General features: G+C 62.7%; 54 protein-coding genes and 3 tRNA genes (2 of these 57 running past the window's edge). 37 read left to right on the plus strand and 20 right to left on the minus strand.

The annotated features are described in order from the left end of the window. From AC1DYJ_RS11820 to AC1DYJ_RS11830, 3 genes are all read right to left on the minus strand, one after another. On the minus strand, window positions 1-899 hold the 5' portion of the coding sequence (locus AC1DYJ_RS11820) for a winged helix-turn-helix domain-containing tetratricopeptide repeat protein (protein ID WP_477280960.1). The gene continues 604 nt to the left of window position 1, outside the view; 899 of the gene's 1,503 nt are visible here — the first part of the coding sequence; the start codon lies at window positions 897-899; the stop codon falls past the left edge of the window. A 189-nt stretch (window positions 900-1,088) separates the two neighbouring features. After that, on the minus strand, window positions 1,089-1,250 hold the full coding sequence (locus tag AC1DYJ_RS11825) for a hypothetical protein (protein WP_477280962.1): 162 nt from the start codon (window positions 1,248-1,250) through the stop codon (window positions 1,089-1,091). Between the two features lie 146 nt (window positions 1,251-1,396). Beyond that, window positions 1,397-1,471 (minus strand) — tRNA-Asn (locus tag AC1DYJ_RS11830). Window positions 1,472-1,704: 233 nt separating this feature from the next. Between AC1DYJ_RS11830 and AC1DYJ_RS11835 the strand changes: the two genes are divergently transcribed. Continuing rightward, complete coding sequence (locus AC1DYJ_RS11835) at window positions 1,705-1,965, plus strand: hypothetical protein (RefSeq protein WP_477281728.1); 261 nt, start codon at window positions 1,705-1,707, stop codon at window positions 1,963-1,965. 22 nt (window positions 1,966-1,987) lie between these two features. Here the strand turns inward: AC1DYJ_RS11835 and AC1DYJ_RS11840 are convergent, their stop codons facing one another. Further along, entirely contained in the window at window positions 1,988-2,194 is a 207-nt protein-coding gene (locus tag AC1DYJ_RS11840; RefSeq protein ID WP_477280963.1) for a hypothetical protein, read from the minus strand. 218 nt (window positions 2,195-2,412) lie between these two features. Here AC1DYJ_RS11840 and AC1DYJ_RS11845 point away from each other — a divergent pair. The 4 genes from AC1DYJ_RS11845 (at window position 2,413) to AC1DYJ_RS11860 (ending at window position 6,016) form a co-directional block, all read left to right on the plus strand. Continuing rightward, window positions 2,413-2,486: transfer RNA gene (locus tag AC1DYJ_RS11845), tRNA-Cys, on the plus strand. 109 nt (window positions 2,487-2,595) lie between these two features. After that, window positions 2,596-3,267, plus strand: coding sequence for a protein-L-isoaspartate O-methyltransferase family protein (locus AC1DYJ_RS11850; RefSeq protein WP_477280965.1), 672 nt, complete (start codon window positions 2,596-2,598; stop codon window positions 3,265-3,267). 187 nt (window positions 3,268-3,454) lie between these two features. Beyond that, window positions 3,455-4,843: a TolC family outer membrane protein gene (locus AC1DYJ_RS11855; protein ID WP_477280967.1), complete on the plus strand. Its 1,389-nt coding sequence runs from the start codon at window positions 3,455-3,457 to the stop codon at window positions 4,841-4,843. Window positions 4,844-5,113: 270 nt separating this feature from the next. Continuing rightward, complete coding sequence (locus tag AC1DYJ_RS11860; RefSeq protein WP_477280969.1) at window positions 5,114-6,016, plus strand: PopZ family protein; 903 nt, start codon at window positions 5,114-5,116, stop codon at window positions 6,014-6,016. 60 nt (window positions 6,017-6,076) lie between these two features. On the opposite strand, the gene AC1DYJ_RS11865 is transcribed toward AC1DYJ_RS11860, so the two are convergent. Continuing rightward, complete coding sequence (locus AC1DYJ_RS11865; protein WP_477280971.1) at window positions 6,077-6,709, minus strand: bleomycin resistance protein; 633 nt, start codon at window positions 6,707-6,709, stop codon at window positions 6,077-6,079. 310 nt (window positions 6,710-7,019) lie between these two features. On the opposite strand from AC1DYJ_RS11865, the gene AC1DYJ_RS11870 reads away from it, so the two are divergent. From AC1DYJ_RS11870 to AC1DYJ_RS11885, 4 genes are all read left to right on the plus strand, one after another. Continuing rightward, entirely contained in the window at window positions 7,020-9,803 is a 2,784-nt protein-coding gene (locus AC1DYJ_RS11870) for a valine--tRNA ligase (protein ID WP_477280973.1), read from the plus strand. A 361-nt stretch (window positions 9,804-10,164) separates the two neighbouring features. After that, complete coding sequence (locus AC1DYJ_RS11875) at window positions 10,165-11,427, plus strand: OmpP1/FadL family transporter (RefSeq protein WP_477280975.1); 1,263 nt, start codon at window positions 10,165-10,167, stop codon at window positions 11,425-11,427. A gap of 289 nt (window positions 11,428-11,716) precedes the next feature. Beyond that, entirely contained in the window at window positions 11,717-13,441 is a 1,725-nt protein-coding gene (gene ilvD / locus AC1DYJ_RS11880; RefSeq protein WP_352557449.1) for a dihydroxy-acid dehydratase, read from the plus strand. Further along, entirely contained in the window at window positions 13,428-14,255 is an 828-nt protein-coding gene (locus AC1DYJ_RS11885; RefSeq protein WP_477280977.1) for a tetratricopeptide repeat protein, read from the plus strand. The genes ilvD and AC1DYJ_RS11885 overlap by 14 nt, the downstream gene beginning before the upstream one ends. A gap of 200 nt (window positions 14,256-14,455) precedes the next feature. Here AC1DYJ_RS11885 and AC1DYJ_RS11890 read toward each other — a convergent pair whose 3' ends face one another. The 5 genes from AC1DYJ_RS11890 to erpA form a co-directional block, all read right to left on the minus strand. After that, complete coding sequence (locus tag AC1DYJ_RS11890; protein WP_477280979.1) at window positions 14,456-14,755, minus strand: hypothetical protein; 300 nt, start codon at window positions 14,753-14,755, stop codon at window positions 14,456-14,458. A gap of 68 nt (window positions 14,756-14,823) precedes the next feature. Next, the gene (xth, locus tag AC1DYJ_RS11895) at window positions 14,824-15,618 is read right to left on the minus strand and encodes an exodeoxyribonuclease III (RefSeq protein WP_477280981.1); all 795 of its coding nucleotides are present in this window, start codon (window positions 15,616-15,618) and stop codon (window positions 14,824-14,826) included. 8 nt (window positions 15,619-15,626) lie between these two features. After that, window positions 15,627-16,019: a VOC family protein gene (locus AC1DYJ_RS11900; RefSeq protein WP_477280982.1), complete on the minus strand. Its 393-nt coding sequence runs from the start codon at window positions 16,017-16,019 to the stop codon at window positions 15,627-15,629. Beyond that, complete coding sequence (locus tag AC1DYJ_RS11905) at window positions 16,016-16,531, minus strand: hypothetical protein (protein ID WP_477280983.1); 516 nt, start codon at window positions 16,529-16,531, stop codon at window positions 16,016-16,018. The genes AC1DYJ_RS11900 and AC1DYJ_RS11905 overlap by 4 nt, the downstream gene beginning before the upstream one ends. A gap of 4 nt (window positions 16,532-16,535) precedes the next feature. Next, window positions 16,536-16,883: an iron-sulfur cluster insertion protein ErpA gene (erpA, locus tag AC1DYJ_RS11910; RefSeq protein WP_477280985.1), complete on the minus strand. Its 348-nt coding sequence runs from the start codon at window positions 16,881-16,883 to the stop codon at window positions 16,536-16,538. Between the two features lie 76 nt (window positions 16,884-16,959). On the opposite strand from erpA, the gene AC1DYJ_RS11915 reads away from it, so the two are divergent. The 13 genes from AC1DYJ_RS11915 (at window position 16,960) to AC1DYJ_RS11975 (ending at window position 33,068) form a co-directional block, all read left to right on the plus strand. Next, on the plus strand, window positions 16,960-18,174 hold the full coding sequence (locus AC1DYJ_RS11915; RefSeq protein ID WP_477280987.1) for a deoxyguanosinetriphosphate triphosphohydrolase: 1,215 nt from the start codon (window positions 16,960-16,962) through the stop codon (window positions 18,172-18,174). A gap of 62 nt (window positions 18,175-18,236) precedes the next feature. Next, complete coding sequence (argS, locus tag AC1DYJ_RS11920) at window positions 18,237-19,994, plus strand: arginine--tRNA ligase (protein WP_477280989.1); 1,758 nt, start codon at window positions 18,237-18,239, stop codon at window positions 19,992-19,994. A 103-nt stretch (window positions 19,995-20,097) separates the two neighbouring features. Next, window positions 20,098-23,517, plus strand: a complete 3,420-nt coding sequence (locus AC1DYJ_RS11925) for an SPOR domain-containing protein (protein WP_477280991.1) — start codon at window positions 20,098-20,100, stop codon at window positions 23,515-23,517. A gap of 134 nt (window positions 23,518-23,651) precedes the next feature. After that, the gene (nagZ, locus tag AC1DYJ_RS11930) at window positions 23,652-24,671 is read left to right on the plus strand and encodes a beta-N-acetylhexosaminidase (RefSeq protein WP_455858973.1); all 1,020 of its coding nucleotides are present in this window, start codon (window positions 23,652-23,654) and stop codon (window positions 24,669-24,671) included. 61 nt (window positions 24,672-24,732) lie between these two features. Next, a complete protein-coding gene (locus tag AC1DYJ_RS11935; protein WP_477281730.1) occupies window positions 24,733-25,536 on the plus strand; it encodes a segregation and condensation protein A in 804 nt (267 codons plus the stop codon). After that, window positions 25,533-26,306, plus strand: coding sequence for an SMC-Scp complex subunit ScpB (scpB, locus tag AC1DYJ_RS11940; RefSeq protein ID WP_477280993.1), 774 nt, complete (start codon window positions 25,533-25,535; stop codon window positions 26,304-26,306). The genes AC1DYJ_RS11935 and scpB overlap by 4 nt, the downstream gene beginning before the upstream one ends. A gap of 180 nt (window positions 26,307-26,486) precedes the next feature. Further along, window positions 26,487-26,708 carry a twin-arginine translocase TatA/TatE family subunit gene (locus AC1DYJ_RS11945; RefSeq protein ID WP_477280995.1) on the plus strand — a complete coding sequence of 74 codons (222 nt, stop codon included), beginning with the start codon at window positions 26,487-26,489 and terminating at the stop codon, window positions 26,706-26,708. 29 nt (window positions 26,709-26,737) lie between these two features. Next, window positions 26,738-27,466 carry a Sec-independent protein translocase protein TatB gene (gene tatB, locus AC1DYJ_RS11950; protein ID WP_477280997.1) on the plus strand — a complete coding sequence of 243 codons (729 nt, stop codon included), beginning with the start codon at window positions 26,738-26,740 and terminating at the stop codon, window positions 27,464-27,466. After that, entirely contained in the window at window positions 27,463-28,338 is an 876-nt protein-coding gene (tatC, locus tag AC1DYJ_RS11955; protein ID WP_477280999.1) for a twin-arginine translocase subunit TatC, read from the plus strand. Before tatB ends, tatC begins: the two co-directional genes overlap by 4 nt. 117 nt (window positions 28,339-28,455) lie before the next feature. Next, window positions 28,456-29,760: a serine--tRNA ligase gene (serS, locus tag AC1DYJ_RS11960; RefSeq protein ID WP_477281000.1), complete on the plus strand. Its 1,305-nt coding sequence runs from the start codon at window positions 28,456-28,458 to the stop codon at window positions 29,758-29,760. Beyond that, the gene (gene surE, locus AC1DYJ_RS11965) at window positions 29,760-30,518 is read left to right on the plus strand and encodes a 5'/3'-nucleotidase SurE (protein WP_477281002.1); all 759 of its coding nucleotides are present in this window, start codon (window positions 29,760-29,762) and stop codon (window positions 30,516-30,518) included. The genes serS and surE overlap by 1 nt, the downstream gene beginning before the upstream one ends. Before the next feature lie 30 nt (window positions 30,519-30,548). Further along, window positions 30,549-31,205, plus strand: coding sequence for a protein-L-isoaspartate(D-aspartate) O-methyltransferase (locus tag AC1DYJ_RS11970; protein ID WP_477281004.1), 657 nt, complete (start codon window positions 30,549-30,551; stop codon window positions 31,203-31,205). A gap of 366 nt (window positions 31,206-31,571) precedes the next feature. Continuing rightward, a complete protein-coding gene (locus AC1DYJ_RS11975; protein ID WP_477281006.1) occupies window positions 31,572-33,068 on the plus strand; it encodes a peptidoglycan DD-metalloendopeptidase family protein in 1,497 nt (498 codons plus the stop codon). A 97-nt stretch (window positions 33,069-33,165) separates the two neighbouring features. On the opposite strand, the gene AC1DYJ_RS11980 is transcribed toward AC1DYJ_RS11975, so the two are convergent. After that, on the minus strand, window positions 33,166-34,041 hold the full coding sequence (locus AC1DYJ_RS11980) for an ATP-binding protein (protein WP_477281008.1): 876 nt from the start codon (window positions 34,039-34,041) through the stop codon (window positions 33,166-33,168). Between the two features lie 272 nt (window positions 34,042-34,313). Here AC1DYJ_RS11980 and yajC point away from each other — a divergent pair, with 272 nt between their 5' ends. From yajC to AC1DYJ_RS12010, 6 genes are all read left to right on the plus strand, one after another. Beyond that, the gene (gene yajC / locus AC1DYJ_RS11985) at window positions 34,314-34,661 is read left to right on the plus strand and encodes a preprotein translocase subunit YajC (protein WP_112564772.1); all 348 of its coding nucleotides are present in this window, start codon (window positions 34,314-34,316) and stop codon (window positions 34,659-34,661) included. Window positions 34,662-34,948: 287 nt separating this feature from the next. Further along, window positions 34,949-37,501: a protein translocase subunit SecDF gene (secDF, locus tag AC1DYJ_RS11990; protein WP_477281010.1), complete on the plus strand. Its 2,553-nt coding sequence runs from the start codon at window positions 34,949-34,951 to the stop codon at window positions 37,499-37,501. Window positions 37,502-37,512: 11 nt separating this feature from the next. Further along, on the plus strand, window positions 37,513-37,902 hold the full coding sequence (locus AC1DYJ_RS11995) for an Mth938-like domain-containing protein (RefSeq protein WP_477281012.1): 390 nt from the start codon (window positions 37,513-37,515) through the stop codon (window positions 37,900-37,902). A 25-nt stretch (window positions 37,903-37,927) separates the two neighbouring features. Then, window positions 37,928-38,749, plus strand: a complete 822-nt coding sequence (locus AC1DYJ_RS12000) for a phytoene/squalene synthase family protein (RefSeq protein ID WP_477281732.1) — start codon at window positions 37,928-37,930, stop codon at window positions 38,747-38,749. 82 nt (window positions 38,750-38,831) lie between these two features. Beyond that, on the plus strand, window positions 38,832-39,266 hold the full coding sequence (locus AC1DYJ_RS12005) for a hypothetical protein (RefSeq protein ID WP_477281014.1): 435 nt from the start codon (window positions 38,832-38,834) through the stop codon (window positions 39,264-39,266). Then, on the plus strand, window positions 39,266-40,216 hold the full coding sequence (locus AC1DYJ_RS12010) for a sterol desaturase family protein (RefSeq protein WP_477281016.1): 951 nt from the start codon (window positions 39,266-39,268) through the stop codon (window positions 40,214-40,216). Before AC1DYJ_RS12005 ends, AC1DYJ_RS12010 begins: the two co-directional genes overlap by 1 nt. Window position 40,217: 1 nt before the next feature. Here AC1DYJ_RS12010 and AC1DYJ_RS12015 read toward each other — a convergent pair whose 3' ends face one another. Together AC1DYJ_RS12015 and trmFO are read right to left on the minus strand one after the other, a co-directional pair. Continuing rightward, window positions 40,218-40,673: a hypothetical protein gene (locus AC1DYJ_RS12015; RefSeq protein ID WP_477281018.1), complete on the minus strand. Its 456-nt coding sequence runs from the start codon at window positions 40,671-40,673 to the stop codon at window positions 40,218-40,220. A gap of 87 nt (window positions 40,674-40,760) precedes the next feature. Next, complete coding sequence (trmFO, locus tag AC1DYJ_RS12020) at window positions 40,761-42,170, minus strand: methylenetetrahydrofolate--tRNA-(uracil(54)-C(5))-methyltransferase (FADH(2)-oxidizing) TrmFO (protein WP_477426075.1); 1,410 nt, start codon at window positions 42,168-42,170, stop codon at window positions 40,761-40,763. Window positions 42,171-42,337: 167 nt separating this feature from the next. On the opposite strand from trmFO, the gene AC1DYJ_RS12025 reads away from it, so the two are divergent. Further along, on the plus strand, window positions 42,338-42,826 hold the full coding sequence (locus AC1DYJ_RS12025; RefSeq protein WP_477281734.1) for an RrF2 family transcriptional regulator: 489 nt from the start codon (window positions 42,338-42,340) through the stop codon (window positions 42,824-42,826). Here AC1DYJ_RS12025 and AC1DYJ_RS12030 read toward each other — a convergent pair. From AC1DYJ_RS12030 to AC1DYJ_RS12045, 4 genes are all read right to left on the minus strand, one after another. Continuing rightward, the gene (locus AC1DYJ_RS12030) at window positions 42,809-43,825 is read right to left on the minus strand and encodes a mechanosensitive ion channel family protein (protein WP_477281021.1); all 1,017 of its coding nucleotides are present in this window, start codon (window positions 43,823-43,825) and stop codon (window positions 42,809-42,811) included. The genes AC1DYJ_RS12025 and AC1DYJ_RS12030 overlap by 18 nt on opposite strands. Window positions 43,826-43,891: 66 nt before the next feature. Continuing rightward, complete coding sequence (locus AC1DYJ_RS12035) at window positions 43,892-44,317, minus strand: cupin domain-containing protein (protein ID WP_477281023.1); 426 nt, start codon at window positions 44,315-44,317, stop codon at window positions 43,892-43,894. 63 nt (window positions 44,318-44,380) lie between these two features. After that, a complete protein-coding gene (locus tag AC1DYJ_RS12040) occupies window positions 44,381-45,133 on the minus strand; it encodes an SDR family oxidoreductase (RefSeq protein WP_477281025.1) in 753 nt (250 codons plus the stop codon). Between the two features lie 62 nt (window positions 45,134-45,195). Beyond that, window positions 45,196-45,675 carry a carboxymuconolactone decarboxylase family protein gene (locus AC1DYJ_RS12045; RefSeq protein WP_477281027.1) on the minus strand — a complete coding sequence of 160 codons (480 nt, stop codon included), beginning with the start codon at window positions 45,673-45,675 and terminating at the stop codon, window positions 45,196-45,198. 132 nt (window positions 45,676-45,807) lie between these two features. On the opposite strand from AC1DYJ_RS12045, the gene AC1DYJ_RS12050 reads away from it, so the two are divergent. Continuing rightward, window positions 45,808-46,707: a LysR family transcriptional regulator gene (locus AC1DYJ_RS12050; RefSeq protein ID WP_477426077.1), complete on the plus strand. Its 900-nt coding sequence runs from the start codon at window positions 45,808-45,810 to the stop codon at window positions 46,705-46,707. A 369-nt stretch (window positions 46,708-47,076) separates the two neighbouring features. Here the strand turns inward: AC1DYJ_RS12050 and AC1DYJ_RS12055 are convergent, their stop codons facing one another. Both AC1DYJ_RS12055 and AC1DYJ_RS12060 read right to left on the minus strand, forming a co-directional pair. Further along, complete coding sequence (locus tag AC1DYJ_RS12055) at window positions 47,077-47,220, minus strand: DUF1127 domain-containing protein (protein ID WP_112564748.1); 144 nt, start codon at window positions 47,218-47,220, stop codon at window positions 47,077-47,079. Window positions 47,221-47,271: 51 nt separating this feature from the next. Continuing rightward, window positions 47,272-47,412, minus strand: a complete 141-nt coding sequence (locus tag AC1DYJ_RS12060) for a DUF1127 domain-containing protein (protein ID WP_006335194.1) — start codon at window positions 47,410-47,412, stop codon at window positions 47,272-47,274. 235 nt (window positions 47,413-47,647) lie between these two features. On the opposite strand from AC1DYJ_RS12060, the gene AC1DYJ_RS12065 reads away from it, so the two are divergent. The 3 genes from AC1DYJ_RS12065 to AC1DYJ_RS12075 all read left to right on the plus strand — a co-directional run bounded on the left by AC1DYJ_RS12065 (window position 47,648) and on the right by AC1DYJ_RS12075 (window position 50,861). Beyond that, a complete protein-coding gene (locus AC1DYJ_RS12065; RefSeq protein ID WP_477281031.1) occupies window positions 47,648-48,760 on the plus strand; it encodes a DUF2157 domain-containing protein in 1,113 nt (370 codons plus the stop codon). Continuing rightward, a complete protein-coding gene (locus AC1DYJ_RS12070; RefSeq protein ID WP_477281033.1) occupies window positions 48,757-49,338 on the plus strand; it encodes a GDYXXLXY domain-containing protein in 582 nt (193 codons plus the stop codon). Before AC1DYJ_RS12065 ends, AC1DYJ_RS12070 begins: the two co-directional genes overlap by 4 nt. A gap of 74 nt (window positions 49,339-49,412) precedes the next feature. Continuing rightward, a complete protein-coding gene (locus tag AC1DYJ_RS12075) occupies window positions 49,413-50,861 on the plus strand; it encodes an aromatic amino acid lyase (protein WP_477281035.1) in 1,449 nt (482 codons plus the stop codon). Window positions 50,862-51,163: 302 nt separating this feature from the next. Here AC1DYJ_RS12075 and AC1DYJ_RS12080 read toward each other — a convergent pair. After that, window positions 51,164-51,246 (minus strand) — tRNA-Leu (locus AC1DYJ_RS12080). Between the two features lie 352 nt (window positions 51,247-51,598). Here AC1DYJ_RS12080 and tig point away from each other — a divergent pair. The 4 genes from tig to AC1DYJ_RS12100 all read left to right on the plus strand — a co-directional run. Then, on the plus strand, window positions 51,599-53,074 hold the full coding sequence (tig, locus tag AC1DYJ_RS12085) for a trigger factor (RefSeq protein WP_477281037.1): 1,476 nt from the start codon (window positions 51,599-51,601) through the stop codon (window positions 53,072-53,074). Between the two features lie 282 nt (window positions 53,075-53,356). Further along, window positions 53,357-53,710, plus strand: a complete 354-nt coding sequence (locus AC1DYJ_RS12090) for a c-type cytochrome (protein ID WP_477281736.1) — start codon at window positions 53,357-53,359, stop codon at window positions 53,708-53,710. A gap of 52 nt (window positions 53,711-53,762) precedes the next feature. Further along, window positions 53,763-54,695, plus strand: coding sequence for a heme o synthase (cyoE, locus tag AC1DYJ_RS12095; RefSeq protein ID WP_477281039.1), 933 nt, complete (start codon window positions 53,763-53,765; stop codon window positions 54,693-54,695). Between the two features lie 348 nt (window positions 54,696-55,043). Then, window positions 55,044-55,054 carry the 5' end (the start) of a DUF2189 domain-containing protein gene (locus AC1DYJ_RS12100; RefSeq protein WP_477281041.1) on the plus strand. It continues 808 nt past the right edge of the window, so 11 of the gene's 819 nt are visible here — the first part of the coding sequence; it begins with the start codon at window positions 55,044-55,046; its stop codon lies beyond the right edge, outside the window.

The raw sequence follows: 55,054 nt of genomic DNA on the forward strand, positions 1-55,054 counted from the left end.
TGGCCTTGAGCGAAGGTCGAATCGAGCTCGACACACCGGACGAACAGGGGCTCGGATTTGTCCATTTCATACCGGTGGAAGTACGCGCGCCCCTGCAGATAGTAGTCGTATGAATCCCAGTCGGCCGGAGGCTTGCGCCTGGTCCGGCTCGTCGAATCGGCCTCCGCCTGGCCTTCGACCATCGAGGCGATAAGAGCCGCAACCTCGTCTTGCAACGCGAAGATATCGTCGAGGGCCCGGTCATACCGCTGGGCCCAAAGATGGGTGCCGGTGGTGGCGTCAATCAGTTGGGTGGTGATCCGGATGCGATCACCGAGCTTTCGGACGCTGCCTTCGACGAGGTAGCGAACTCCGAGTTTGCGATGGACTTCGGCAATGTCCAATGCCGGATGGCGAAACTGAAAAGATGAATTGCGCGCGATGACAAGGAGGGAGCGGAACCTAGCCAACTCCGTAATTATGTCCTCGGTTATGCCGTCGCTGAGATACTGCTGGTCCTGATCGCCGCTCAAATTGGCAAAAGGCAGCACTGCAATCGACGGCTTGCCGGACGGTGGAACCGGTCCGCGGGATGCGCCAGCCAGCGGCTCGACAGCCCCGGTGAAGCGGTAGCCGATGCGAGGCACCGTGACGATCCACTCGCCGCCATTGTCAGCGGGACCGAGTGCCTTCCTTAGTGTCGCAATTTGGACGGTAAGGTTGCCTTCCTCGACGGCGGTGCCCGGCCAGGCAGCGTCCATCAGCTCGGCCTTGGTCAGGATCTCACCCGGCCGTGTGGCGAGCGCGGCAAGCAGCGTCAGCCCACGATACCCGACAGCGATCGGTATCTGGTCCTTAAGGAGCGTCCCGACGTCGGGATCGAGTACGAACGGGCCAAAAGCGATGCGAGTCCCCTGCATGGGGGCATAGTAGACGTTTCGGAGGTTTTCGGAAGTTCCCGGGGAGCGAGTCCAGTAGCACTCCGGCCGGCGCCGCAAGCGGAAGCGATTCCGGATAGACTGAAAATGCGCGCTGCCTTGAGGTCGCGGCAATGCGTCAGGAGAAGCGCGGGCCTCCGCCAAGGATGAACGCGCGCTGGCTCGCTTTGGTTACCTGTACGCCTTGAAGGCAATCAGACCAGAGAAGACGATCATCGCTGTCAGGATCAGCACCCACGCGGCGACGTTACGCGAAAGGCGCCTCCGGCGACCGCGCACGGCCTGGTCCCTCCAGCGTTTGGCCTGGTCTGCCCCCATGTTCAGTTTGCCCATAGTGCCTTCTCCCGCGAGCACAATGCGATTCATGCCATTTGGAGTCGGCAAGCGCAAATCGGAGACGCGACGGAGGCGGCGTGCATATGTCGTACACAACCGCAAACTCTTCAGTTTCCGAGATTTTCTAAGTGCTTGAAAAATTTTGGCTCCCCGGGCCGGATTCGAACCAGCGACCAACCGGTTAACAGCCGGTTGCTCTACCACTGAGCTACCGGGGAACGGAGGCTCTTTGAGCAAGTGGCGCAGCCTATAGCAAACCCGTTTCGGCTTTGCAAAGAAGCATTTCGCATTTTTTTAGCGCTTTTTCATGCGATGGTTTCTGGCAATAGCCTGATGACACCACATATGAGCCGTGTGGAATGCCGTTCGGCCTTGGTCGGCGGAACCGAAAAGGCGAGTGCAGCCTTTGGTGTATAAGGCTTTGTTGATGGCAACCGGATCGACGTTCGACATGACTGCAGCAGGCGAAAACCAGGCACCGGCGCGGAAAATTTCGGTGTTCGGCCGCGAGTTCACCATGCCGCGTTCACGCGGCCTCCGGATCGTCATCGGCGTCGTGCTGGTGTTTTTCGGCCTTCTCGGCTTCCTGCCGATTCTCGGCTTCTGGATGATTCCGCTCGGCCTTTTGGTGCTTTCCTACGAATTTGCCGTGGTGCGCCGCCACCGGCGGCGGTTCGTCGTCTGGTGGGAACGGCGGCGCCGGCCGAACTGAAAAAGGCGGGCGTGGTCCCGGCTCAGCGGCCGCCGCGCCTTTCCAGCCCCTCGCAGATTTCCTTGAGAACGGCGGCAGCGGAAGCCAGCCGCGCACGATCGCGCGGCGAAAGCCGGTTTGCACCCTCGATGGCGAGGCAGTCGATGGCGTAGCGCACAAGCTGTTCGCAGCGCAGCAGCGACAATCTGCGCGAAGGGCTGATTTTCCGGTCTGCCGCGGCCCTTTGCATGGGCTACCTCCATCTCCCGCAACGTAAAGGTGCGGGTTCGAGTTTCGCCTGCCAGACAGTCATGCTTAACGAGCGGCTAATATAGCGCTGCGCCAATCGGTTAAACCGCTCGGGAACCACGTTGCGGAGGCTGACGCGGAAAGCGCGCCGGAATGCTGCGCGGACGCTTGACGACCTTTCGTCGCCACCATATTGAGTTCGCTCGCCGGGAGCGACGAGGCCTCGTGGCGGAGTGGTTACGCAGAGGACTGCAAATCCTTGCACCCCGGTTCGATTCCGGGCGAGGCCTCCAGTTGCTTCAGCTCCCGCGCGGCGGGGGCTTGAGTTCCGGTCGAATGCGCCGCAGTGTTGGCGCGGCAAGCGCATTTCAGCGCATTGGTTTTTGACGGATTGGTTGGGACATGAGCGCTGATTTCTCCGAACTTCGCGTCAAGATGGTCGACGGCCAGGTCCGCACCACCGACGTGACCGACGCGGCATTGCTCGACGCCATGCTGGCGGTTCCGCGCGAGGCCTTTGTCGACGCGGCGCAGCAGGCTCTTGCCTACATTGACGAGGACATCCGCATCTCCGGCGGCGATGGCAGCGGTGCGCGCTACCTGATGGAGCCGTCGCCGCTGGCCAAGCTTTTGCAGCTGGCCGAGATCGAAGCGGGCGATTCGGTGCTCGATGTCGGCTGCGGCACAGGCTATTGCGCGGCACTCCTGTCGAGGCTGGCAAAATCCGTCATTGCGCTGGAAAGCGATGCGGGACTGGCGGAAACGGCTACGGCCGTGCTCTCGGCGCAGGGCTGCGACAATGTCACCGTGGTCACCGGGCCGCTGCCGCAGGGCCATGCCGCCAAGGCGCCCTACAATGTGATTCTGATCGGCGGCAGCGTCGAGGAAGTGCCGGCGGCGCTGCTCGGCCAGCTCGCCGAAGGCGGCCGTCTGGTGGCTGTCGAAGGGCAGGGCAATGCGGGCGTAGCCCGGCTGTTTTTTAAAGCAGGGGGGGTTGTAACCGGAAGACGGGCATTTAATGCGGCAATTAAGCCACTACCGGGATTTGAACGTATTCACGCGTTCGAATTCTAAGTGATTTTGCCTTGCAGCAAAGACGCTGTCATGTTGGCTTGCGATTGGACAATCGTTGCTGATTTGGTTAACCGGTGTTTTCGGGAGGCCGTCAGCGGGGGAACGATAAATCGACGCGGCGCTGGCCGATCCCTCGGGGTGGGCTGGCGTGGCGTGGTTCCCGTGAAAAACGAATGAGGGATATAAAGTGCCGTCCTTACGCAAGAAATTCTTTGCTGCCGTCCTCATTTCCGCGACAGCGCTCTCGCCGATAGCCGCCTCGGCGGAAACCATCCTCGGCGCGCTTTCCAAGGCCTACCAGAACAATTCCTCGCTGAATTCCGCCCGCGCCGGCGTGCGCGTCACCGATGAGGGCGTTGCCATCGCCAAGTCGGGGTACAGGCCGGTCATTACCGGAGATGCGAACGTCGGCTACGCCAGCCGGCATCTCAACGGCTCGATCGCCGGTACGCGTCTGACCACCGGCGGCTTTGGCGTCACCATCAACCAGACGCTGTTCGACGGCTTTCAGACCAAGAACAATGTCGCGGCCGCCGAGGCGCAGGTCAAGGCGTCGGTGGAAAGCCTGCGCAACACCGAAGAGAACACGCTGTTCAACGCGGCAAGCGCCTATATGGATGTCATCCACGACCGTCAGGTGGCGGTTCTGACCGAACAGAATTTGCAGTTCCTGACCGAGCAGGCGCGCGCGGCGCGTTCGCGCTTCGAGGTCGGCGAAGGCACGCGCACCGACGTGGCGCAAGCCGACGCCTCGCGCTCATCCGCGGTGGCGCAGTTGAGCGCGGCCCGCGCTCAGGCCCTGGCCAGTGCCGCGACCTACCGCCAGATCGTCGGCGACGAGCCGGGCAAACTCAAGGCGGCGTCGCCATTGGCGAAGCTTCTGCCGAGGAGTCTCGATGCCGCGATAGAGATCGCCGCGACCGAGCATCCGGCGATTCTTTCTACCGAGCATCTGGTCGATGCGGCGGCGTTTGCGGTGAAATCGCAGGAAGGGGCGCTGCTGCCGCAGCTGACCGCTTCCGCCAATGTTTCGGACGACTATTCCAAGAACTCACCGGAAACCCCGGCGTCGCAGAATGGCACCACCCGTTCCGCCAGCATCGGCGCGACGCTGACCATCCCGATCTATTCGGGCGGCCGCACCTCTGCTCTGGTTCGCCAGTCGAAGGAATCGCTGAGCCAGGCCCGCATCGAAGTCGATGTCAGCCGCGACAATGTGCGTCAGGCGGTGACGTCGGCATGGACGCAATATACCGCCGCGCAGGAAAGCGTTGACGCCAACCGGCAGGTGATCGCCGCCGCGCAACTGGCGCTCAACGGCGTCATCGAGGAGCGCAATGTCGGCCAGCGCACCACGCTCGACGTGTTGAACGCCCAGAACGCCGTCATCTCGGCCAAGATCGACCTCGCCAGCTCCGAGCGCGATGTGGTGGTGGCGAGCTATGCCATCCTTTCGGCCATGGGCCGCCTGTCGGTCGAGCGCCTGGCGCTGAATGTGGTGAAGTACAAGCCGGAAGAGCACTACAGAGCCGTCAAGGACAAGTGGATCGGCCTGCGCACGCCGGACGGTCGCTGATCGCATCCGGGCGGTTCAAAACCCGCCAGGATTGAAGCATTGTAGCGCCGCGCATCCCTGGGATGCGCGGCGCTATCCTTTTGTACCGACATGATCTTTTCCCAAAGAATGCTTTCGGTTCGACGCCATGTCTAAATTGTTGAAATCCCGCGTCTCCCGAGATTGGGGATTCTCCGATGGCGATCCGTCGGCTACGCTGTTGCCATGATTCGTGCTCGGCTTTGCCGGACAGGAATCCAGGAATGGGTCACAAAGGCGGCGGATGTGACGATGGCGACGGCAAGCAGCGCGCAGCGCGAACCTTCCATGGAAGAAATACTGGCTTCCATCAGAAGGATCATCGAAGACAGCGACACCGGCCGCAAGCAGCCGGGCGAGGCCGACGAGTTGCGCCAGGACCTTGCGCCAGCCGCCGTGCCGGCCTCGGATGTCGAGGCCTTCCGCAGCGAGCTGCACAGCGCGCCCGAAGTAAAGAAGCCGGTGACGCTGGCCGAAGTGCAGGCTCAACTGGCCGAGCCCGTCGTGGCGCGGCTGGAGCCGCGTTCCGAGCCGGCTCCGGCGAAGCCCGCGACGCCTGCAAATCCTGCTCCCACGGCCGTCGCGCCCCCTGCGCACGCTCCGATGACCCTGGCGGAAGTGAGTGCCAGGATAGCCAGCGAGTCTGCCCCGGCGGCCAGGCCAGAGGCGCCGGCCCGGGCAAAGGCGGAAACCACCGACCAGATCGTCACCGACTGGCGGCGCGAAATTGCAGCCGTCGGCAGCCAGGCAAAGCCCGCCGATGCGGCCAAGCCGCTGGAAGCCAGGCCGCAAGAGGTCAGGCAGCAGGAGACCGAGAAGCGACAGGCTGCGGTTGCGGAGATCGAGGCTTTCGATGACGATTTCGCGGCTGAGATGGCTTTCGAGCCTGCCGCATCGCGCAGCGAGCAGGCGCGCCAGGCCGATGCGACGCCGGTTCGCCCGGCGATCGTTTCGGAACACACGGGACGGCAGGTCGCAGCCGCCTTCGGCGAGCTCTCCGACGCCTTTGCCAGCCGCAGCAAGAAGACTTTCGACGAGATGGCCGAGGAGATGCTGCGGCCGATGCTGCAGGACTGGCTGGACAACAATCTGCCGACGCTGGTCGAGCGTTTGGTGCGCGAGGAAATCGAGCGCGTCGCGCGCGGCGCGCAGTAATTTCCTCCAACGATCACTTGTCGAAACGCCGCCCATGAGGCGGCGTTTTTGTCGATGGGGTCAGCCCGCGCTGGTCGCGAAGCAGATGAGGTTGCCGTCGGGATCCTTGACGATGAATGTGCGGGAGCCCCAGGGTTCGGTCCGCAACGCCTGGTGGAACGTGGCCGTGGCCGCCTGATACTCCAGAAACAGAGCCTTGATGTTGTCGACAATGATCGTCGCCGCCAGCAGGTCATCGGTCGAATTGGCGGCGAGTGGAGGCTTGTCGACATGGCGCAAGTTGAGCCGGGCGCCGTCGCGGATGATTTGGGCGTAGAAGGGCGGCTCGCCATAGGTGAAGCGGGTCTCGAAGCCGAGCTTTTGCCGGTAGAAATTACAAGCCGCTGCGATGTCGCAGACAAAGAGCTGTGGCTCGGCAAAGGCAAGATGCGGTTTTGCGGTGTCTGCTGCTGCATGATCGGTCACGGTTTGAAGGCCTTCCTTCAGCGCCTGCCAGCTCTCGAAACCTGACTTCCTGGCGACGAGTTCCTGGGCATCGGCAAGCTTGAAGCCGTGATCGAGGATCTGGCTGTCGCTGAGATGGTGAAAACGCGGCAAGAGCCATCCAATCACAGCGGCGACGGGATAATACCGTTCGCGGTGCCATTTGAGATAGAGCTTGGCCTGTTTCTTGTGGTGTTCGAGGGTCGGCATGGGCGCATTGCGGGGTTGAGGTGGCGTAGGCGGGCAATGCCCCTCCGGCTGGAAGCCGATGCGCCCTACAGCAGCGTTGGCAACCTAAGATGGCTGGGATCAGTGGTCAAGGCGCGAGTGACAAGGCTGTCTCCGGCGAATAGGGGGCTGCCATCCTTGATGAGTAGATCGCGAACAGCTCCCGCTTGATCCGATCCTCGCCACGCCTATTTGCTTCTCATGACCCGAGGCGGCCCTTGCGGTTGACTTGGCCAAGACCTTCCGATTTACACCGAACCAGCAAAATCCCGACAGCGCGGACCATTTTCCCATGCTTGAAAAGACCTACGACGCAAAGACCGTCGAGCCGAAGATCGCCAAAATCTGGGAAGAGGCGGACGCATTTCGCGCCGGTGCCGGCGCCGAGGAGGGGGCGGAGGCCTTCACCATCGTCATCCCGCCGCCCAACGTCACCGGCTCGCTGCATATGGGCCATGCGCTCAACAACACGCTGCAGGACATCCTCGTGCGCTTCGAGCGCATGCGCGGCAAGAACGTGCTGTGGCAGCCGGGCATGGACCATGCCGGCATCGCCACGCAGATGGTGGTCGAGCGCCAACTGATGGAGAAACAGATCCATCGCCGCGATCTCACCCGCGAGCAGTTCATCGAGAAGGTCTGGGAGTGGAAGGCCGAATCCGGCGGCGCCATCTTCAACCAGCTGAAGCGGCTCGGCGCCTCGGCCGACTGGAGCAGAGAACGCTTCACCATGGATGAGGGCCTGTCCAAGGCCGTGCTCGAAGTCTTCGTGACGCTCTACAAGCAAGGGCTGATCTACAAGGACAAGCGCCTTGTGAACTGGGACCCCAAGCTGTTGACGGCGATCTCCGACCTCGAGGTCGAGCCGCAGGAGGTCAACGGCAATCTCTGGCACTTCCGCTATCCGATCGAGGGCGAGGTTTTCGATCCGGAAAATCCTGGGACGTTCATCACCGTGGCGACGACGCGCCCGGAGACGATGCTGGGCGATACGGCGGTCGCCGTGCACCCGGACGACGAGCGCTACCGGCATCTGGTCGGAAAGAATATCGTGCTGCCGATCGTCGGCCGAAAGATCCCTGTCGTGGCTGACGAGTATTCCGATCCGGAAAAAGGCTCGGGTGCGGTCAAGATCACGCCGGCGCACGACTTCAACGATTTCGAGGTCGGCAAGCGCCACAAGCTGCCGGCGATCAACATCCTGACCATCGAGGCCGCCATAAAACTTAGGGATAACGAGGACTTCCTCGCCGGCCTTGAGGTCACGCCGGAACGTCAGGCCGTCTGGGACGAGCTCGACGGTCTCGACCGTTTCGTCGCGCGCAAGAAGATCGTCGAGCTGATGGAGGCTGGCGGCTTCCTCGACAAGATCGAACCGCACCGCCACGCCGTCCCGCATGGCGACCGCGGCGGCGTGCCGATCGAGCCGTTCCTGACCGAGCAGTGGTATGCCAATGCCGCCGAACTCGCCAAACCGGCGATCGCCTCGGTGCGCGAAGGCCGTACCAACTTCGTGCCGAAGAACTGGGAAAAGACCTATTTCGACTGGATGGAGAACATCCAGCCCTGGTGCATTTCGCGCCAGCTGTGGTGGGGCCATCAGATCCCGGCCTGGTACGGGCCGGACGGCCGCGTCTTTGTCGAGAAGACCGAGGAAGAGGCGCTGGGCGCGGCAATCGAATATTACCTGGCGCTGGAAGGGCCATGGAAAGCCTGGGTCGAGGAAAAGCTCGAAACCTTCAAGCCGGGCGAGATCCTGACCCGCGACGAGGATGTGCTCGACACCTGGTTCTCCTCGGCGCTGTGGCCGTTCTCGACGCTGGGCTGGCCGGATCACACGCCGGAGCTGAAGACTTATTACCAGACCGACGTGCTGGTGACCGGCTTCGACATCATCTTCTTCTGGGTCGCCCGGATGATGATGATGGGCCTGCACTTCATGCACGAGGAGCCGTTCCACACCGTCTATGTGCATGCGCTGGTGCGCGACAAGAACGGGCAGAAGATGTCGAAGTCGAAAGGCAACGTCATCGATCCGCTCGACCTCATCGACGAGTTTGGCGCCGATGCGCTGCGCTTTACGCTGACGGTGATGGCCGCGCAGGGGCGCGATGTGAAGCTCGATCCGGCGCGCATCGCCGGCTATCGTAATTTCGGCACCAAGCTGTGGAACGCGACGCGCTTTGCCGAGATGAACGAGGTCGCGCGCAACGACGATTTCTGGCTGAACGACGCCAAGCTGCCGGTCAACCGCTGGATCCTGACCGAGCTGACCAGGGCGTCGCACGCGATCACCGAGGGCATCACCTCATATCGCTTCAACGAAGCGGCGGGCGCTGCCTACCGCTTCGTCTGGAACCTGTTCTGCGACTGGTATCTGGAACTGCTGAAGCCGGTGTTCATGGGCACCGACGAGGCGGCCAAGGCCGAAAGCCGCGCCTGCGTCGCCTTCGTGCTCGACGAGATCTACAAGCTGCTGCACCCGATGATGCCGTTCATGACCGAGGAATTGTGGGCGCAGACGGCAGGCGAGGGCAGGACGCGCGACTCGCTGCTGTGCCACGCCGCCTGGCCTTCGCCGGACTTCGAGGACGCCGATGCGGCCGCCGACATCAACTGGCTGGTCGATCTGGTCTCCGGCATCCGCTCGGTGCGCTCGGAGATGAACGTGCCGCCGGCGGCGATCGCGCCGCTGGTGGTGGTCGGCGCCAGCGCCGAGACCCAGCAGAGGCTGGAACGCCATGCTTCCGCCATCCAGCGGCTGGCACGGGTCGGCGATATCTCGCTGCAGGACGCCGCACCGAAGGGCTCGGCCCAGATCGTGCTCAACGAGGCGACGATCTGCCTGCCGCTCGGCAGCCTGATCGATCTTTCCGCCGAGGCGGCGCGGCTGCAGAAGGAGCTGGCCAAGGTGACCGAGGAAATCGCGCGCTTGCACAAGAAGCTGTCCAACGAACGATTCGTCGCCAGTGCGCCGGAAGAGATCGTCGCAGCCGAGCGCGAAAAACTCGACGAATACCGCGATCAGCAGGAGAAGCTTTCGGTGGCTTTGACCAGGGTCCGCGATGCTGGCTGAGTTGCCGGATTCGCGACGCTGGGGAAGCTGTGTGGAGGCAGGTCTCCTGCCCGAAAAACAGGCATTCCGTAGCGTTAATGTTGACGTAAACGGAAAGTTTTGGCCCCATTGTTGCCATAATGTAACAATCGGGCCAAATAGCCCCGAAAGGGCTTGTTTTTGAGCTTTTTGTGACGGGTTTCACAGAATTTTTTCGCCGACTTGCCCCCGGAAAGCCGTTTTTCGGCCTCGCTTCGGCATCAGCAGCAATGCCGGAAAGGCAGCCGGCTCAGGTGTACATGTACGCTATCTGAATTCATTGTTGCGCCGTTAACCCGAATTGGTTCTAGCTTGACGCACTAGTATTTCGGGGAGGACATCCATGATCAATTTGCGTTTGAAAACACTGCTGGGGGCGGGGTGTTTTTCGCTGGGCTTGATCGGTTCCGTGCACGCCGGCGGCCTGGAGCGCGGCGGCTATGATATCGACCTGCTGTTCGATCCGGCGCAGGTCACGGCCGAATTTACCGGCACCTATGTGATGCCGCAGCGCGATCTGAAGAATGTGGTGGATACGAATCCGGCTGACGGCCCGCTCAACCTGCTTGGCCTCCCCAACAGTGCCCGCGACACCGAAAGCTATTGGGTTCCGAGCATGGGCATCAAGACCGGTATCGGGCCGGTCGATTGTCTTATCGATTATGGCCAGCCGATCGGTGCGTACAGCAATCCCGGCGCCAATTGGGCCGGTGCGAACGGCAATATCGTGACCAAGGTCAAGAGCGAGGCCGTGGGCGGGACCTGCTCGTACAAGATGGACCTCGGCAAAGGACAGGTTCGTTTCATCGGCGGTGTGTTTCACGAAGACGTTTCAGGCTATAAGGAGCAGCTGGTCGCTCCCCTTCCTCCAATATTGGGGGTGACGGGAATTGGTCGCCTCGATCTGAAGGGCGACGGTTATGGATGGCGCGTGGGCGCCGCCTACGAAATTCCTGAGATCGCGCTACGCGCCAGCCTGGTCTATAATTCGGCCGTCAAGCTGGACAATTTGGACGGGACGCTTGATCTAACCCAGGTTCCCGGGTTCCTCGACCCTACCAATCCAATTTTGGGTCGCATAACCAACGTAAGCGGCGCTTCCGAGGTGCCTGAGTCTTTGGAACTCAAGCTCCAGTCAGGCATTGCCCCGGGTTGGCTCGCCTTTGGATCCATAAAGTGGGTCAATTGGAGTGTGTTGCAGAGCATACCGTTCTGCCCGACCGGCGCGCCGGTAGCTTGCACCACCACCGGCCCCACTCGTGTTACATCGCTTGATCTGCTCTATAGGGACGGCTGGACGGTTTCCGGCGGTATTGGCCACAAATTCAATGATCAGATTAGCGGCGCGGTCGGCCTGACCTGGGACCGCGGAACCTCCACCGGTCTGAGCGCCCAGACCGACACCTGGACGGTCAGCGGTGGCGTGTCCTACACCCCGACCCAGAACGTCGAGGTTCGTCTTGGCGGTGCGCTGGGCGTACTTACCAGCGGGTCGATCCATCCTGTCGTGGGCGACGACGGCGTCACCTACGGTACGGATTATACCGCCGACTTTGGCAACGATCTGGTCTCGGCTGTTTCGACCTCGTTGAAGGTGAAGTGGTAAGCTTTTAAAATTGAAGAGAAAAAGGCCGGGCACTGCCCGGCCTTTTTCTTTGGGAGGAAGGCGCCTGGTCGTCCCGGCACGCGCCGGCGTTGCAAATCCGCCGCAGAAATTGGCCTCTCGCGATTGTGACGTTTTGGCAACAGTTTCTGAACAACCCCCGCGCTAGAGTTCTGCTCAAGGAAATTGCCCATTTCCCGCCATAAACCCGGCGCACCTCGAATTTGTCTCGGGACACGCGCCAGAAGGCTCGGCGATGGGGCAGGCCGCACCGCCCGCGGCAAGGAAGAGTATGGACGCCAAAGTCATTTCCAAGGCCAAGCTCCCGAGCCGCCATGTGACCGTCGGTCCGGCGCGTGCGCCGCACCGTTCGTATCTCTATGCCATGGGCCTGTCGGCAGCCGAGATCGCGCAGCCGCTGGTCGGCGTCGCCTCCTGCTGGAACGAAGCCGCCCCTTGCAACATCTCGCTGATGCGCCAGGCGCAAGTGGTCAAGAAGGGCGTCGCGGCCGCCAACGGCACGCCGCGCGAATTCTGCACCATCACCGTCACCGACGGCATCGCCATGGGCCACCAGGGCATGAAGTCGTCGCTGGTGTCGCGCGATGTCATCGCCGATTCGGTCGAACTCACCATGCGCGGCCATTGCTACGATGCGCTGGTCGGCCTCGCCGGCTGCGACAAGTCGCTGCCCGGCATGATGATGGCCATGGTGCGGCTCAACGTGCCGTCGATCTTCATCTATGGCGGCTCGATCCTGCCAGGCTCCTATCGCGGCCGCCAGATCACCGTGCAGGATGTGTTCGAGGCGGTCGGCCAGCATTCGGTCGGCACGGTCAGCGATGCCGAGCTGCTGGAGATCGAGCAGGCAGCCTGTCCGTCGGCCGGCTCCTGCGGCGCCCAGTTCACCGCCAACACGATGGCAACCGTCGCCGAGGCGATTGGTCTCGCGCTGCCCTATTCCTGCGGCGCGCCGGCGCCCTACGAAATGCGCGACCGCTTCAACTTCGCCTCCGGCGAAAAGATCATGGAGCTGATCGCCAAAAACATCCGGCCGCGCGACATCGTCACGCTGAAAGCGCTGGAGAACGCGGCGACCGTGGTGTCGGCCACCGGCGGCTCGACCAATGCGGCGCTGCACCTGCCGGCGATCGCACACGAGGCAGGCATCAAGTTCGACCTGTTCGACGTCGCGGCGATTTTCGAGAAGACGCCCTACATCGCCGACCTCAAGCCGGGCGGTAAATATGTCGCCAAGGACATGTTCGAGGCCGGCGGCATTCCGCTGTTGATGAAGACGCTGCTCGACCACGGCTATCTGCATGGCGACTGCCTGACCGTGACTGGCCGTACTTTGGCCGAAAACATGGAGCACGTTGCCTGGAATGATAGCCAGGATGTGGTCCGTCCCGCCAACCGACCAATCACCCAAACCGGCGGTGTCGTGGGCTTGAAGGGCAACCTTGCCCCCGAAGGTGCGATCGTGAAGGTCGCGGGCATGACGGAGCTGAAATTCTCAGGCCCGGCACGCTGTTTCGATTCGGAAGAGGAATGTTTCGAGGCGGTCACGCACCGCAACTACCGGGAAGGCGAGGTTCTCGTCATCCGCTACGAAGGTCCGCGCGGCGGCCCGGGGATGCGCGAGATGTTGTCGACGACGGCGGCGCTCTACGGCCAGGGCATGGGCGGCAAGGTAGCCCTCATCACCGATGGCCGTTTTTCGGGCGCGACGCGCGGGTTCTGCATCGGCCATGTCGGGCCAGAAGCAGCCGTTGGCGGCCCGATCGGGCTGCTGAAGGATGGTGACGTGATCTCGATCGACGCAACCAAAGGCACGATCGAGGTCGACCTGTCCGAGGCTGAACTGGCAACGAGGGCGAAGGCTTGGAAGGCGCGCACGACCGACTATCAGTCAGGCGCGATCTGGAAATATGCACAGACGGTAGGGCCTGCCCGCGACGGCGCGGTCACCCATCCCGGCGGTGCCAAAGAAACACACTGCTATGCGGATATCTGAGTTGTTGAGGTCGTCTGTCCTTCCGGCACTGGTCGCTGTCGCGATCTTTGGCGCCGTGGGCCAGGCCATGGCCTTCGACGACAAGGTGTTCGACGACAAGACCGGCGTGAAGCCGCAGTCCAGCCCGTGGGCCGTGTTCCAGTTCGGCTTCTCGGCCTACAAGAGCGGCCACAAGGAACAGGCGGTCGAAGCCTATAAATACGCCGCCGAAAACGGCCAGATCGGCGCGACCTGGAAGCTTGCACGCATGTATGCCGAAGGCGACGGGGTGACCCGCGACGACTACGCGGCCTTCAAATTCTTCTCCGAGATCGTCGATCAGGATGTCGAGCCGGGCTCGCCGGAGGAAAGCTATGTCTCCGACGCACTGGTGGCGCTGGGCGACTATCTGAGGACCGGCATTCCCGGCAGCCCTGTCGAGGAAAACGAGGTCGCGGCGCAGGAATATTACATGCGCGCGGCCGCCAACTACCGCAATCCGAACGCCCAGTTCGAGATGGGCCAGATGTTCCTGAAGGGCGAGGGCGGCGTGAAGGCCAGCGTCAAGCAGGCTGGCCGCTGGTTCCAGCTCGCCGCCGAAAAGGGCCATGCCGGCGCCCAGGCGACGCTCGGCAATCTTCTGTTCCAGAGCGGCAAGATCGTGCGCGGGCTGGCAATGATGACGGCGGCGCTCGAACGCGCTTCGCCGGCCGACCAGCCGTGGATCCGCGGCATGCAGGAAGAAGCCTTTGCCGCCGCCGGCGAAGCCGACCGCCGCACCGCCATATCGCTGGCCGATGATATTCTCACCAAGGGCGGCGGCGACGACCAGTAAGGGTCGTGCGCTGATCTCCCCCCTTGTGGGGGAGATGGCCGGCAGGCCAGAGGGGGGCGCGAAGGATCGCGACCTCTCGTCCAACCTACAAAATGTTGAGGCCTACCCAGCTGCGATCGCACGATAAGCTGGCAGGACAGCGCCCCCCTCTGCCCTGCCGGGCATCTCCCCCACGAGGGGGGAGATCAGCTCCCGACCTATCAGTTCGCGGTAGGTTCCGCTGGAACCGCTCTGTGTACCGGCATCGAGATCGGTGTCACCTTCAGGTGCGGCTTCATCGTGTTGTCGGGGCAGGTGTCGTCGATCTTCGTCCACGAGGTGTTGTTGAGCACCAGGTCGCAGCGGGCCATGTGGCTCTGGTCGGAAACCGTCAGGCAAGCGACCTGGCCCAGCTGGTAGGACTTGCCGTTAGCCAGGCATTCCTGATCGGCAAGAGCCGCTGCAGGGGCGACCATGGCAAATGCCAGGCCGATCGGACAAAGAAGTAATCGTATAGTCATGGAACCCCAGCCATGCTGATTTCCAAATCAACGGCGCGATTGTGGCGATATCAGGGTTTGGGCTGATATCAGGCGGGCAGCAAGGCCAGATCGATCGCCACCGGCACATGGTCGGACGGTTTTTCCCAGGCACGTACGTGCTTTTCGATCGAGGCTGCGGAAAAACGGTTGGCGGCTTCGGGCGACAACAGCAGATGGTCGATGCGGATGCCGTTGTTCTTCTGCCAGGCGCCGGCCTGGTAATCCCAGAAGGTGTAGACATCGGCCGCGTCGGTGACGGCGCGCACCGCCTCGGTGAAGCCGAGATTCTTCAGCCGGCGGAAGGCCTGCCGGGTCTGCGGCTGGAACAGCGCATCGCCCAGCCAGTTCTCAGGAAACCGCGCGTCGATCGGCTCGGGGATGACATTGTAGTCGCCGGCCAGCACCAGCGCCTCTTCCAGCAGCAGGCGCTGCTCGGCCCAGCGATGCAGCCGCTCCATCCAGGCCAGCTTGTAAGGGAATTTCTTGTCGTCATCGATCGGGTTGCCGTTGGGCAAATAGAGCGAGGCGACGCGCAGCGCGCCCTTGTCGGTCGAGAACACGCCCTCGATGAAGCGCGCCTGCTCATCCGTGTCGTCGCCGGGCAGGCCCCTGGTGACCTCGTCGAAGGGCAGCTTCGACAGCAAAGCGACACCGTTAAAACCTTTCTGGCCATGGGTTTCGACATTGTAGCCCAGCGCCTCGATCTCGGCGCGCGGGAACTGCTCGTCGACCGTCTTGATCTCCTGCAGGCAGACGATGTCGGGCTGGCTTTCGCTCAGCCAATGAGTAAGGTTGCCGATGCGCGCGCGCACGCCGTTGATGTTCAAGGTGACGATTTTCATGGGCGGCCTCAGGGATGTTCGGGCGGGAGACGTTCGACAAGCCCGATCGTATTGCCTGCCGGGTCCTTTAGAAAGGCCATCCACTCGCTTTCCCCCGCTGGACCGAACGTGCCTTCGGTATCGCGATGGACAAGCGCGGGCGGCGCGGTGAAGGGGACGCCGGATGCTTTCGCCTCGGCGTGGAAGGCTTCGAGCCCAGCTATGTCGAGATAGACGGTGCCGGCCGGCACGCCGTCGGTGAACAGCAGGCGCACAGGACCGGCCATGATGAACGCAATGCCCGGCGGATCGTAGCGGGCGTGAACACCCAGGCCGAGCACGTCGCGCCAGAAGGCCAGCGTGACATCGAGATCGCGCCCGGCCGACAGCGCGAGCTGACGAACCGCGCCGACGCCGCTCATTCTGCGGCTCCGAAGCGCGGGCTCTCGCCATCGTCCGAGAGTATCTGTTCGATCTCGTCCCTGAGATGTGTGGCCTGGCCGCGCGTTGTGCGCTCGTCCATCCAGTCACAAGCGTCGTAGAGGCCGCCGAGCCAGGGCGGATGGTCGTATGCATCTTCTATCGGCGTCACCATCCGACAAATCTGCATGGGTTCGAGGTCGCCGTCGAGGTAGCTGCGAATGCGCCTGAGGAACAGCGTCCGGGCTATGTCGTGGGCTGCCTGGGATTTATAGTCGAATTCGGGGAAGACGCGGCCAACCAGCGACATCAGACATTGTCGGGGCTTTCCACCGTTGTCGGGATTGCGTCGGTTGAAACGCACAAGCTGGGTATAATCGGGATCATGGACATAGGACTCGGGTGCCGCGTGTCGGTTTGCCCACTCAACGATGTCCGCATCGGAAATCGCTTCCATCTCGCGGGCGAGGAGAACCGTAACAGGATCCTCATGGCCCTCGAGAAACGGCTTCATATCTTCAAATGCTGAAGCTCGTGCCGCAGCCGCAGGAGGCGACTGCATTGGGGTTGCGGATCTGGAACGACTGACCCATCAGATCGTCGACGAAGTCGATGACCGAGCCGCCCATATAGACCAGCGACAGATCGTCGATCAGCACGGTGGCGCCGTCCTTCTCGATGGCGACGTCGTCGGCATTGCGCGTGTCGACCAGATCAAATTTGTAGGAAAAGCCCGAGCAGCCGCCGCCTTCGACGGAGACGCGCAGCGCCGTCTTGCCGGCTTCGCCAGAGACGATTTTCGCGATCCGCCTGGCGGCCGACTCGGTCATCTCGACTTTCATGGCAGTCTTGGCATCAGCGCCCATGGGCGTCACCTTGCTTTCAGTTTCACATGATAGGTATGAAGCGGGAAGGGGCAAGTCAACTGCGGCGGCATCAGCCATGACAAATGAGCTTGGCGACATTGGGTTCGGCTATCGGCCGCGAGCGGCCTATGCCAGTGACCCGGCAAAGTCGCGGGGTCGCCTCTATGAAGAGGTCGAGAGCCCGACCCGCACGCCGTTTCAGCGCGACCGCGACCGCATCATCCATTCCACCGCCTTCCGCCGGCTGAAGCACAAGACGCAGGTGTTCGTGGCGCATGAAGGCGACCACTACCGCACCCGGCTGACGCATTCGATCGAGGTGGCGCAGATTGCGCGGGCTTTGGCGCGGGCCTTGCGCGGCGACGAGGATCTGGCCGAGGCGGTCGCCCTGGTGCACGATTTCGGCCACACGCCGTTCGGCCATACCGGCGAGGACGCGCTGAACGAGCGGATGTCCCAATGGGGCGGCTTCGACCACAACGCGCAGTCGCTGCGGGTGGTGACGCGGCTGGAGCGGCGCTATGCCGAGTTCGACGGGCTGAACCTGACCTGGGAAACGCTGGAAGGCCTGGTCAAGCACAATGGTCCTTTGACCGATTCGAAGGGTAAAGGCCTGAAGGGCCCGGTGCCGCAGGCGATCCGAGACTATTCCGAGCTGCACGACCTGGAGCTCGGCCATTTCGCCGGCATAGAGGCGCAGTGCGCGGCGATCGCCGACGACATCGCCTACAACACCCATGACATAGACGACGGCCTGCGCTCAGGCTTCCTGACGCTGGATATGCTGGAAACGGTTGCGCTGCCGGGATCCATTCTGGAAAGCGTGCGCGCGCGCTATCCTGGCCTCGACGATGTGCGCACCGGCCATGAGCTGATGCGCCGTCAGATCACCATGATGGTCGAGGACGTCATCGTTTCGACCACCGCCAATCTGGAGCGCATCAAGCCCGGCAGTGCCGAGGCGGTGCGGGCGGCGGGCGAGACGATGGTGACGTTTTCCGCCGAAATGGCGGCGACCGAGAAGGAATTGAAGGCGTTTCTCTACAAGCATCTCTACCGGCACGATGAGGTGATGCGCGTGCGCGGCGATGCCGAGCAGATCGTGCGCGACCTGTTCGACGTCTATTTCGCCGATCCGCGCGCCATGCCGGACGGCTGGCGCGAAGGGCTCGACCGGGCGGAGGATCGCATCAAGGCGCGCAGTGTCGCCGATTTCCTGGCGGGGATGACGGACACCTACGCCTTGAAGGAACACCGCCGTCTGTTTGACCATACGCCCGATTTAAGCTAGGGCGGGCGCAATTTGCCGGCCAATGAGCCGGTTCTCCTGCACAGTCTGCCAGAGCAAGACCCATGAACATCTTCGCCGATTTCAGCGCGCGAATCACAAAAGCCGTCGAAGCGCTTGATTTGAAAGACAGTAATGGCGTTTCGCCCGACCTGTCGCGAATCGCGGTCGAGCCACCGCGCGACGCCAGCCATGGCGATCTCGCTACCAACGCGGCGATGGTGCTGGCCAAGCCCACGGGGCAGAACCCACGCGCACTGGCCGAAAGGCTGGTGGACGTGCTGCGCGCTGACGCCGATGTCGCCGCCGCCGATGTCGCCGGCCCGGGCTTCGTCAATCTCAGGCTCAAGGACGCCTTCTGGCAGACGCATCTGACCGCGCTGCTCGGCGAGGGCCGCAACTATGGCCGTTCCAACATCGGCGGCGGCAACAAGACCAATGTCGAATATGTCTCGGCCAACCCGACCGGGCCGATGCATGTCGGCCATTGCCGCGGCGCGGTGGTCGGCGACACGCTGGCCAATCTGATGGCGTTCGCCGGCTATGACGTGACCAAGGAATACATCATCAACGACGCAGGCGGTCAGATCGACGTGCTCGGCCGCTCGGTCATGCTGCGGTATCGGGAGGCGCTCGGCGACGAGATCGGCGAGATTCCGCCTGGCCTTTATCCGGGCGATTATCTGGTTCCTCTTGGCCAGGAACTGGCGAAAGAGTTCGGCCGCAGCCTGCTGCAAATGCCGGATGACGAGGCGCTGGCCATCGTCAAGGACCGCGCCATCGATGCGATGATGGTCATGATCCGCGCCGATCTGGCGCTGCTCAACGTCCATCACGACGTGTTCTTCTCGGAGCGCACGCTGCATGCCGACAATGCCAAGAAGATCCGCTCGGCGATCAACGATCTGACGCTGAAGGGGCATATCTACAAGGGCAAGCTGCCGCCGCCCAAGGGCGAGAAGCCGGACGACTGGGAAGACCGCGAGCAGACTTTGTTCCGCTCGACCGCGGTCGGCGACGATATGGACCGGGCGCTGGTCAAGTCGGACGGCTCATTCACCTATTTCGCCGCTGACGTCGCCTATCTCAAGGACAAGGTCGATCGCGGCTTTGTCGACCTGATCTATGTGCTGGGCGCCGACCATGGCGGCTACGTCAAGCGGCTGGAAGCGCTGGCGCGGGCGATTGCCGGCGACGAGGTGAAGCTCACGGTTCTGCTTAGCAATCTGGTCAAGCTGTTTCGCGACGGCGAACCGGTGCGGATGGGGAAAAGGGCCGGGAATTTCATCACGGCGCGGGAAGTCATTGAGGAGGTGGGCCGCGACGCGGTGCGCTTCATGATGCTGTTCCGCAAGAATGACGCGCCACTCGACTTCGACTTCGCCAAGGTGACCGAACAATCCAAGGATAACCCGGTGTTCTACGTGCAGTACGCCTCGGCGCGCTGCCATTCCGTGTTCCGGCAGGCGAGCGAGCAGCTGGGCGAAGTGAATTTCGACCGCAACAGCCTGGCAGCGGCCTCTGCGTTGCTCACCGACGACGGCGAGATCGGGCTGATCCGGAAGCTGGCTGAATATCCCCGGCTGATCGAATCGGCGGCTCTTGCGCTGGAGCCGCATCGGCTGGCATTCTACCTTTACGATCTGGCCTCCAGCTTTCACGGGCACTGGAATCGGGGCACCGATAATCCCGACTTACGTTTTGTTAAGGTTAACGACCGACAATTGACGCATGCCAGACTAGGGCTGGTGCAGGCTGTTTCGGATGTTTTGACCTCCGGCCTGACGCTGATTGGGGCTGATGCGCCCACCGAAATGCGTTAGGTTTGACTAAAACACCTGTCACCATTTGCCCACATTGCGCTGGTAAGGGCCAACCCTACGCGACGTCCATGGCGTCCGAATGAGTGCGAGTTCGGGAACAATAATGGCAGACAGAACCCAGCTGAGAGTAGCCGACAACAACGACATCGCCGAGGATGATCCGTTCGCTGAACTGACCAGGATCATGGGTTTCGATCCGCGCCAGCCGGTCAAGCCGCAGGCGCCAGTCGTCCCGAAGGCTGCGGACGAGGGCGATTTCGACATCGACCTCGAGAAGGAGTTGATGGGCGAACTCGGCGACGACGCTGCTTCCGTGGAAGTGAGCCAGCCTGTTGCCGAACTCTACCAGCCCGCTGCCGAGGTTTATGAACCTGCCGCCGAGATTCGCGAGCCGGCTTTCGAAACCACTGATGCCGCGATGGACGATGCGCTTGCCGCTTCGCTGGACCATGATTTCGTGTTCGACGATGCCGCCGATCATGATTTTGGCGCTCCTCCGCAGGCTTTGGCGCCGGCCGCCGAACCTTCGTTTGCCGAGCCCGCATTCGAAGAACTGGCATTCGATGACGATTTCGACAATGCTGTTGCCAGCTCGCTGGAAAACGTGTCGCCGCTCGAAGACGACCTGCCGATGGACGACGAGCTTGCCGCTTCGCTGGAGCAGGGATTGCAGCTCGACGACGACGCGACCGTCGCCGATGGCGCTGGTGTTGCCGAGGTTGCCGCGCCTGCCGACGACGTCGCATTCGACGATGATTTCGACAATGCTGTCTCGCTGTCGCTGGAAGACGAGCTGACGCTGGACCGCCATGTACCGGCGCAGGAGCAATATGCCGCTCCGGCAACCGAGGTTGTCGATGCCGGCGACCATGCTGTTGCCGACGAGGATTTTGCCGGCCATTTCGACGACGCAATGGCCGATGTCGACATGGATTTCGCTGCCCAGGATTTCGAACCCCAGGCGTTCGAAGCTCAGCCTGTTGAAGCTCCGGAAGAGCGCGGTCTGGATGTCAGCGATCTGGATGTCAGCGATCTGGAGGCCAGCGCGCCGGTTGAGATCGATGCGCCGGAAGCCGATGAGATGCCGGCGTGGATTGCGGAGGCTAGCCCCTCCCATGAGGCCGCGCACGAAGAGGCCGCACCCGAAGCCTTCGACGATTTCGATCTGAGCATCGACGACGCGGTTGCCGACCACGAGCCGGTTGCCGAGGTGGAGACCGCCCCGGTGCAGCCGGCCCCGGTACCGCCAGTTGCGGTACAGCCTGCTCCGGTCGCCCCTGCCTATGTCGCGCCCACCGTTGTGGCGACCCCGGCCGCGCCGGCTGCTGACGAACGGACATTGGAAGATGAACTCAACGCGCTGCTTGGCGCGATGACCACGCCAAGGCCCGCCCCGGTCATTGAACCCACCAGGACCATCGAGCCCACCCGGGCCATCGAGCCAACCCGGGCCTATGAGCCTGTCGTACCGGTGCAGCGGTCCGCCGCGGCGCCGACGGCTCCTGCCGACAATCTCGACTGGGACCTGGACGAACATGCGCCGGCGCAGGCTCCTCAAGCCGCTGCGGCCCAGAACGATCCCGATTTCGAGGATCTGCTTGCGGGCGAACTCGACGGTCATGAGCCCGAGATCGAGTTTGATGATCATGCCTTCGATGCGGCCCTGGCCAAGGGCATCGATCTCGGTGATGACGACACCCCGGTCGCCGGCGATTGGCGCTCGACGCCGCCGGAGCCGGCGCGTTCGTGGAGCCGCGTGACCCCGACTCCCGCCCAGCCTTCCTTTACAGCGCAGCCCCAAGCTTCTTTTGTAGCGCAGCCGATGGCTTCGATGCCGTCGGCGCCAGCGCCAGCTTATAGCGAACAGCCGGCCGCAGCCGCCGCCTATGTGGCGCCCACACCGACGCGCCAGGCGCCGGCTCCGACCTATGACGAGATGCCGGATGTCGAGACGGTCGATGTGCCGGAGCGTGTCGTGGCGATCGCCGACGACCTCGATATTCCCGAGCTCAACTTCCAGGAAGACGAGCCGGCGGCCTATGACGATATCGATGCCGAATTCGCCGGCATGCTCAACGACATGAACGCGCTGGAAGTGGCGCCGCCGCCTGCGGCCACGCGCAGCGCCGCCTATGACGACGAATCCTACAGTTCAGGCTTCAGTTCGGGCCATGAGCTCGACCAGCGCGCCTATGCAGCGCGGCCGGCCGAAGTCCTTGCGGCGACGCAGAATGCCTACGCCGGTGCTGCTGGCGGCTTCGACGTGGACGAGCTGCCCGGCAGCCAGCCGGTTTCGCAGGCCGACGATTTCGCTGTCGACGAACTCGACTACGATCCGGACCTGGACGAAGCGATGGCGGTGCCGGGCCTGGCCGAACAGGAAACCGCAAAGCCGCGCCGAAGCGGCCTGTTTATCGCCGCGGTCGTCGGTGCGGTGGCTGTTATCGGTGGCCTCGGCGCCTTTGCCCTGTCCTTTGGCGGCAAGGGCGGCAGCGACGCTCCCGTGATCGTCAAGGCCGACAACACGCCAATCAAGGTCAAGCCGGAAAACCCGGGCGGCGCCGTCGTGCCGAACCAGGACAACAAGGTCTATGACGCGGTCGCCAAGGGCACCAAGCCGACTGAGCCGGTGCAGGAGAAGCTTGTCACCAACACCGAAGAGCCGGTCGATGTGAAGGCAAAGGAGCCGGAAAGCCGCGTCGTCGATCTGTCGCCCGACGAGACCGACGCTGCCCCTGGCACCGATGCCGCCGGCAACCCCGAAGCCGCGGCTAACCCCGACGCCGCCGGCAATCCCGACGCGGCTGTGGCACCGGCACCCAAGTCCGAGGACCGCATCGCGCAGGTGCTGCAGGAAGCCGACAAGAACCCCGATACGGTTGCCGTTGCCCCGCGCAAGGTGCGGACCATGGTGGTCAAGCCTGACGGCTCGCTGGTGGCGCGCGAGGATCCGGCGCCGGCTGCGCCGCAGATTGCGGCTGCCGAGCCAACCGATCCGGCGCCGCAGCACGTCGCCCCCTCAGCCGATGCCGAGCCGACCGGCACCGTGGCGCCAGCCACCGATCAGGCAAACAGCGACCAGGCACCTGCCGAGACCGCCAAGCCGGCCAAGCCTGTGAAGCCGGCGGCCGCGCCGAAGGTTGAGACCCAGTCCGCCAACACGCCGGAGACGGTTGCCGTGGCGCCGCAGCGCCCGTCCGACCAGCCGGTCGACGTGGTCGGCGAGGTCAAGCCCGACCAGGTTGCCTCCATTCCGGCGACGGCTTCGACGTCAGGCGGCGGTTCGTGGTCGATGCAGATCGCTTCGCAGCCGACAGTCGAAAGCGCCCAGGCCAACTATGCCGACCTGCAGCGCCGCTACGGCAGCGTGCTGGCCGGCCGCACAGCCAACATCGTCAAGGCGGAGATCGCCGGCAAGGGCACCTTCTACCGTGTCCGCGTTCCGGCGCAGTCGCGCAATGATGCGATCAATCTGTGCACCAGCTATAAGGCTGCCGGCGGCAACTGCTTCGTGTCGCGCTAAGACCTGATCCAATCATCAAAGCCGGCGCGTTCCCAAGGGGTCGCGCCGGCTTTTTCATGTGGACAGGCAAGCGGTTCAGGCCCTTGAGGCCCGGGGTGATTCCCTTTGGCGGCGCGAAGCCCTAAACTGACGGGATGACCGAATCAAAATCCATGATCCTCGGCTGTGCCGGGAAATCGCTCACTCGCGACGAAATCCGCTTCTATCGCAATGAATGCCCGTGGGGCTTCATCCTGTTTGCGCGCAACATCGGCGAGACCGAGCAGATTCGCGATCTGGTCGCCGAAATGCGCGACTGCATAGGGCGTCCTGACGCGTTGGTGTTCATCGACCAGGAGGGCGGGCGGGTGCAACGCCTGCGGCCGCCGCTGGCGCCGAATTACCCTGCCGGCGGTGCGCTCGGCGCATTGTGGCGCAAGGACCATGATGCCGGCACACGCGCCGCCTGGCTGATGGCGCGGCTGCATGCTTTCGACCTGTTGCGCTACGGCATCTCGGCCGATTGCCTGCCGGTGCTGGACGTGCCGATCGAGGGCGCCAGCGACGTTATCGGCGCGCGCGCCTATGGCAAGGAGCCCCGCCCGGTCATCGAACTTGGCCGCGCCGCGGCGGAAGGGCTGATGTCGGGTGGCGTGCTGCCGGTGATGAAGCACATTCCGGGCCACGGACGCGCCTTTGCCGACACGCATTTCGAACTGCCTGTGGTCGATGCCTCGCTGAGCGACCTGCAGCGGCATGATTTCGCCCCGTTCCGGGAGCTTAGCCATCTGCCGATGGCGATGACGGCGCATGTCGTCTACAGCGCCATCGATCCGAACAACCCGGCAACGACGTCGGGCAAGGTCATCGACGAGATTATCCGCCGTGAGATCGGCTTCGACGGACTGTTGATGAGCGACGACACTTCGATGAAGGCACTTTCTGGGGATTTCCCGACAAAGGCGGCCTCGATCCTTGCGGCGGGCTGCGATCTGGTCCTTCACTGCAATGGCGTTTTCGAGGAGATGGCGGGCATCGCATCGCGAACCACAGGACTTGAAGGGACGTCGCTGGAACGCGCCAAGCGGGCGCTGACCTATATAAGGGATCGCGACCGGGCCGACGAAACCGAGATACGCGCCGAGTTTGCCACCTATTTCGACGCGGTGGCCTAGACAGGAGATACACGGGCAAGTGGCGGAAACATTGGACAGCAAGGCTGCGAAGGCCGCACCGATGGACCGTCTGTGGGCCGAGAACGACGATTCACGCGTCACCGGCGATCCGTCGCTGGTCGTCGACGTCGCCGGCTTCGAAGGTCCGCTTGACCTTCTGCTGCACCTTGCCCGCACCCAGAAGGTCGATCTGGCGCGCATTTCGATCCTGGCGCTGGTCGAGCAGTATCTGACCTTCGTCGAGACGGCGAGGGCGCTCAGGCTCGAGCTTGCCGCCGACTATCTGGTGATGGCGGCGTGGCTGGCCTTCCTCAAGTCGAAGCTCCTGATTCCCAAGCAGCCCGGCGAGGAAGGCGAAAGCGGCGAGGAACTGGCGGCGGTGCTGCAGTTCCGGCTCAAGCGCCTGGAAGCCATGCGCGACGCCTCGGCGCGGCTGGTCAACCGCAACCGGCTGGGACGCGACGTGTTCGCGCGCGGCATGCCCGAAATGGTCATTGTCGAGAAGCGTAATGCCTATTCGGCTTCGCTCTACGATCTGCTCACGGCGTATGCCCAGCAGCGGCAGAAGCACGCGATCACGAATGTGACGATCGCCCGGCGCGGCGTGTGGTCGCTCAAGGACGCGCGCGACATCCTGGCCCGGCTGATCGGTTCGATGCGCGACTGGACGACGCTCGACAGCTTCCTGATCGACTATATGACGAGCCCGGAAGAACGGCGCACGGCGATCGCCAGTTCGTTCGCCGCGACACTGGAAATGGTGCGCGAGCGCCAGATCGATATGCGGCAGGACCAGGCGTTTGCGCCGATCTATCTGCGCGACCACCGGGAGCAAGCAATCAAGGCAGTCGAGGTAGCATCATGAGCGAACGCGCCAACGCTTCGGTCATTCCGTTCAAGGTCGAAGACGAGACGGAGGAGGGTGACGTCGTCCAGGATCCGACCGAGACCCAGAATTCGCCCCTGAACCCTGGCGAGCGGCTGCATATGGCGGAAGCCGTGCGTATGGCGGAGGCGATCGTGTTCGCCAGCGCCGAGCCGGTCAGCGAAAAACAGCTCGCAGCCAGACTGCCCGACGGCATCAACATTGCCGCGGCGATGGCCGAGCTGCAGCAGATCTATGCGCGGCGCGGCGTCAATCTGGTCCGGGTCGGCGACGCCTGGGCGTTCCGCACCGCCGGCGATCTCGCCTTCCTGATGAGCAGGGACACCGTCCAGCAACGCAAGCTTTCACGCGCGGCGCTCGAAGTGCTGGCGATCATCGCCTACCACCAGCCGGTGACGCGTGCCGAGATCGAGGACATCAGGGGCGTCGAGACGTCGAAGGGCACGCTCGACACGCTGCTCGAGACGGAATGGGTGCGCATGCGCGGCCGCCGCCGCACGCCCGGCCGTCCGGTCACCTACGGCACAACGGACAGCTTTCTCGACCATTTCGCGCTGGAGGAGATCCGCGATCTTCCCGGCATGGACGAGTTGAAGGGGGCGGGGCTGCTCTCCGGCCGCATGCCTTCGAACTTCGCCATCCCGCTGCCGCCGGCCGATCCGGATGCGCTGACCGAGGACGAGGATGCGCTGACTGACATCGACCTCGAGGAACTCGGCCTGTTGACGCCGCGCGTCACGGAAGATTGACCCGGCAGCGCCTGTCAAAAGCCGCTTTCCGGATGTAGATGCGCCGATTGGTAGCGGGCAGCTTTGCTGAAAACGCGTGACATAAGCCGCGCCTTCATAAACTTTGTCGCTGTTGTGTTTGAATCCCAACGCGAAAACGCATAGATCATCGCCAGGGAAAACATTCGAGAGAGAGTTACAATGGGTTCATTTTCGATTTGGCATTGGATGATCGTGCTGGTGATCGTGCTGCTGGTGTTCGGCCGCGGCAAGATTCCCGAGCTGATGGGCGACATGGCCAAGGGCATCAAGAGCTTCAAGAAGGGCATGGCTGACGACGAGACCGCCGAGGACAAGCGCACCGTCGAGCACCGCCCCGACGAGACCGTTTCGGCCGTGAAGGAAAAGGCCAGCAAGAGCTGAGCCCAAGGTTCTAGTCGGAACAGATTGCCATGTTTGAAGTCGGCTGGACCGAAATGCTGGTGATCGCGATCGTCATGATCGTGGTCGTCGGGCCCAAGGATTTGCCAAATATGCTGCGCACCTTCGGCCGCACGACGGCGAAGCTGCGCGCGATGGCCGCCGACTTCCAGAAGCAGTTCAACGAGGCGCTGAAGGAAGCCGAACTCGACGACGTCAAGAAGTCGGTCGATACGCTCAGAAGCCTCAATCCGGCAGCCGAGATCCGCAAGCAGCTCAATCCGTTCGAACAGGCGGCAGCCGATGTGCGCTCTGGCGTCGATGCGGTGATGAAGCCGAAGCCGGCCGACGATCCCTCAACGCCGGCCGCAGAGACGCCGCAGGCAGCGGAGCCGCTGAAGAACGGCGCGACGGTAATGCCCGGTGTGAGCGCTCCGGACGCTACCCCGCCTGCGCCGATCTTCCCGGCCATGACCGATGAATCCGTGGTGACACCGGCTGCTGCAACGGCAGCGCCGCAAAAAGCGCCTGCGAAGAAGGCGGCTGCACCGAAGCAAGCGAACGCCCCGGCAGCCAGGGTGGCTGCCACCAAGGCAGCACCGGCCAAGGCTTCGGCCAAGCCGTCAGCAGCGCCTGCCAAGGTTGCACCGGCAAAAGCCGCCAAATCAGCTGCTGCACCAAAGGCAGCCACAAAGGCTGACCCGAAGCCTGCGCCGGCCAAAAAGCCTGCGCCCAAGAAGACGGCGGGAGCCGCCAAGTGAGCATTGCGGACAGCGAAAAGGACGAGATCGAGAAGTCGTCGGCTCCGCTGATGGAGCATCTGATCGAATTGCGCCGGCGGCTGATCTGGTCGATCGGCGGCTTCTTCGTTGCTTTCCTCGTCTGCTTCTTCTTCGCCAAGAAGCTGTTCAACCTTTTGGTCATCCCGTTCAAATGGGCGACGCAATGGGCAGGGCTCGATCCGCACAAGGTCGAGCTGATCTATACGGCGCCGCAGGAATTCTTCTTCACGCAGGTCAAGCTCGCCATGTTCGGCGGCATGGTCATCGCCTTCCCGCTGATCGCCACGCAGATCTATAAATTCATCGCGCCCGGCCTCTACAAGAACGAACGCAACGCCTTCCTGCCGTTCCTCATCGCTTCGCCGATCCTGTTCCTGATGGGCGCGTCGCTGGTCTATTTCTTCTTCACGCCGATGGTGATGTGGTTCTTCCTCGCCATGCAGCAGGCCGGCACCGACGATCAGGTGCAGATATCGCTGCTGCCGAAAGTGTCGGAATATCTCAGCCTGATCATGACGCTGATCTTCTCCTTCGGCCTGGTGTTCCAGCTGCCGGTGGTGACCAGCCTGATGACGCGCGTCGGCATGCTGTCGTCGAAGGCGCTGGCCGAAAAGCGCAAATGGGCGATCGTCATCGCCTTCGTCGTCGCGGCCGTGCTGACGCCGCCCGATCCGATGAGCCAGATCGGTTTGGCCATCCCGACCATCCTGCTCTACGAAGTGTCGATCTGGGCGGCTCGGCTGATCGAGCGAGACCAGGTCAAGCAGAAGCTGGCGCGCGAAAAGCAGGAAGCGGCCGAAGCCGTGGCCGAAAAGGCAGCGAAAGCGTCTTCAACGCAGGCTTCTTCCTAGACGGCGAGCCTTGGGCGGCTGCGCCGGCGGAAAAACGCGGCAGTCGCTGAACGCTCGTCTTGCATCGATCAAGGATGCGGTTTACCCCCTCAGGCCTTATCCTGAGGACGAACCAACATGCTCGATATCAAATGGATTCGCGACAACCCGAAGGCCCTTGCCGAGGCGCTGGTCAAGCGCTCGTGGTCGGCTGACGAGGCGCAGTCCACGGTCGACGATCTGATCGCCAAAGACGAGGCGCGGCGCGAGCACGTTACCGAATTGCAGACCAAGCAGGAGCGCCGCAACGCCGCCTCGAAAGAGATCGGCAACGCCATGCGCTCGGGCGATGCAGCGCTTGCCGAAAAGCTCAAGGCAGAAGTCGGCGACATCAAGACCTTCATCCAGAATGGCGAGGCCCGCGAGCGTGAACTCGACAAGGCGCTGAACGACGCGCTGGCGGTGCTGCCCAACGTGCCACTCGACGATGTCCCGGTCGGCAAGGATGAGCACGACAATGTCGTCAGGCATATTGTCGGCAAAATACCGACGCGGCCGAACTGGGTGAAAGAGCACTTCGAGATCGGCGAAGCGCTCGGCATGATGGATTTCGAGCGGGCGGCAAAACTGTCGGGCTCGCGCTTCACCGTGTTGAAGAGCGGACTGGCACGTATGGAGCGCGCCATCGGCCAGTTCATGCTCGATTTGCACACGACCGAGCACGGTTATGAGGAAATCATCCCGCCACTGATGGTCAGGGACGAAGTTCTGTTCGGCACCAACCAGCTGCCGAAATTTGAGGACGATCTGTTCTTCACGCCGCATGGCGATGGCCGGCTGGGGCTGATTCCGACCGCCGAGGTGCCACTCACCAATCTGGTGCGCGAGGAGATCACGTCGCATGAAAAGCTGCCACTTCGCTACACCGCGCTAACGCCGTGCTTCCGTTCGGAAGCCGGGTCGGCCGGTCGCGACACGCGCGGCATGCTGCGCCAGCACCAGTTCTACAAGGTCGAGCTGGTGTCGATCACCGACCAGGAGTCTTCGCTCGCCGAACATGAGCGGATGACGCAATGCGCCGAAGAAGTGCTGAAGCGGTTGGAACTGCCGTTCCGCACCATGGTGCTGTGCACCGGCGACATGGGTTTTGGCGCACGCAAGACTTACGACATCGAGGTCTGGCTGCCCGGGCAGAACGCCTATCGCGAGATCTCGTCCTGTTCGGTCTGCGGCGATTTCCAGGCCCGGCGCATGGATGCCCGCTACAAGGACAAAGACGGCAAGGGCAACCGCTTCGTTCATACGCTGAACGGTTCGGGCACCGCCGTCGGCCGTGCACTCATAGCTGTCATCGAAAACTACCAGAATGAGGATGGCAGTGTAACCATTCCTGAAGTGCTGCGGCCTTACATGGGCGGTCTGGCGAAGATCGAATCGAAATAATGCGCATTCTTCTGACCAATGATGACGGCATCCACGCCGAGGGCCTGGCGTCGCTCGAACGCATCGCCCGCACGCTTTCGGACGATGTCTGGGTGGTGGCGCCGGAGCAGGACCAGTCGGGCTATGCGCATTCGCTGTCGATCTCGGAGCCGCTGCGCCTGAGAAAGATCGGCGAGAAGCATTATGCCGTGCGCGGCACACCGACCGACTGCGTCATCATGGGGGTCAAGAAGATACTGCCCGAGCCGCCGGACCTGATCCTGTCGGGCGTCAATTCCGGCGCCAACATCGCCGACGACGTCACCTATTCCGGCACCGTCGCCGGCGCCATGGAAGGCGCGCTGCTCGGCATCCGCTCGATCGCGCTGAGCCAGGGCTATTCCTATGTCGGCGAGGACCGTGTCGTTCCCTACGAGACCACCGAGACGCTGGCCCCGGCGCTGCTGAAAAAGCTTGTTGCCATGCCGCTGCCGGACGGCGTGCTGCTCAACGTCAATTTTCCGAATTGCCTGCCTGACCAGGTCGCGGGCACGGTCGTCACCTCGCAAGGCAAGCTGGTGCACAGCCTGTGGGTTGACGAGCGCCGCGACGGCCGGGGCCTGCCTTACTACTGGCTGCGCTTCGGCCGCGAGCCGGTCGAGGGCAGAGAAGGCACCGACCTCCATGCCTTGCGCAACCGGCTGGTGTCGGTGACGCCGCTTCAGCTTGACCTCACCGCGCATGAAATCCGCGATCAACTGACCAAGGCACTCGCATAGATAAGGTTTTGGCATGAATAAGGTGTTGGCATGAACCTGCCGCTCGACGACCGCGAGGGTTTTGCTGCTTTCCTGCTGCGGCTGCGTGGGCAGGGCGGCGCCGTGCCGAAGGCGCTAATCGCCGCCTTCGAGGCGACGCCGCGGCGCGGCTTCCTCAACGGACAATACCATTCGATCGCCTGGTCGGACGGCATGCTGCCGATCGAATGCGGCGAGGCGATCGAGGGCGCCGACCTGCAGGCGGCGGTGATCGCGTCGTTGGCGATAGAGTCCGGCAACCGCGTGCTCGAGATCGGCACCGGCTCGGGCTACACGGCGGCGGTGATGTCGCGGCTGGCGGCGCGGGTCGTCTCGATCGACCGCTACAAAACGCTGACCGAACAGGCGAAGCAGCGCTTCGAGGCGCTCGGCATCGGCAACGTCGTCGTGCGCCAGGCCGACGGTTCCAATGGGCTTGCCAATGAAGGGCCGTTCGACCGCATCGTCGCCTGGGCGGCATTCGACAGCCTGCCGCGCTTTCTGCTCGACCAGCTGTCGAGCGGCGGCATCGTCATTGCGCCGATCGGACCGGAAGAGGGCGAGCAGGTGCTGGCCAAGCTGACCAAGGTCGGCAGCCGTTTCGAGCGCGAGGATATCGGCACGGTACGCTTGCAACCGATCATGCGCAGCGTCGCGGCGGTGATTTGATCCACGCTCTTGCGCCTACGAAGCCATCGCTTCGTCATCCACGGGCGGAGCAAGGAGCGAAGCGACGCGGCGCAGACCCGAGGATCCATGCCGCGAAGTTAAGGCGTTGCAACGGTTCAGAATTCTGCTCCGCTGCGTCCTTCGGCCAACGTCACGGAATGGATCCCAGGGTCTTCGCGACGTCGCTTCGCGGCTGCTCCGCCCAGGGATGACGAAGTTGATGGTGACCAGAATCTCAACGCACCTTCGGCGCATTCGAAAATGTTTTAAGAAAATTTGCGTCTGATTCTATGGGGTTAACCCGACAGTAACATTAACGCGCTTTAATCATGACCAGTGTGTACCGGGTCTGTGCGGGTTAGTGCGATGCAATTCAGTGTTTTGAAGGCAAACGGGCGTACTCTGTCGCGGGGTTGCGCTGTCCTCATGCTAGCCGGCGTGGCTGCGGGGTGTAGCTCCCAGGCCTCGCGGTTCAACGGTGTAGACGACGTCTTCACCTCCTCGACCAACAATCAGCGCGCCATCATCGACAAGCAGAGCACCGCGCAGCCCTATCCGGGCGACGTTTCGGCAGCACCCGTCGATGGCAGCCACACCCAGTCGGTCAGCCGCTCCAGCCTGGAGCCGGTCACCGTTCAGCAGCTGCCGCCGCCAAGCCAGCCTGCTGCGGCGCCGATGCGCACCGCTTCCGCGCCGGCACTGGCACCGGCGCCGCATGTCGACAGGACGATGACGACCGGCACGGTTCAGCCGGCAAGACCGTTCAAGAATGCTGGTGAGTCCGATGCGCCGAAGTCGGCCGTTGCCGGCACGCCGCATGCCACCGAGATCGTCGTCAGGGACGGCGAGACCATTTCCGGCATCGCCCAGCACTATCACGTGCCGGCCGATGTGATCATGAAGGTCAACGGCTTGAGCGCCACCAAGGGGCTGAAGACCGGCCAGAAGCTGGTCATCCCGGCCTATGCCTATTCGAGCAAAGGGACCGAGCCGAAGGTCGCCGACGGCAAGCCGGCGAACAGCCCCAAGGCGCCGGCGCCGGAGAAGGTCGCCGTGCTGCCGCAGCAGCCAAAACTCAAGGACGGCAAGTCCGCCGCGCAGGTCGACGCTTCGGCCGCCGCGAACAAGCCGAAGACCGACAAACCGGCGCAGCAGACGGCTGCGGCCACGCCCAAGGCGGGTGCCGGCACCTATACCGTGCAGTCGGGCGACACCATGTCCTCCATCGCACGCAAGACCGGCGTCGGCGTCGTCGCACTGAAGCAGGCGAATGGTATGAAGGACGGTCTGCTCAAGATCGGCCAGACGCTGAAGGTTCCGGCCGGCGGCACGGCGACCGTTGCCAGCGTCAAGCCGGCAAAGGTCGATCCGGTGACGACGGCCACCACCCAGCCGGCGGCAAAGCCGACGGAGACGCTCGCCACCTACACACCGCCGAAGAAGGACGCCAAAGTCATCCAGCAGGCTGAGGACGACGATGCTGTTGCGCCGGATGCCACCGGCATCGGCAAGATGCGCTGGCCGGTGCGTGGCCGCGTCATCTCCAGCTTTGGTGGTGGCAAGGACGGTGTCGACATCGCGGTGCCTGAGGGAACACCGGTCAAGGCGGCCGAGAACGGCGTCGTCATCTATGCCGGCGACGGCCTCAAGGAATTCGGCAACACGGTGCTGGTGCGCCACGAAAACGGGCTGGTCACCGTCTATGGTCACGCCAGTTCAATCGAGGTGCAGCGCGGCCAGAAGGTCAAGCGCGGCCAGGAAATCGCGCTGTCGGGAATGAGCGGCACCACCGACTCGCCGAAACTGCACTTCGAAGTGCGCAAGAACTCGGCGCCGGTCGATCCGTCCGGCTATCTCGAATAGAACAATAAACGATTGCTGGCCGTCTGACCTCCAGTCCGGCCCGCCGGCTCAGCCCGCCCTGCCAGGGGCGGGCTTTTTCAGTTCTGTCGGATCGACATCAGTCGTTGAGCGGCTTGCCGAGTCGGCCAGCCAGATCCTGGGTGAACTGCCAGGCGACACGACCCGAGCGGCTGCCGCGCGTTGTCGCCCATTCCAGCGCTTCGGCCCGCAGCTGCTCAGGTTCGATCTCCAGCCCGTGATGGCTCGCATAGCCATTGACCATGTCGAGATATTCGTCCTGCGAACATTTGTGGAAGCCGAGCCACAGGCCGAAACGGTCGGACAGCGAAACCTTTTCCTCGACCGCCTCCGACGGGTTGATGGCGGTCGAGCGCTCATTGTCGATCATGTCGCGCGGTAACAGGTGCCGGCGGTTCGACGTGGCGTAGAAGATGACATTGGCCGGGCGGCCCTCGACGCCGCCTTCAAGCGCTGCCTTCAGCGACTTGTAGGAGGTGTCGTCATGGTCGAACGAGAGGTCGTCGCAAAACAGGATGATGCGGAAGGGCGCTGCCTTCAACTGGCCCATCAGCCTGGGCAGCGTGTCGATGTCCTCGCGGTGGATCTCGATCAGCTTCAGCGGCAGGTCGGACTTGGCTTTGGCATTGATCTCGGCATGCACCGCCTTGACCAGCGATGACTTGCCCATGCCGCGCGCGCCCCACAACAACACATTGTTGGCGGCGTGGCCGGCGGCGAAGCGCTCGGTGTTTTCGACCAGGATGTCACGCACGCGATCGACGCCTCGGATCAGGCCGATGTCGACGCGGTTGACCTTGCGCACCGGCTCGAGATAGCCGGGATCGGCCTGCCAGACGAAGCAGTCGGCCACGGCAAGATCGGTCTTCGGCACCGGCGGCGGGGCGAGGCGGGTGACCGCCTCGATCAGGCGGTCGAGCTTCTGGTTCAGGGCCTCGATGGTGCTGTCGGTCATGTCTCGGTCATTTGTTTTGTTCCGCAAACGTGGGCAGGGGCGGAAATCGTCCTGGTCCGGGCGAGATAGGAACTGGTTCCAAGCTTTTGTTTGAGCGTGATCTTTTGCAAAAACCACGCCCGCTATCAGGGTGCATGCTCTAACACGGGTCAACCGGCCGGAAAAGCAGCCGAAAGCCGGGCGGTCCAGTTGCATTGGCAACTTTACCCACTATATTCCGGCCAAATTTGGCAAGGCCGCCTTATGGCCTTCTTCGTAACCAGGAGTTCTTGATGTTCGTCACACCGGCATATGCCCAAGCCACCGGAACTCCGCTTGGTCCGTTCGGGGATATCGGCATGATACTCCCGTTCGTGCTGATCTTCGTGATCATGTATTTCCTCATCATCCGGCCGCAGCGCGCGCAGCTGAAGAAGCGCCAGGAGATGCTCTCGGCGGTGCGCCGCGGCGACACGGTCATCACCGGCGGCGGCTTTGTCGGCAAGGTGACCAAGGTGATCGACGACCATGAGCTCGAGATCGACCTCGGCGGCGGCACCAAGGTGACGGCGCTGCGCTCGACCATCGCCGACGTGCGGGTCAAGGGCGAGCCGGTGGCCAACCAGAACGCCAAGAAGTAACCAGCCGGAGATGCTGGCCCTTCGGGCGGTGTGACCCGCCGATACGACAGGCAGAAGCCGGGTGTTGATTTCGCATCACGCCTGGCGGTTTTCCGAGTTATAATAAGGCCGAAAATCAACCGATTGACGCCGGAACCCACCCCGGCGGCAGCGGCAATCTGGCGTTGGCGCGCTCGACAATCGACGGTGTGCAGGGTAAGGGCGAGCCGGTGGCGAACCAGAACGCCAAGAAATAACCGAATTGTCGGCGGAACGATCCGCCAGTATGCCCTGACGGACGACGCCATATGCTGTATTTTTCGCGCCTGAAGATGATCCTGATCTGGCTGGCCGTGGCCGCCACGTTCATCCTTGCCGCGCCCAATCTCTTCCCGGCCAGCACATTGGCGCAATTGCCCAGCTGGGTGCCGAAGCGGCAGATGACGCTGGGTCTCGACCTGCAGGGCGGATCGCACATTCTCTTGCAGATGGACCAGAACGATCTGGTCAAGGCGCAGCTGGAAACGACACGCGACGAAATCCGCACGCTGCTGCGCGATGCCAAGGTGGGCTATACCGGCCTCGGCGGCACGGGCAGGACCGTGCAGGTGCGCATAACGGACCCAAATCAGATCGACGCCGCAAAGACGGCGCTCAAGCCGCTGACCGATCCGGTCGCCGCCGGCCTGTTCACCGGCGGCTCTATCCAGGAAATGTCGCTGGATGATTCCGAAGCCGGCCTGCTCAAATTCACTGTCACCGACGCCGGCATCAAATACCGCACCTCCGCCGCACTGGCGCAGTCGATCGAAGTCGTCGAGCGCCGCGTCAACGAACTCGGCACCACTGAGCCGATCGTGCAGCGGCAGGGCGACGACCGTGTGCTGGTCCAGGTGCCTGGCCTGCAGGATCCGCAAAGGCTGAAGGAAATCATCGGCCAGACCGCCAAGATGACCTTCCAGATGGTCGACACCTCGATGTCGGTGCAGGATGCGCTCAACGGGCGCCCGCCGGCAGGCTCCTCGGTGCTCTACTCGCAGGACGATCCGCCGGTTCCGTATCTTGTGGAAAACCGCGTCATCGTTTCCGGCGAGGATCTCGCCAAGGCGACGGCCACCTACAACTCGCAAAACAACGAGCCGGTGGTTGCGTTCACCTTCAATTCGCGCGGCGCGACCCGGTTCGGCCAGGCGACGCAGCAGAATGTCGGCAAGCCATTCGCCATCATCCTCGACAACCAGGTGATTTCGGCGCCGGTGATCCGCGAGCCGATCCTCGGCGGCAGCGGCCAGATCTCCGGCAATTTTACCGCTGAAAGCGCCAACGATCTCGCCGTGCTGCTGCGCGCCGGCGCGCTGCCGGCGAAGCTGACCGTGATCGAAGAACGCACGGTGGGCCCGGGCCTCGGCCAGGATTCGATCCATGCCGGCAAGGTCGCCGGCATTATCGGCTCCATCCTCGTCGTCGCCTTCATGTTCGTCGCCTACGGCTTCCTCGGCTTCCTCGCCAACATTGCGCTGGCCGTACACGTGGCGATGATCGTCGGTCTGTTGTCGCTGCTGGGCGCGACGCTGACCTTGCCCGGCATTGCCGGTATCGTGCTGACCATCGGCATGGCGGTCGATTCCAACGTGCTGATCTATGAACGCATCCGTGAGGAGCGACGCGCTGGGCGCTCGGTGATACAAGCGATCGACACCGGTTTCACCAAGGCGCTGGCGACCATCGTCGATTCGAACGTCACGTCGCTGATCGCCACCGTGGTGCTGTTTTATCTCGGCACCGGTCCGGTCAAGGGCTTTGCCATCACCTACGCCATCGGCATCCTGACCACGGTGTTCACCGCCTTCACCTTCACCCGCCTGCTGGTGTCGATCTGGCTGCGCCGCGCGCGTCCGAAGGAATTGCCGCGCGCGCCGGTGACCTTCATTCCGCCCGGCACGAAGATCCCGTTCATGGGCATCCGGCGCTGGACGTTCGCGCTGTCCAGCCTGCTGTCCGTCCTGTCGGTGGTGCTGTTCCTGACCGTCGATATCAACTACGGCATCGACTTCAAGGGCGGTTCGATCATCGAGGTGCAGTCCAAGCAAGGCGACGCCGACATCGGCGATATCAGAAGCCGGTTGTCGGAGCTCAACATCGGTGAAGTGCAGGTCCAGCAGTTCGGCGCACCGAATGACGTGCTGATCCGCGTCGGCACCCAGGAGGGCGGCGAGAACGCCGAGCAGACCGTCATTGACAAGGTGCGCGGCGAGCTGCAGGACACTTATGATTTCCGCCGCGTCGAAGTGGTGGGTCCGACGGTTTCGGGCGAATTGGCCAAGCAAGGCACCATCGCCATGCTGATCGCGCTGGTCGGCATCCTGGTCTATGTCTGGTTCCGTTTCGAATGGCAGTTCGCGGTCGGCGCCATCGTGGCGACGGTGCACGATGTGGTGATGACGCTGGGCTTCTTCGTCATCACTGGGCTCGAGTTCAACCAGTCCTCACTGGCGGCGATCCTGACCATCATCGGCTATTCGCTCAATGACACCATCGTGGTCTATGACCGCGTCCGCGAGGATCTCAGAAAATACAAAAAGATGCCGCTGCCGCAATTGTTGAATAACGCCATCAACGAGACGCTGTCGAGAACGACGCTGACCTCGGTGACGACAATCCTGGCGCTGTTGGCGCTGGTGCTGTTCGGCGGCGAAGTGATCCGTTCGTTCACCATGGCGATGCTGTTCGGTGTCGTCTTCGGCACCTACTCGTCGATCTTCATCGCAGCGCCCTTGCTGATCCTGTTCAGGTTGCGGCCGCAGGCTACGACCGCCGACGAGGAGAAGCCGGTGGGTGGCGGCAAGGCCGTGGCGACCTGACGGCCACCCCGGTGGCAAAAGGCATCGTCATCCGCGAGGCGCATTTCCCCGGCCGCGCGCCGATCGAGGCCTATGGCAATGGCGGCTTCCGCTTTGCCGACATGTCGCACCGCGGCTCGCTGCTGTGCCTGCCCTCGGGCATCCATGGCTGGGAGCCGGCCGATCCGCTGGCGCTGACGGCGGCGGATTTCGACCTGCTGCTGGCGGAAGCCGGCAAGGTAGAGATCCTGCTGGTCGGCACCGGCAAGGATTTGCGGCCGTTGCCGGCAGCACTTCGGGTGGCATTGAAGGCGGCTGGCATTGGCTCCGATCCGATGTCGACGGGGGCGGCGGTGCGGACCTACAATGTGCTGCTCGCCGAAGACCGCGCCGTGGCCGCAGCGCTGATCGCCGTCGACTGACGTGACCGATACCGCCAACATCGTCATGGAGGCGGTGCGCGCCGGCGACCATGATCGCTATGTCAGCGCACTTTATGCACCCGCCGACAAGCGCGAGGCGCTGCTTTCGCTTTACGCCTTCAATGCCGAGATCGCCTCTGTCCGCGACCGCATCCATGAGGCATTGCCGGGCGAGGTGAGGCTGCAATGGTGGCGCGATGTCATCGCCGCCGAGGGCGCGGCAACGGGCAACCCGCTCGCCGATGCGTTGAAGGCGACTATCTCCGCTCATGGGCTGCCGAAAGCTGCCTTCGACAACATGCTCGAAGCCCGCATCTTCGACCTCTATGACGATCCGATGCCGTCGCGCACCGATCTCGAAGGCTATTGCGGCGAGACGGCGGCGGCGCTGATCCAGCTGGCGGCGCTGGTGCTCGATCCCATCGAGGCGCCGCGCTTTGCCGAACTGGCGGGCAGGGCCGGCTGTGCGCAGGCAATGACCGGCCTGTTGCTGCTGTTGCCGCTGCATCGCCGGCGCGGCCAATGCTTCGTGCCCGCCGATATCCTGGCGGCAGCGGGCTCGTCGCCGGAGGAGTTCGTCAGCGGCGATGGCGGACCAGGTGCTGAGCGAGCGGTGGCTGCAATGATCGCGCTGGCGCAGGAGCATCTCGGCGCTTTCGAGCAAGGGGCTTCGGCCCTGCCGGAGACGCTGCGACCGGCATTTTTGCCACTGGCCCTGACCAGCGCCTATCTCGGCAAGATGGCGAGTGGCCGCCATGTGCCTCTCGCCGGAGCGGTGCGGCTTTCGGCGTTGCGCCGGCATTGGCTGTTGCTCAGACGCGCAATGCGGGGCTGGCCAGCCATTTGACGTAAACGTCAATCGTGCTAGAGATTCGTCGGCCCGAAATCGTCGCCACAAGACGCGACCGGTCCGGAGGAGATTTCTGGTCATGAGCCTGCCTGTGCTGGTCGCACTCGTCGTTGTCGGCATTGCGCTGTCGGTTCTGGCCGTGCACTTCACCGGCGGCAGCAGAATTGCGACGCTTGCCGGCGCCGATCAGGCGCTCAGCCGGCTCGCCGATGATTTTCCCGATGAGAAGGTAGCGACGGTGCGCCTGACAGCGGATGCCAGGACGGCGTTCCTCGACCTTGGGCAAGGGCGCTGCGGCATCGTCCACAGTGTCGGCGACTGCTTTTTGACGCGCATCGTCACGCCGCACGACATCCGCGCCCTCAATCTCGACGAAGCCGGTGCGCTTTCGCTGAAACTGGCCGACTTCACCTGGAGGGGCGGACGCTTCGCCTTTGCCGACAGTGCTGATGCGAGGGCCGTCGCGGCAGCGCTTGGCCCGCACAATCCGATATCAGCCAAAGAGGCCGCGTGATGGACGAGTACAATTTCCCGCAGGTCACCCAGCTGGCCATCCCGTTCTTCGTCGCCGCCATCCTGATCGAGCTCTGGCTGGTGCGCACTGGCCGCGCCAAGGGCTCGTTCGAGACGCGCGATACGCTGACCAGCCTGATGATGGGCACCGGCAATGTCGTTGCCGGCCTGCTGCTCGGCGTGGTTTCCTACTGGGCGCTGCTGTGGCTCTGGCAGTTTCGCTTCTTCAATCTCGGCCTGTCGGTATGGGTGTTCCTGGCCGCCTTCCTGCTCGATGACCTGCGCTACTACATCTATCACCGCATCGCGCACCGGGTGCGCTGGGTGTGGGCCGAGCACGTCAACCATCATTCCAGCCAGCACTACAATCTGTCGACGGCGCTCAGGCAAAGCTGGACCGGGCTGTTTACCTTCATGTTCGTGCTGCAGGCGCCTTTGGTGCTGCTCGGCTTCCATCCGGCTGTCATCGCCTTCACCTTCGGCTTCAACCTGGTCTGGCAGTTCTGGATCCACACCGAAGCCATCGGCAAGATGTGGGGCTGGTTCGAATTCATCTTCAATACGCCCTCGCATCACCGCGTCCACCACGCCACCAATCCGCGCTATCTCGACGCCAACTATGCCGGCACGCTGATCATCTGGGACCGCATGTTCGGCACCTTCGTCGCGGAACTGGAGGAAGACCAGCCGCGCTACGGCATCGTGAAGAATCTCGGCACCTTCAATCCGCTGAAAGTGGCGTTCCACGAATGGATCGGCATGTTCCGGGATGCCTTCGCGCCGGGGCTGACGATGCGCGACCGGCTCAACTATCTGATCAAGCCGCCGGGCTGGAGCCACGATGGCTCGCGCGAGACTTCGGAGACGCTGAAGGCGGCTTATGTCAGGAGAAATCCTGGCGAGGCGGGCAAGCCGGGGCTTCCGATGGCGGGGGCTGAACCGGCGGAGTAGATCACGATCCGCCGGCTGTTGGGTCACCGTCAATACGTTGACCCGTTCCAAGGTAGCGTCCAGATTCGCCACCCATGGCGTCGGTGAAATTGCCTTCCAATTCGACCATCGCATCGACAACTGCCGGCGCCTCCGGGGCTGTCTCTCGCGAAAATCGGGCGTTTACATAGACGCCGTGAGGATGTGACGGATCGAGGCGGGCTTGGATGGTCCAGTATGGCGACAACGAGTAGAGCGCCTTCATGAAATCAACGAGGAATCGGTCGTTGTACGGACCGTTTAAGCGCTGCAAGGCAACGATCCTCTGCAAGCTTCGGTCGCGGTCCTCGTTGTAGTCTTCGTTTTCGAGTACCCAGCCCTTGCCTCCATGGGGCTGGCCGATAAGCGCCTCAAGTGCAGGGATGTGGACCTTGTGCAACTTCTGCAGGTTGTTGCATCTGACGTAGATGCTCCACATGATCTCGTAGTTGCCTGCAAATGGTTCCCCGGTTGTCTGATGACCCGGCGGAAAAAGTTGCGGCATCCTGGAGAGTTTGGCCAGAGACTACTCCGCTGCCTCGGCGCGCGCCGGCAACCCTAGCCACTCCCGGCAATCGGCCTGGGCGCGCGATGTGATCGCGTGGCGCTTGGCCACTGTCTTGTCCTTGCCGCGCAGGCGTTTGCCTTCGGTTTTCGGTGCTTCCACCGGCGGGAACAGGCCGAAATTGACGTTCATCGGCTGGAAGGAGCGTTTGCCCGGCTCGTCGTCGGAGACGATATGGCCGCCGGTAATATGGTTGAGCAGCGCGCCGAAAGCGGTGGTGAGCGGGGGCAGTGAAGGGGCGTGGCCGAGCCGATCGGCGGCGGCGAAGCGGCCGGCGAGCAGGCCGATGGCCGCGCTCTCGACATAGCCCTCGCAGCCGGTGATCTGGCCGGCAAAGCGCAGGCCGGGCCGCGACTTCAGCTGCAGCGACGCGTCGAGCAAGGTCGGCGAATTGATGTAGGTGTTGCGGTGCAGGCCGCCGAGGCGCGCGAAGTCGGCGTTTTCCAGGCCTGGAATGGTGCGGAACACGCGCACCTGCTCGGCATGCTTCAGCTTGGTCTGGAAACCGACCATGTTGTAGAGCGTGCCCAGCGCATTGTCCTGGCGCAGCTGCACTACGGCATAGGCCTTGACCGTCGGATTGTGGGCATTGGTCAGACCCATCGGCTTCATCGGACCGTAGCGCAACGTCTCGACGCCGCGCTCGGCCATGATCTCGATCGGCAGGCAGCCGTCGAAATAGGGCGTGCCTTCCCATTGTTTGAATTCGGTTTTCTGGCCGTCGACCAACGCCTGCACGAAGGTGAGATACTGGTCCTTGTCCATCGGGCAGTTGATGTAGTCCTTGCCGGTGCCGCCGGGGCCGACCTTGTCGTAGCGCGACTGGAACCAGCAGGTATCCATGTCGATCGTGTCGAAATGGATGATCGGGGCAATGGCGTCGAAGAAGGCCAGCGCATCGGCGCCGGTCGCCTCGGCGATCGACTGGGCGAGCGAAGGTGCGGTCAGCGGTCCGGTGGCGATGATCGCCTGGTCCCATTCCGCAGGCGGCAGGCCCGGCACTTCCTCGCGCTCGATTGATATCAGCGGGTGCGCTTCGAGCTTTTTCGTCACCGCGTCGGAGAAGCCGTCGCGGTCGACCGCGAGCGCGCCGCCGGCCGGCACCTGGTTGGCGTCGCCGGCGCTCATGATCAGCGAGCCGGCCAGCCGCATTTCGGCATGCAGCAGGCCGACTGCGTTGTTTTCGGCGTCGTCGGAGCGGAAAGAGTTGGAACAGACGAGTTCCGCCAGCCCATCGGTCTTGTGCGCATCGGTGCCGCGCACCGGACGCATTTCATGCAGAATGACGGGAACACCGGCTTGTGCCGCCTGCCAGGCGGCTTCGGAGCCGGCGAGGCCGCCGCCGATGATGTGGATTGGATTTTTGCTCATGAGCGCCGGAATAATCGCTTGCCGCGCTGTTTGCAATTGGCCGGCTGCGAGGTGAGCCGTTGCCGTCCCGTAACCACTCCGCAAGGCCGTCTGTTTACACAGCAGTAAAATAGGGATATTTCATATCCTTAATATAACATCGAGCGGTATCGACCCGGAATTAATTGATGATCCTGAAAAGCCAAGTCGAATGGGCGCTGCACTGCTGCGCCATTCTCGCGGGCCTGCCTGCGGGGCGCTATCTCTCCACAAAAGCGCTCGCCGAATTCCACGGCCTTCCCAAGGAGTATCTGTCCAAGGCGCTGCAAAGCCTGTCGCAAGCGGGCCTGGTGGATACCACGCTCGGTCCGTCGGGCGGGTACCGGCTGGCACGACCGCCGGCCGAGCTGACTTTCCTCGAGATCGTGGAAGCGGTGGAGGGCAAGTCGCGGACGTTTGTGTGCACAAACATCCGCGAAAACAATCCGTGCCGTCCGCTGGGCTATTGCGAAAGCGGCCCTTGCGCAGTGTCTCGCATCATGTGGGAAGCCGATGAGGCCTGGCGGGCAAAATTGCGCAGCGTCCGGCTTTCCGACCTCACCGAAGCGCTGGCGCAGGAGATTCCGGCGGAGCTTTGGAAGAACAGTTTTGAATGGGTGCTAGAGCGCGCCGGATGAGCGCATGACCCTCGCTGGCGGCTGGTCAGCCGTCGCCGGCAATACGACGGCATAACTCTGCGGCGACATTGCCAGGGAAAGACCGTTCGCCTCGCAATGCCGATGGACAGTATCGATCACCTCATTCCTCGCCAGCAACCGGTCGGCCGGACCGGCCACGCAAAAGAACAGATCCATCCCGATTGCGACTGCATCGATGTCCTTCAGCGCGACGAGCGGTGCTGGCTCCCTAACGATCCGTTGGCATTTCTGGAGAGCCGCGTGCATGGCCTCCTCGATGATGTGCGGCGCGTGCGTCGCCGCAATCCGCACGGTCAGTGTCATCAACTGCCTCTCGTCGGGACGGCTTAGATTGGTCAGGCTGAGTTTCGCCAGCACGCTGTTGGGCAGGACGACGATGTTGTTGGCACCGGTAAGCAGGTGGGTGGAGCGCCAGGTTGTTTCGACGATGCGTCCTTCCGTGCCGTCGTTCAGCATGATCCAGTCACCGAGCGTGTAGGGACGCCCCAGCGTCAGCGCGACGCCGGAAAAGACGTCACCCAGCGTGTTCTGCAGCGCAAGTCCGACAATGATCGCAACCGCGCCCGACGTTGCCGCCAGTGTTGCGACCGGAACGCCGAAGACGAAACCCGTTATCGACAACGCCACGCCGAGATAGATGACCGCGACGACCAGCTCCTGGAGCAGGCGCGCTTCTCGCGGCCGGTGTTCCACGACAATATAGAGGCGCACAAAGCCGATAAGCGTCCAGGCAAGGTGTATCCACCAGAGGATGCGCGCCGACTTTGCCAGATACGCGCCTTGGAAATCTGTCTCAGCCACCCAATGCGGCAGGATACCGCTCAGCCAGAGCACCGCGGTCATGCCGGCGAAGAACAGGATCTGGACGATCAGGCGTGCCATCGGACGCCCACGGCCCTGGAAATACCAGACGACAATGCCGGCCAGCCCCAGAAGATTGATCACGACAAGGGCAAGGAAGTGATGATCGCCGAACATGGGTCCCCGATAGGATACGGCTCACAGGCAGGGCCGGGCGCCAGGACGGCGTCCGGCCCTTTCGGCCTACTTCGTGACCGGATAGGTCAATTCTTTCTGGGCGGTATCGACCACGAACACTGCCAGCAGCTTTGCGGGCTTGGTCTTGGAGCCGTTCTCGCTCACGCTGTGGCGGTCGCCCGGCATTTCCGAAAAGCTCTCGCCGGCTTTGTATACCTTGGCCGGATCGTCGTTGACCTGGCTGCGGATGGAGCCTTCCAGAACCGTCGCGTAGATGAAGGCCGAGCTCGGATGGGTGTGGGCCTCGGAGACGCCACCGGGATCATATTCGACCAGTATGCCCTTGATGCTCTTGCCCGGCACATTCGGCAGTTCATGTTCATAGACAAGGGTGACTTTGGCGGCTTTCTCGCCGGCGTGAGCATCCTTGGCTCCGACCGGGTTGGCCAGGGCTGCCGTCACGATGACGGCCGCGGCGATTGACTTGATCATTTCGAAACTCCTTTTCTTGTGTTGCGTAATGCGCTGCGCGTAGGCTCAGGCGCAGCCTGACGGTCATTTCCGCGCCGCGGTGGGAAACCACTGCTCGAAGGTGATGTGGCCAAGGCGGGGATTGTTGTCGGAGACGAGCGAGTTGTCGTTTAGCCGCGCACCGAAGTAGAGCGCCTCCGGATCGGCCACGACCTCGCGGGGATCGCCGAGAGCCTTGAGGTAGCGGGTGACGAGCTCGCTCATTCGCACGCGCTCCGGACCGGAGATCTCGATCATGCCGTTGATCGGCGCGGCGAGCGCGACACCGGCCATGGCGTCGGCGACGTCGTCGGATGCGATGGGCTGCACATAGGCCGGCGACAGATGCACGGCTTCGCCGATCGTGCCGGACTTGGCGATGCCGGCGAGGAATTCCATGAACTGCGTGGAATGAACGATGGTGTAGGGAATGCCGGACGCCTTGATCAGCTGTTCCTGGACGAGCTTGGCGCGGAAATAGCCGCAGTCCTGCAGGCGTTCGGTTCCGACAACCGAGAGCGCGATATGGTGTTTGACCCCGGCAGCCTTGCCCGCTGCGAGCAGGTTGCGGCCAGAAATCGTAAAGAAATCCATGGCGGCCTTGTCTTCGAACGAAGGCGAGTTGGCCAGATCGATCACGACCTCGGCGCCGGTGAGCGCCTCCTTCAGGCCTTCGCCGGTGATGGTGTTGACGCCGGTGTTCGGGGCGGCGGCGATCACCTCGTGGCCCTGCTTGCGCAGGCGCTCAGTGGTCTTGGAACCGATGAGACCGGTGCCGCCGATGATGACGATTTTCATGATGCTCTCCGTTTGCGGCCGCGCTGTCGCGCTTCGATTGATGGGTTGCTCTTGGGAACAGGTTAGTTCAGGCCGGCCTTGTCCAGGCCGTAGAACTTGTCGGCGGAACCGGGCACCGCCTTGAAGGCGACACTGACGCGGTTCCAGGCATTGATGGCCATGATCGAGAAGGTCAGGTCGGAGATTTCCTTTTCCGAAAGCTGACCGCGCACACGCTCATACAGATCGTCGGGGATGCCGCCTTCGGGCAGCTTGGTGACGGCCTCCGTCCAGGCGAGGGCGGCGCGTTCCCGCGGAATGAACAGGGTCGATTCCCGCCAGACGGCGACGTGGTAGAGCCGCAACTCGCTCTCGCCGTGGATATTGGCTTCCTTGACATGCATGTCGAGGCAGAAGGCGCAGCCATTGATCTGCGATGCCCGGATGTGGACCAGGTCCCGGATCGTCTCCTCGATCGCGCTATGCGCCTCGGCCATGCTGAGGTCGGAAAGTTTCTTGAACAGCTCGGGCGATTGCTGTGCGGCGTTCAGGCGCTGTGTCATAGCTGGTCCTTGGGGTTTTGAGGATATTTTATGTCCTTAAGGACAATTCATATCCATAATAGCTGGACAGTAAAGCGCCTGCCGCCTAGGATGCGGACATAAGGCTTATGTCAAAATGTAATGGGGATGAGGATGGACCTCGTATCGGCGTTGCGAACGTTCCTGCGGGTCGCGCAGACAAGGTCCTTCTCCGCGGCCGCGATCGACCTCAATCTGACGCAGCCGGCGGTATCCCGGCAGGTCTCCGCGCTGGAAGCGCACCTGAAGACGCGCCTTCTGCATCGCACGACCAGCGCGCTTGCCCTGACGGCCGAGGGTGAACAGATGCTGCCGATGGCGCTGCGCGTGGTGGAAGCGGTCGAAGCGTTGAGCGAGGCGAGCGGCGCCGAAGGTGCAACCGTGTCCGGAAAAGTGCGGCTCAGCCTGCCGGCGCCGCTCGGGCTCTCCATTAGCGACCGCCTCGCAAGGCTTCTGGACGATCATCCATCCCTTGCCGTCGAACTGATCTTGCGGGAGGAAGCCTCGGATCTGGTCGCCGATGCCATCGATCTCGAGGTGCGCCTCGGGCCGGTCGGTGACAGCAGCCYGATCTGCCGCCGGATCGGCTGGACGACGGCCTTTCTCGTGGCCTCACCCAGCTATCTAAAGACACGGGGTATACCGCAAGCGCCGCAAGACATCAGCGGCCACAGCTGCATTTGCTACAGCCGAGCCGGCGATGGCCGGTCATGGTCGTTCTCCAATGGATCGGATGAAATGGTCGTGCGCGTTGAGCCCCGCCTGGTCGCCAACAATTCAATGGCGGTTCATCGGGCAACGCTGGCCGGGGCTGGGCTTGGGGTACTGTCCCATATCCTGGCCGGGCCGGACATCGAAGCCGGCAGGCTGGTCAAGCTGATGCCCGATTTCCCGCCGACGCGGCTGCCGATCAATGTCGTCTACCCATCCCGCAAGAACATGCCGCTTCGGGTGACCACGGTGCTCGACTTTCTTATCCAGTCTGTCCGCGGCGACGCTCTGATGGCGGCATAAGCACCGTGGTCGACCGCATGCTCGGCTGAAAGCCCTGCCTCCAAAACGACAACACCCGCCGGGGGAGGATCCGGCGGGTGTCGTTTTGGGGGCCGATCCTCGGGAGGAGGAGGGGATCGGCCGTATTCGTCATAGCCGGGGAGGAGGTCGGCTTTGACGAAATTCTTTTCGCTTGAAGACGAACTGCGTTCGCTTCGTGAAGGGGGCGAAACCCTTGGAAGACGAACTGCGTTCGCTTCCGGAAACAACGCCCGCCGCGGGAGGAGGTGCGGCGGGCGCCGTTTTGGTGGTCAACCCTCGGGAGGAGGTAAGGGTTGGCCGTATCCGTCAGGGTCGGGGAGGAGGTCGACCCTGGCGAAATTCTTGCCGTTAGAAGGTCGCCTTGCGGGCGACGATCTTGATCTCGTCGCGGACGATGCCGAGATCATGGAGCTGACGGTTCGAAAGGCGACCCAGCTCGGTAACGGTGTCGCGATAAACGCGCCAGTTACGATAGTTGCGGATCAGGTTCATTGTCGTTCTCTTTTTCAAAACTGGTTCGGACCATTTGCGGCCCGAAGAGGATTAGACCGCCTTGCGGGCGACGTAGTGGATGTCGCTGCGGCTGATGCCGAGGTCGGTCAGTTCACGGTTCGACAGGCGGCTCAGCTCGGAGACGGTGTCCCGGTAGCGGCGCCAGTTGCGGTAGTTGCGGATCAGGTTCATGGTAGTACTCGTTTCGTCTTTCTTCGGATCATTCCGTTTGTGTACGAACAGAAAATAGGTGGACCTATATCGATTTAAAAGTGCCATTGACGCATGGCAGCAATGCAAATTGTGCAATGCAACATTAACGTCCGTTCACTGGTTCGACATAAAGAAACCCGAATCGGAAAATGCCGTAGCGTCAATAATTTGACCCGATCGGCTGTCAGAAAGACCAAACTGGGGGAGACGCGGCATGGCGAGCTATTCGTCACGGGTGAGGTTGGATATCGGGCGTTGGCTGCAGGCCGGCCTGATCGACGCGAAGACGGCCGATGCGCTGACGCGCGACATCGAGGCAAACGAACGCAAATCGCTGAGCTTCGGCACCATCCTGGCGATGATGGCGGCGCTGCTGTTCGGTGCCGCGATCCTGCTGTTCGTCGCTTCCAACTGGGACGCCATCCCGCGGCTGGTGCGGGTCGCGGCACTGTTTGCCGTCATTCTCGCCGGCTATGTCGGCGGCGCGGTGCTGAAGACGCGCGACCAGACGGCGATCGGCGAGGCGCTGTGGATCGTGGCGGCCGCGGCCTTCGGCGGATCGATCGCGCTGATCGGCCAGATGTACCATCTGTCGGGCGACGAGGCCTCGGCCGTCGTCACCTGGGGCGTCGGCACGGCGCTTGCCGCGGTGGCGTTGCGCTCTAACCCGTTAACGGTCGCCGCCGTTGGTATCGCCGTTGCCTGGCTGTTCGTGCGCGAGTTCGATTATTACAACCGCACCGAATTCCCGAATTTCTTCGTCATCATGGCGCTGGCGCTGTTCGTCGTCTCGTTCTGGACGCGCAGCCAGGCGGCCCGGCACCTGATCATTCTCTCGGTCATCTTCTATGTCGCGGTGCGCGGCATGGACCACAACACGCTGCTGCTGGCCATCCCGCTGGTCGTGGTGTCGGCGTTGCTGTTTGCTGCGGCAATCTTCGCTGCCGAACCGGTCGACCGGATATTGCAGCTTGGCGGCCGGCTGCCCTTGCACGCCTTGATCGGCTTTCTCACCGGCCTGGCGATGATCCAGTTCGAACTGGGCGATCACAGCGCCTTCAATAGCGGCTTTGCCATCGCCTCGGTCGTGGCGCTGGCCGGCATTGTCGCGGCGATCATGCTCGGCGGGCGCGAGAGCAGGGGTCTGCGCTGGGTCGCCTATGCCGGCTTTGCCTTCGAACTCGCCATCATCTACGTGGTGACGCTGCAGTCGATGCTCGACACGGCCGGCTTCTTCCTGGCCGCGGCGGTGCTGTTCGGCATCCTGGCCCTTGTCATCATCCGCGTGGAAAAACGCATGAAGGCCCCGGAAGGAGCAGCAGCATGATATCGGGAAAGAGACTTGTCATCTCGGCGCTGCTCCTGGCGCTGGTGCAGATCGGCTTCCTCAGCTGGATCATCGCCGGTCGTGCGGCAATCCTGCGCAACGGCAAGGAGGTCTTGCTGAAAATCGAGCCGGTCGATCCGCGCGATCTTTTGCGCGGCGACTATATTATCCTCGGCTACGAGATATCGCGCTTGCCGGTAAAGCTGATCGCCAACATTCCGCCCGGCCAGACCACCAGCGAGAATACGCCGATCGTGGTCCGGCTGAAGCTGGGCTCCGATGGCTATTGGCATGCGACCACTGCCTGGTTCGGCAAGGCGCCGACGCCGCCGGCGGCCGACGAAGCCGATATTGTCGGCCAGGTCGCGCCGGGCTGGACGCTTGATCCCGAGTCAACGATCACGCCGCAATACGGCATCGACCGCTTTTACCTGCCGGAAGGCGAGGGCATGGCGATCCAGAACGACATGCGGGTGCGGCCATTCGGGGTGCGCGTCGCGCTCGCCGCCAATGGCGAGGCGCAGATCAAGGCGCTGATGGACGGCGACAAGACAATGTTCGAGGAACCGCTCTATTAGAAGACATACCCAGGGCATGGATTTCGGTAAAAACGATCGCTTCGCCCGCATGCAAACCAGATGGGCGAAGAACCATGACCACCACGCTGACAACGCGCGAAGACATCGATCTCGATGCGGTTTTGCGCGTCGCCTGGAAAAACGACACGGTCGAAATCAGCGACAAGGCCTTGCAACGCATTGCCGAATGCCGCGCCTCGTTCCTGAAACTCATCGAATCCGATCCGCCACCGGTCATCTATGGCGTCACCACCGCCATGGGCGAGCTGGCGAGCCGCAAGCTCGAACGTGACGAGCGCGACCGCCATGCGCGCATCAAGGCCTTTGCCGCCGCCACCTCCTTTGGCGAGCCGCTTCCGGACCGCGTCGTCAGGGCAATCGTGCTGGCCCGGCTGACGAATTTCATCGAAGGCAATGCCGCCACCACGCCGCGCATTGCGCAGGCCGTCGCGGCGATGCTGGATGGCGGCCCGATGCCGGTGGTGCCGTCGCAGGGGCAAGGCGGCGCCGGCGAGATCCTGGCGCTCTATCCGCTGTTTGCCGCGCTTACCGCTGGCCTGGAGCTCGAAGTGAAAGAGCGGGGTTCGCTGATCAACGGTTCGCCTTGCGCGGCCGCCCTGGTGGCCGACGCAGCGCTGGCGGCGCGTCGCCGCGTTGCGATGGCGCACAAGGTGTTTGCGCTGTCGATCGAGGCGTTTCGCGCCCCGCTCGAGCATTATGATGCCGCGCTCGATGGGCTCTGGGGCGACGAACATGAGGCGGCAGCCTTGCGCGGGTTGCGGCAGTTTCTGGTTGGCGCCGGCGATGGGCGGCGCAACTATCAGGCGCCGGTCAGCTATCGCATCGTGCCGCGCGTGCTCGGCCACGCGCATCGGGCTTTGGCAGGCGCCGAGCATGCGGCGACTGTCTCGCTGGCCTCGATCTCGGACAATCCCGTCTATATCCCGCCCGACGACGCGCATCCGCTGGGACGCTGCATCTCCACCGGCGGCTATCATAATGCCATGGCGACGCCGGCGCTCGACGATCTCGCGGCGATCTGGGCCGATCTCTGCCTGCTCTGCGACCGCCACGCTTCCAAGCTGCTGAACGGCAAGGTGTCATTGCTGCCTGACCTGTTGATGACCGGGCGGCACTGGGCCGACAGCGACGGCCACGGCAATGTCGGCTATGTGCCGATGGCGATCACCGGCTATCTCGAACAGGCAAAGCTCGCGGCGCAGCGCACCTTCATTCCGGGAACCGAATCGGCAGGCGCCGGCCAGGACGATGTCGCCACCACAGCATTCTTCGCCTGGACCAAGGAAGCGACCGCCGGCCGCTGCCTCGACGCCGCAATGGCCATGCTGGCGATGATCGCCTCGCAGGCGCTGTACGTGACTGAACGTGAGGCGCCGCCGGCGCTGCAGGCGTTCGTGGCGGACATAAGAAAGATCGTGCCGCCGGTCGATGCCGACCGGGTGCTGGGGCCCGAACTGGCCAAGCTGGCGGAGTGGTTCACCAAGCAGGTGTTCGCAGCCTAGGCCAATCACCAAAACCAGTGTGTCTTCATGATCTGGAGGAAGCCAGCTGATATTGGGTAGCCGGAACTGGCTCCCAATACGGAATCGATTCCACATTTGGGGCATAGTGCCGTCGTGCCAACTCCGTTTTCGTCTTCATCGACCCATTCCTGAATTTGAGACGGAGAAAAGATCGATAGGCAAAAGAAGCATCCGCAGACGTCACTGCTCTCCAGCTCTGCTCTGTGGCTGGAGCTATGCTTGTGAGCTTGTGCGTAGTCGTAGGGGTTTTTCATTTGGCGAGCCGGCGCTTGCTCAGTCTATGGTGCGGGTAGAGGGACTCGAACCCCCACGATCTCTCGCCAGAACCTAAATCTGGTGCGTCTACCAATTCCGCCATACCCGCGTTGGCCGGCAATCCCATGTAGCCATCATTCTGTCAATGTCGGGGCGAAAATGTCGACCGTTGGGGCGGTCATTCGCTGCAACGCGAAGATGGTTGAAAATTAGCCTCGCCTGTGACAAAAGGCGTGTCAAATGTGACGGGACGCGCCGATCCGCTTCTGCAGAATGTGATAAGAAGTAGGAAAAACAAGAACTTATTCACATCTTGGAACGCAGTTTGGAAGAATTTGAGCCGTAATTTCGGTCAAATCGCCAGGTTCCGTACCAAAAGCCATTCCCGGCAAGATTGTACCGGCAGGCTGTGAACGGCAGAAGGCCGTGGCAGTCTCTTTGGTGAAGATAAAGGTTTTACGATGCAGGTCACCGAAACGCTCAACTCCGGTCTCAAGCGCGAGATCAAGATCACCGTGCCGGCCGGTGACATGGAAGCCAAGCTGATGGCGCGGCTGTCCGACGCCCGCAACAAGGTCCGCATCAACGGCTTCCGTCCCGGCAAAGTGCCGGTCCAGCACCTGCGCAAGGTCTACGGCAAGTCGTTCATGGCCGAAGTGGTCAACGAGATCCTCAACGATTCGACCCGCTCGATCATCACCGGCCGCGGCGAAAAGGCCGCCATGCAGCCCGAAGTGATCATGACCGAGGACGAGAAAGAGGCAGAGAAGATCCTGGCCGGCGGCGCCGACTTCGAATTCCGCCTCAACTACGAGATCATCCCGGCGATCGAGATCAAAGATTTCTCCGACATCAAGGTGACGCGCCAGGTGTTCGAAGTGCCGGACTCAGAGATCGACGAGCAGGTCCAGCGCGTTGCCGAATCGGCACGCAGCTTCGAACCGAAGACCGGCAAGGCCGCCGAAGGCGACCGCGTTTCGATCGACTATGTCGGCAAGATCGACGGCGAGGCCTTTGCCGGCGGCGCCGGCACCGACCAGCCGCTGGTTCTGGGTTCCAAGGAATTCATCCCCGGCTTCGAGGACCAGCTGATCGGGTCCAAGGCCGGCGACGAGAAGCAGGTCACGGTGACGTTCCCCGAAAACTACCAGGCAGCGCATCTCGCCGGCAAGGAAGCCACCTTCGACGTCACCGTCAAGGAAGTGTCCAAGCCCGGCGCGCTGGAAATCAATGACGAGATGGCCAAGAATCTCGGACTGGAATCGCTGGAGCGCCTGCGCGACGTGGTGCGCGGCCAGATCGAGAACCAGTTCGGTTCGATGACCCGCCAGAAGGTCAAGCGCCAGCTGCTCGACCAGCTGGACGCGGCCTATTCGTTCGAGGCGCCGTCGAAGCTCGTCGATGCCGAGTTCAACAACATCTGGACCCAGGTCAACCGCGATCTCGAAGCCGCCGGCCGTACCTTCACTGATGAAGAGACGACGGAAGAAGAGGCACGCGCCGAATATCTGCGCCTTGCCGAGCGCCGCGTGCGCCTTGGCCTGGTTCTCGCCGAGATCGGCGAGAAGGCCGGCGTCACTGTTTCGGACGAGGAACTGCAGCGCGGCCTGTTCGAGCAGGTGCGCCGCTACCCGGCCAACCAGCAGCAGGAAGCCTTCGAGTTCTACCGCAGCAATCCGGAAGCGCTGAACACGCTGCGCGCGCCGATGTTCGAGGAGAAGGTCGTCGACCACCTGCTCGGCCAGATCTCGGTCACCGACGTCAAGGTCAGCAAGGAAGAGCTGATGGCCGACGACGAGGAAGACGACACCGCCAAGGCCAAGCCGGCGAAGAAGGCCGCTGCCAAGAAGGCCGACAGGGCTGAAAAGGCCGACGACGCGGAAGAACCCAAGAAGAAGGCAGCGCCGAAGAAGAAGGCCGCCAAGGACGCCGAATAAGCATCTCGAGACAAGATTGGAAAAGGCCGCCCTTGAGGCGGCCTTTTTCGTTGTGTGCCTCGAGCCACCGCACACCACCTAAATCTTTGTACGGTCGACCTGTTCTACCTGCCGCCCGGATTCTGTGGTACACAGGTGCCGCAATTCCATTTGGGGGAGAAGCGGAGAATCCGTTCTGTCGTGCAACGCGCATGCTGACGGTATCGGCATGCGAAGATTGTCTCGGGCAAATTTGACGACCAGGGAGGAAATGCCATGCGCTTGGTTGCGTTTTTCGCTGTCATGTCTGTTGCAACGTTCATCGCCAATCCATCGCGGGCACAGGATGCTGCGGCGGGCGAGAAGGTCTTCACCAAATGCAAGGTCTGCCACGTCGCAGACCAGGACACGAACAAGATCGGTCCGTCGCTGCACGGCGTTATCGGCCGGACGGCCGGCACGCATCCGGATTTCAAATATTCAGAAGCCATGATCGCCGCCGGCGCATCCGGCGTCAAATGGGATGAACCGACGCTGACCACGTACCTTCACGATCCCAAGGCCATGATCAAAGGGACGAAGATGGCGTTTCCCGGCCTCAAGAAGGACGAAGACGTCGCCAACGTCATTGCCTATCTGAAGCAATTTTCCCAATAGCCTGGCTCTTCGGTCGGCCAGGCTGCCCGTTTTCCATTGATGGTCGTCTCAAATGTCGGTCAAGGAAAGCTTCAAGGAAACCGGCGTCCGCATTTCGGAAGCGACGGCCGGTGATTTCTTTGCACTGTTGAAGCCGCGGGTCATGGCGCTTGCGATCTTTACCGCTTTCGTCGGTCTGATGGTGGCGCCCGGGGCGATGAACCCGGTCGTCGCCGTGGTCGCAATAGCCGCCATTGCGGTTGGTGCGGGAGCGGCCGGGGCGCTCAACATGTGGTACGACGCGGATATCGACGCGCTGATGTCGCGCACATCAAGGCGGCCGGTTCCATCAGGCCGCGTCACGCCCGGCGAAGCTCTCGGCTTCGGCCTGGTGCTTTCCGCGTTTTCGGTCATGACGCTCGGCGTGCTGGTGGACTGGCTTGCCGCGTCGTTGCTGGCCTTCACCATCTTTTTCTACGTCGTCATCTATACGATGTGGCTGAAGCGCTCGACGCCGCAGAACATCGTCATCGGCGGCGCGGCGGGTGCCCTTCCTCCGATGATTGGCTGGGCGGCGGCCACTGGCGCCATCGGCATTGAAAGCCTCACTCTGTTCCTGATCATTTTCCTGTGGACGCCGCCGCATTTCTGGGCGCTCGCGCTGTTCAAGGCCGGGGACTACGCCGCCGCCGGCATCCCGATGATGCCGAACGTGGCCGGCCAGGCCTCGACCAGAAGGCAGATTTTCGCCTATTCACTGGTCCTGGCACCAACCGGCGTGCTGCCCTGGGCGTTCGGATTCACCAGCGGGTTCTATGGGATTGTTTCGGCCGCATTGGGCGTGGGTTTCATCTGGTACGCTTGGAAGGCTCTGGTCAGCCCCGACAATGAGATGAAGCCGGCAAAGGCGCTGTTTGCCTATTCGATTTTCTATCTTTTCGCGATCTTTGCCATGCTGCTTGCCGACACCATCGCTATGCGCGCGTTCATGTCAGCCGGAGGTTGACCGGGTCGACACGCCAGGTTCGTGATCGCTGCACCGAAAACGTTGCACATCCGGGTCGGCTCACGCTGGCAGAGCAAAGAATGCCAGGACCAGCAGAGCAACGGCGCCAAGGCCGAGCAGCGGAATGGTTTTTCCGTCCATGACCTGCACCTTCGATTGGAGAGGATATCGAGGAAGGGCCGCAAGAGCCAGCGCATGACCTTGCGTGCCTGTGTGACAAAAGGGCGACAAGCTCCAGGCAATGGAGTATGTTGATTTCGGTGCAGGTCGCGGTTTGCGTGGCCAGTCATGCAGAACGGCAGCACCGTGAAATCGCGACCTTACCGGACCTGGTCTGGAGGAACGTGCATGACAAGTTT

Source organism: Mesorhizobium sp. P2_B11, from assembly GCF_056404855.1.

What these genes read in the sequence shown, in the direction of transcription:
- AC1DYJ_RS11825 (WP_477280962.1), bottom strand. Translation starts at nt 1,250, where the DNA reads ATGGGCAAACTGAACATGGGGGCAGACCAGGCCAAACGCTGGAGGGAC.
- AC1DYJ_RS11835 (WP_477281728.1), top strand. Translation starts at nt 1,705, where the DNA reads ATGACTGCAGCAGGCGAAAACCAGGCACCGGCGCGGAAAATTTCGGTG.
- AC1DYJ_RS11840 (WP_477280963.1), bottom strand. Translation starts at nt 2,194, where the DNA reads ATGCAAAGGGCCGCGGCAGACCGGAAAATCAGCCCTTCGCGCAGATTG.
- AC1DYJ_RS11850 (WP_477280965.1), top strand. Translation starts at nt 2,596, where the DNA reads ATGAGCGCTGATTTCTCCGAACTTCGCGTCAAGATGGTCGACGGCCAG.
- AC1DYJ_RS11860 (WP_477280969.1), top strand. Translation starts at nt 5,114, where the DNA reads ATGGCGACGGCAAGCAGCGCGCAGCGCGAACCTTCCATGGAAGAAATA.
- AC1DYJ_RS11865 (WP_477280971.1), bottom strand. Translation starts at nt 6,709, where the DNA reads ATGCCGACCCTCGAACACCACAAGAAACAGGCCAAGCTCTATCTCAAA.
- AC1DYJ_RS11870 (WP_477280973.1), top strand. Translation starts at nt 7,020, where the DNA reads ATGCTTGAAAAGACCTACGACGCAAAGACCGTCGAGCCGAAGATCGCC.
- AC1DYJ_RS11875 (WP_477280975.1), top strand. Translation starts at nt 10,165, where the DNA reads ATGATCAATTTGCGTTTGAAAACACTGCTGGGGGCGGGGTGTTTTTCG.
- ilvD (WP_352557449.1), top strand. Translation starts at nt 11,717, where the DNA reads ATGGACGCCAAAGTCATTTCCAAGGCCAAGCTCCCGAGCCGCCATGTG.
- AC1DYJ_RS11885 (WP_477280977.1), top strand. Translation starts at nt 13,428, where the DNA reads ATGCGGATATCTGAGTTGTTGAGGTCGTCTGTCCTTCCGGCACTGGTC.
- AC1DYJ_RS11890 (WP_477280979.1), bottom strand. Translation starts at nt 14,755, where the DNA reads ATGACTATACGATTACTTCTTTGTCCGATCGGCCTGGCATTTGCCATG.
- xth (WP_477280981.1), bottom strand. Translation starts at nt 15,618, where the DNA reads ATGAAAATCGTCACCTTGAACATCAACGGCGTGCGCGCGCGCATCGGC.
- AC1DYJ_RS11900 (WP_477280982.1), bottom strand. Translation starts at nt 16,019, where the DNA reads ATGAGCGGCGTCGGCGCGGTTCGTCAGCTCGCGCTGTCGGCCGGGCGC.
- AC1DYJ_RS11905 (WP_477280983.1), bottom strand. Translation starts at nt 16,531, where the DNA reads ATGAAGCCGTTTCTCGAGGGCCATGAGGATCCTGTTACGGTTCTCCTC.
- erpA (WP_477280985.1), bottom strand. Translation starts at nt 16,883, where the DNA reads ATGGGCGCTGATGCCAAGACTGCCATGAAAGTCGAGATGACCGAGTCG.
- AC1DYJ_RS11915 (WP_477280987.1), top strand. Translation starts at nt 16,960, where the DNA reads ATGACAAATGAGCTTGGCGACATTGGGTTCGGCTATCGGCCGCGAGCG.
- argS (WP_477280989.1), top strand. Translation starts at nt 18,237, where the DNA reads ATGAACATCTTCGCCGATTTCAGCGCGCGAATCACAAAAGCCGTCGAA.
- AC1DYJ_RS11925 (WP_477280991.1), top strand. Translation starts at nt 20,098, where the DNA reads ATGGCAGACAGAACCCAGCTGAGAGTAGCCGACAACAACGACATCGCC.
- nagZ (WP_455858973.1), top strand. Translation starts at nt 23,652, where the DNA reads ATGACCGAATCAAAATCCATGATCCTCGGCTGTGCCGGGAAATCGCTC.
- AC1DYJ_RS11935 (WP_477281730.1), top strand. Translation starts at nt 24,733, where the DNA reads ATGGACCGTCTGTGGGCCGAGAACGACGATTCACGCGTCACCGGCGAT.
- scpB (WP_477280993.1), top strand. Translation starts at nt 25,533, where the DNA reads ATGAGCGAACGCGCCAACGCTTCGGTCATTCCGTTCAAGGTCGAAGAC.
- AC1DYJ_RS11945 (WP_477280995.1), top strand. Translation starts at nt 26,487, where the DNA reads ATGGGTTCATTTTCGATTTGGCATTGGATGATCGTGCTGGTGATCGTG.
- tatB (WP_477280997.1), top strand. Translation starts at nt 26,738, where the DNA reads ATGTTTGAAGTCGGCTGGACCGAAATGCTGGTGATCGCGATCGTCATG.
- serS (WP_477281000.1), top strand. Translation starts at nt 28,456, where the DNA reads ATGCTCGATATCAAATGGATTCGCGACAACCCGAAGGCCCTTGCCGAG.
- surE (WP_477281002.1), top strand. Translation starts at nt 29,760, where the DNA reads ATGCGCATTCTTCTGACCAATGATGACGGCATCCACGCCGAGGGCCTG.
- AC1DYJ_RS11970 (WP_477281004.1), top strand. Translation starts at nt 30,549, where the DNA reads ATGAACCTGCCGCTCGACGACCGCGAGGGTTTTGCTGCTTTCCTGCTG.
- AC1DYJ_RS11975 (WP_477281006.1), top strand. Translation starts at nt 31,572, where the DNA reads ATGCAATTCAGTGTTTTGAAGGCAAACGGGCGTACTCTGTCGCGGGGT.
- AC1DYJ_RS11980 (WP_477281008.1), bottom strand. Translation starts at nt 34,041, where the DNA reads ATGACCGACAGCACCATCGAGGCCCTGAACCAGAAGCTCGACCGCCTG.
- yajC (WP_112564772.1), top strand. Translation starts at nt 34,314, where the DNA reads ATGTTCGTCACACCGGCATATGCCCAAGCCACCGGAACTCCGCTTGGT.
- secDF (WP_477281010.1), top strand. Translation starts at nt 34,949, where the DNA reads ATGCTGTATTTTTCGCGCCTGAAGATGATCCTGATCTGGCTGGCCGTG.
- AC1DYJ_RS12000 (WP_477281732.1), top strand. Translation starts at nt 37,928, where the DNA reads ATGGAGGCGGTGCGCGCCGGCGACCATGATCGCTATGTCAGCGCACTT.
- AC1DYJ_RS12005 (WP_477281014.1), top strand. Translation starts at nt 38,832, where the DNA reads ATGAGCCTGCCTGTGCTGGTCGCACTCGTCGTTGTCGGCATTGCGCTG.
- AC1DYJ_RS12010 (WP_477281016.1), top strand. Translation starts at nt 39,266, where the DNA reads ATGGACGAGTACAATTTCCCGCAGGTCACCCAGCTGGCCATCCCGTTC.
- AC1DYJ_RS12015 (WP_477281018.1), bottom strand. Translation starts at nt 40,673, where the DNA reads ATGTGGAGCATCTACGTCAGATGCAACAACCTGCAGAAGTTGCACAAG.
- trmFO (WP_477426075.1), bottom strand. Translation starts at nt 42,170, where the DNA reads ATGAGCAAAAATCCAATCCACATCATCGGCGGCGGCCTCGCCGGCTCC.
- AC1DYJ_RS12025 (WP_477281734.1), top strand. Translation starts at nt 42,338, where the DNA reads ATGATCCTGAAAAGCCAAGTCGAATGGGCGCTGCACTGCTGCGCCATT.
- AC1DYJ_RS12030 (WP_477281021.1), bottom strand. Translation starts at nt 43,825, where the DNA reads ATGTTCGGCGATCATCACTTCCTTGCCCTTGTCGTGATCAATCTTCTG.
- AC1DYJ_RS12035 (WP_477281023.1), bottom strand. Translation starts at nt 44,317, where the DNA reads ATGATCAAGTCAATCGCCGCGGCCGTCATCGTGACGGCAGCCCTGGCC.
- AC1DYJ_RS12040 (WP_477281025.1), bottom strand. Translation starts at nt 45,133, where the DNA reads ATGAAAATCGTCATCATCGGCGGCACCGGTCTCATCGGTTCCAAGACC.
- AC1DYJ_RS12045 (WP_477281027.1), bottom strand. Translation starts at nt 45,675, where the DNA reads ATGACACAGCGCCTGAACGCCGCACAGCAATCGCCCGAGCTGTTCAAG.
- AC1DYJ_RS12055 (WP_112564748.1), bottom strand. Translation starts at nt 47,220, where the DNA reads ATGAACCTGATCCGCAACTATCGTAACTGGCGCGTTTATCGCGACACC.
- AC1DYJ_RS12060 (WP_006335194.1), bottom strand. Translation starts at nt 47,412, where the DNA reads ATGAACCTGATCCGCAACTACCGCAACTGGCGCCGCTACCGGGACACC.
- AC1DYJ_RS12065 (WP_477281031.1), top strand. Translation starts at nt 47,648, where the DNA reads ATGGCGAGCTATTCGTCACGGGTGAGGTTGGATATCGGGCGTTGGCTG.
- AC1DYJ_RS12070 (WP_477281033.1), top strand. Translation starts at nt 48,757, where the DNA reads ATGATATCGGGAAAGAGACTTGTCATCTCGGCGCTGCTCCTGGCGCTG.
- AC1DYJ_RS12075 (WP_477281035.1), top strand. Translation starts at nt 49,413, where the DNA reads ATGACCACCACGCTGACAACGCGCGAAGACATCGATCTCGATGCGGTT.
- tig (WP_477281037.1), top strand. Translation starts at nt 51,599, where the DNA reads ATGCAGGTCACCGAAACGCTCAACTCCGGTCTCAAGCGCGAGATCAAG.
- AC1DYJ_RS12090 (WP_477281736.1), top strand. Translation starts at nt 53,357, where the DNA reads ATGTCTGTTGCAACGTTCATCGCCAATCCATCGCGGGCACAGGATGCT.
- cyoE (WP_477281039.1), top strand. Translation starts at nt 53,763, where the DNA reads ATGTCGGTCAAGGAAAGCTTCAAGGAAACCGGCGTCCGCATTTCGGAA.